Source organism: Flavitalea plasmicola (assembly GCF_030546645.1).
GTDB lineage: Bacteria > Bacteroidota > Bacteroidia > Chitinophagales > Chitinophagaceae > Puia.
Genome location: NZ_JAUOTO010000009.1, coordinates 115344 through 173014, shown reverse-complemented (window position 1 = coordinate 173014; position 57671 = coordinate 115344). Strand labels below are relative to the sequence as shown.

Below are 57671 nucleotides of genomic sequence, written 5' to 3'. Positions count from 1 at the left end.
CATTAGGAATTGGGCGGATAGCGCCTTCACTGCCAGGCTTAAACCTAGCAACAGTCCGATTTTCTTCATGCAGGAGTGCTGAACTTTCGCGCAAATCTATAGAAAACCTGGCATCAACTGTCCGATTAACCCATAAATCTCGTCCGCCGTCCTCCCCTCCTTCCGGAGAAACTGCACGGAGGTGGCCCCCGCCGACTTCGAAAGCTTCATTCCTCCCTCCTCCAATAAAGCATGATGATAAAAACAGGCATCGCCAAAAACGGCTCCCCCCGGCAAGAGCCCGGATAGGTACATCTGCGCCAGCGTGGAAGGCCAGAGATCCTGCCCTCGCACAATAAGGTCGACCCCAAAATGCAGATCGTCTATGATAGATGTTACTTGATAAGCTGGAAACCCGTCTTTCTTGCGCACGACAAAGTCCTTCATGCTCCCATCCAGCGGCCCCGAGAAATCAGCTGCTTCCACCCCCCGCACCTTCAGCTCCCGGAACAGATCCGTCCGCACCCGCCAGCTGACATCCGGTGCATCCAGCGAAAGCCCCTTGTCACGGCAAGTCCCCGGATACCCTCCTGCGGTAACTGCCCGGGCAATCTGCGCCCGGGAACAGCTACAGGCAAACAGCACCCCCTGGTCCCGTAACGCCTGCAAAGCCGCAAGATACTTCTCCATCCGATGCACCTGCGACCACACCGCTTCAAACTCCGCAAGCCCCAACGGCCCCTCATCCCACGATATACCTAAAAAATGTAAAGTCTCAAATATGTCCTGCACATAACGTTCATCCACCCGGTCCCTGTCCAGATCATCAATCCTTAGCAAAACCCGGGCGCCCATCCGCCGGGCAAGCCTCGAAGTGAGGACAAAAGACGCCACATTCCCCAGATGTAGAAAACCACTGGGCGTTGGCGCGATCCTTGTCCTGTTAAACCTGGGCTGCATCAGCCGCAATTTACAGACTATTTCACCAGCAGCCCATCTGGTATCTTCCCCTCCGCCGTAGGCAGCGACAAACCCAACAGCTTCGCCACGATCACCGCCTGGTCCCGCTGGTTCATCTCCTGTATCAATCCCCCTTTCTTAATCCCGGGACCATACGCCACATAGCCCGTCTGTATCTCATGAAAGTCCGGGAAATAGCCATGCGTTCCGCCACGCCCCGGCTTCACCGCCTCCCCGGTCATCCCATTTCCAAAACTGGCGCCATGCTCGCCGCTAAGTGCCAACGGCACCAGCGGGTTGGACCCACTGGCATCCAGCTGCGCCCGGTCGATCACCCGGAACAACTGCTTGTCTGCTTCCGGCAGGCTGTCTAACACCCGCCTTACCCGGGCCAGCGCCTCCTGATCATTCCTGTCTTTTAAATACAAAAAAGAGCCCCCGCCCACCGAGAAGAACTGCGCCTTCCATTCATCTTTTTTTACATCCGTGATCAACCCGGCCTTTACCAGCCAGACATTAGGGTTGATACTCGTCTTCACATCCACAAATCCATGATCGCCGGTGACGATGATCACTGTCCTATCCCAGATCCCGGCCTTCTTCAACGCATTCACCACGATACCTACACTGCTGTCGGCATCCTTGATCGCCATCCTTACACTGTCACCCTGTCGCCCTTGCATATGCTCATAATGGTCCACGGAAAAAAAATGAATGTTCATAAAATTGGGCTTGCTCTTCTCAATGACATATGCCGCTATCCTTGCCACGTTATGATCCCTTCCATAATCGATCTTATCGGCTCCGCCGAACACTTCCTTCCTAAGCACATCCACAAACCCTGCCGGCTTCGAATATTGCTCCCGCACCCTCTCTCCCATGCTGCCGATATCCGGAATATTATACTGGACAGGCGCATCGGCCGACACCGGCCAGAACAGGGACGCTACGGTCATCCCCTTCTTTTCGGCAGCATCCCAGATGGTAGGCGCATGAATGGAACTGTCATTCCAATACATCTTGCCGGTCGGGCCATTGGGCTCGAACATATTATTGAAATATACCCCATGCTTCACAGGCTGCACGCCCGTCACGATCGTGGTATGCGACGGATAGGTCATGGATGGGAATACACTGTTGACCCCATTCGCATGCGTGCCGCCCTCCATTAATTTCCGGATATTCACCGCACCCCACGACGGGTCCAGGTAAAAGTCGGGACGAAAACCATCCACCGTGATCAGTACGACATGCTCTACACGCTGGGAAAAACCTACCCCACACACAAGCAACGCAATAGCGACAAATAATAATTTCCTCATATGATCCTATTTACTTTTTTTAACTTCCACCTGCGCCATCACGGGAAAATGATCCGAAGGTGTTCTGGCCGTATACCTGCCGGTACTATCATCTCTCACTCTATACGTATCCGTGAGGATGCCATAACGGTCTACCTTGAATGACCGGCTGACAAATATATGGTCTATCCGGCTTTCCGTCTTACCATCCGCCCTGAAATTATTGAAGGTCCCGTTCAAGGCCAGCCGGATAGGGGCCAATTCATAACAATCCCTTAATACGCCCGATGCATTGATCAGCCTATAGCCCTCATTGGTCTGATCTACATTGAAATCCCCCGTCAGGATCACGGCCGCACCGGGCGGAAAGGTCTTGATCCTGGCCAATATCAGCCTGGAGCTCTCTGCACGCGCCTTCACACCGACATGGTCCATGTGCAGATTGAACATATAGAAGACAAAGCCGGTGCCGGTCTCTCTAAACTTCCCCCAGGTGCAGATCCTCGGCAGCACGGCATCCCATCCTTTGTTAGGCCGGTCCGTCGTGTCCGACAGCCAGAAATCCCCGTGCGCCAGTAATTTGAACTTCCCCGTCTTGTAAAAAATAGCCGAATGCTCGCCCGCATGTTTGCCATCATCCCTGCCGATCCCGATATAAGCATACCCAGGCAGACTGTCACGCAGCCCCTCCAGCATCGGATAAAGCCCCTCCTGCGTACCGAAGACATCGAGATCATGGAATCGGATCAATCCCGCGATCACAGGCAGCCGCTGGCCCCAGCCATTGCCATGCAATGAATCGCCATGGTTGGCATACCGCAGGTTATACGTGCCAATGTTGAAACGCTGCGCAAGCACACCAGCGCTAAAAAAAAGGGACAGCAATACAGCTGCCCCCCGGATCATCAATTTATTTTGTCCCACGATGCGTTCTGTGTAAGATTAGGATTAAGTTGAAGATCATTATAAGGGATGGGATACACCACCCGGAACTCATTCCAGAGCCGATCCTTACCCTGGTTGTCTAACCACATCAGATTACCATACGTACCAAACTCCAATGTCTGCGGGTTCTTCGTAGTGCCGATCGTAGGCGACACATTGATATACGTCACGCCGGATACATTCCCCGGAGCAGTCCCCTGGTAGAAACAGACATCAGGCTTCCCATCCTGGTTCAGGTCCATCAACTGGTTCAATGCAGGTACATACATTCCATTCCAGGGTTTCAGCATCAGCCTTCCCATACCCCACCTGGTCAGGTCCGCAAATCGGAAGCCTTCCAGCGCCAGCTCGATGCTACGCTCTCTATAGATCTCCAGCAGCACAGGACTGCCCACAGATGTGCTGGCGGCCTGGCTGGTATCTGCTCCCCAACGCCTGAAATAATTATCCAGGTAGGGATCAATGACAGAGGGTACGGTCGATCCACCCGCGACACCTGCCCGCAGGCGGAGAGCGCCAATCGTCTTCCCCCAGGTAAGACCATCCATCAACCCCAGCTCAGCCTGCGCCTCCGCATAGTTCAGGAGGATCTCCGCATAACGCATCATGCAGATGGAATTCGTATTCAGGGTGCCATTGTCATAATACGTATCATCCAGGCACCACTTGATGGGCTGATAGCCGGTGTAGGTATAGTTAAAAGCCGGAGGGGTCGGCACCACTGATCCACTGTTCACCCGCGTATAGCCCGGCGTACGGATGGTCTGTTGCAATCGCTTGTCGCGGTTCTGCGTCTCTTTCCAGAATGGCAGCGTGTCATGTCCCGGAATATCCGTAAAAGAAGTGCCGTCCGTATTCAGGTACATATTGACGAAGGTCTTGGTAAAATTCAGCCGCACCCCATACGTCGAGCTGGTATACCACCAGTTCGCATCATTCAGTATAGACAACGAAGGACTGGTGACGTTGGCCAGCATGATCTCGGAAGCGACAGGCGTAGCGCTGATGAACAGGTTACGATAAGACAGGTCCAGCCCATTCGCAGTATTCAGGCTAAGTCCCGCGCTGTCCATGACGGCTTTCGCGGCGCTGGCAGCTTCCTGCAACCATTGTGCGGCAGTCCCATCCAACCCTTTCGCCTTTGCCGTGGAATCATACCTCCTGAATGTGCCTTCAAAAAGACAGATCCTCGACTTCATCCCGTACGCCACCCATTTCGTGATCTGGCTCCGGCTGGGGTCACTGACGAGGGCCATATGCCCGATGGCATAGTTCAGGTCTGCCAGCACCGAATCCATCACCTTGGTGCGGGGATCCCGCTTCCCATACAAAATGGCCGTATCCGTCACGCTCAATGGCTTGCTGATCCAGGGCACATCTCCAAATCGCTGCACCATGCCATAATAGAAGTAGGCGCGGAAAAACCTCGCCAACCCGTTGAAATTGTCCCGGACGGCTTGTGGTACAGCCGTACTGGTGTTATTCGCAATAAAATAGTTGATGTTCCGCAGCTTCGTCCACGTCCAGCCGGTACTTTGCCGCGCATTGTAAAAACCGGGCCGGAGATAGTCCGGCACGGCATTACGGGCCCCATAATCGCTCATATCCCCATCCTTCCGGAATATATCATTGATGGTGGGCAAACTATCATAAAAAGAATTTGCATACAGCTGAAGTCCATCCTGGCTGCCGAAAACCACTTCCTTATTGCCGGTCGACTGCGGCGTCTGATCGAGACTCTTCTTACAGCTGGCCAGCAATAACACAGCCGCCAGCCAGATCGAATATTTTTTATTAAGGATCATACTACTGTTTTTAAAATGGATCGTAAAAGATTAAAGCGTCACGTTCAGGCCCAGTGTAACACTCTTAAGGATCGGATAGTTATTTCCGTTACCATTATTAGTGGTCCCTGTCAGGATGATATCCGATTTACCAATACTCTCCGGATCGATATCCCTCGTCAGCTTGAATAAGGGAGAATAGGTCCAAAGGTTCTCGCCCGATACATAGAACCTCACGCCCGACAGCTTCAGCCGTTGTACCAATGCATTCGGCAAATTATATCCCACCTGCACGTTCTTCAGCCGGATATAGGCCACGTTCTGCAGATACCGGGTCTGAGGATTATAAAGCTCACCCTGGCTGTTCTGCGCGGTGTATCCACGATACCGGGGAAAATAGGTATTCGGATTTTCAGGGCTCCAGATCTTTCCCTCCTGGTATTTGAACAGGAAGTTGTAAGGCCGGTTAAACTGTCCCCAGAAAACATCCGCTTCAGAGCCGGGCCACCAGTTCTGCTTTCCTACACCCTGGAAAAAAGCGCCGACAAAAAATCCGGCATAGTCGGCATTCAGGTTGATCCCATAGGTGTACCGCGGTGTAGAGTTGCCGATGATCCGCAGATCTCCGTGATCCTTCACCGTATTGGCGCCGTTGTTGATCATATTATCCTTGCTCAGGTCCTTGAATTTGAGATCCCCGGGCAGCCACTTGCCCGTATTGGATGCCTTGAAAATAGGCTGGAACTTGGGTCCATTGGTCGCAGGGTCATCCGCCGCCGTCCAGAATCCATCATTCGTATAACCCCAGATCTCGCCCAGCTTCTGCCCTTCATAATAGTCCGTCAGCACCTTGTTGGCGTTATTATACCGCGTAATGGTGGACTGGTTGTCCGACATCCAGAAACCCACATTGTAATGCAGCGGCTTGCCGGCGACATTGAACTGATCCCTCCAGGAGATACTGGCCTCCCAGCCCGTCGTCCGCATATCGGCATAGTTACCCTTGGGCAACGTCGTACCGAATACTGCCGGCAGCGTCTTACCCACCGTGAACATGTTCGTGGTGATCCGCGCATAGATGTCGGCCGTAAACGTCAGCTTGTTATCCAAAGCAGACACATCCAGGCCAAGGTCCTTCGTCGTTGCCTTCTCCCAGGTCAGCCCCTCTGGCAGCACATTCGGCTGAGAGGTCGCTTGCGGCCTTACCCCATTGATCACCCTGCCGGATTGATAGATCTTGAATAATTCCTGGAAGTTGTAAGAGGCAATGCTGCCATTCCCCAGCGATCCATATGATCCCCTGATCTTGATATCCGATATTGCTTTCGGATCCACATTCCAAAATGCTTCCTTCGCTATACGCCATCCGGCAGATACAGAAGGGAAGAACCCAAACCGCTGGTCGGATGGGAACTTGGACGACCCGTCATACCGCCCGTTCACCTCCAGCAGGTAACGGTCCTTGTATCCATAGTTCAACCGGCCAAAGCCGCCCAGGATGGCCCACTTCTCATATCCTCCGGCCGTGGTGATGTTCTGCCCCAACGCCAGGCTCAGGTCAGTGGCATTGCTGTACACGATCCCATTGCGCTGCGCATTGAAATTATTAAATACCGATTGCTCGTAATTATACCCTATCATCGCCTTGAAATAGTGGTCGCCCCCGAAAGTATTCTCGTATTCACCATAGATATTCGTGGCCAGGTACTGCGTCTTGGCATTCCCCATCAGCATATCATTCGTGGTGGTTCCCACATAAGCGATCACGCCCGGAGTCACGCTGTAAGGCACCTGCACCCGGATCTGCTTTAGGCTGGAGTCCGTATTCTGGAACGTAAAGTCTCCCTTGATCCGCAACTTGTTGTCCATGAACTTCGCGACAAATCCCGTCGTGTTCCGGAGGACCTGGCTCTTGAAGTTGATGCCGTTCTTGCCGTAAAAGAGGTCTCCCACCGTATACGCCGCCGAAAAGGTCAGCGTCCCGTCAGGGTTCTGCAGCATGGAAGAAGGATGCGCCTCATCAGCCATATTCCGCCAGATGCCACCACCTTCACCCACATTCACGGGATTGTGATAATCCCGGGTAGTGTACTGGGTATAGTTATACACCTGCAACCAGGGCAATACTTCTATATTACCCTTTGCCGTCAGGTTATACATATGATAATCGTCCGAATTGTACCGGAAGATACCATCCTGTCCATAATACCTGCCCGTCACATAATAGCTGGCCTTGCCGCTGCTGCCGGAGATCGACAGGTTCTGATCGATGGCGGCATTATGCTTCTTGTACAGGAGGTCATACCAGTTGGTGTTGCCGTAGTATACATAGTTGCCGTCAGGACCAATGTCTGCCTTCGGCAGGCTGGGATCCCCATTTCGCCGCGCATACTCCGTAAGATACGCCTGCGAGAACTTTTGCGTCTTATTGACACCCGCAGGTATCTGCGAATAATCATTCCAACCCGTCCATGCAGAATCGAACATCAGCATGTACTTATACCCGTTGGACTCGATCTTCGGCACCGTGGTCGGGCTCTTGATGGAATAGTTGGAAGAATACGTAATGGTTGCCCTACCCTTGGAAGGGGTCTTCGTGGTGATCAATACCACACCAAAGGCGGCCCTTGCCCCATAAATGGCAGCCGAAGCGGCATCTTTCAGTACGGTGACACTCGCCACATCATTGGGGTTCAAAAGGCTGGGATCGCCCTGGATACCGTCTATCAACACCAGCGCACTTCCTCCCTGACCAATAGACGTAGCTCCTCTTATATTATAAACGGCGGACGAAACAGGCTTACCGTCCGTAGTGATCAGGTTGAGATTGGGGATCAGCCCCTGCAATCCCTGTGTCAGGTTGGGAATGGAACGCCTGTCCAATACATCTCCGCTCACCTGCGCAACGGCGCCGGTAAGGTTCACCCGCTTCTGCGTGCCATAACCCACGACCACCACCTCGCTCAATGCCCCCGTCTGGTTTTTCAGCTTGACAATGATCGAAGTGGAGGCATCGGCTTTTAATATATACCCCGTCAGCGTCTGCTGCTGAAAGCCCACTCCACTGAATGTAAAATTATACCGGCCGGTGATCGGCAATTTCGTAAAAGTAAAAATGCCCGCAGTATCGGTTTGCGCCCCGGAAGACAGACCCGTTACTGAATTGGTCGCCAGCACCGATATGCCAGGAAGAGGATCCCCCTGGTCATTACGGACAATGCCGGTGACACCGCCCGTACGGTCCTGCGCCCGGACAGATAAGCTCAGGCAGCCTAGTAATAGCCAGGCGAAAAGCATAGGTCGCTGGACTACAGCCAACAGATTTTTTCTCATCGTGTAGATTTTTTCAAGTTTGAGCAAAAGGTTTCCCCTTCGCCGTTTAGTGGCGTTTAAAATTTTATACCGTATGTGTCGGAGGATTAAGGCTTACCCTTCTTAATAATGTACTTGCCGTTAAGACTGGTCACGGATAAATGGTTCAGCAGCGCGATGTCGCGTATGATCTCGACCAGCGAATCTTTCTTTTCCAGTTTCCCTATGAAGTATAAGTTGCGGATCTCCCCACGGGAATAGTCGATCTCTACATTGTAAATGGCCGACAGCTGGTCGAATACGTCTGCCAACGACTGGTTATTGAACATGTACCAGTTGGAGATAGTATCTGCATTCACATGATGCGATTGGGCAACGGAAGCCTCGGCAGCATGCTTCTCGGGACTGCTGATGGCCACATCCCGCGTGCTCTTGCTGAAAACAAGCTCCTGGCCGGGCGACAGGTAATAATCATTCTGTCCCTTGACGTCTGGCCCGCCTTCCAATGTCACCAGTACCTTCCCCGTAAGTAGTTTTATTTTTATCTTGTCGCTGTAAGGATTGGCATTCACTTCAAATGAAGTCCCTAATACCCGCGTCTGCAACCCTTCACTATACACCGTAAAAGGCATATCCAGCTTCTTTGCCACGTCGAAGAACGCTTTCCCTGTGATCTGTACATCCCGCTGATCCTTGCTTCCGAACGATGTGCGGTAACGCATCCGGGCCCCGGGGAACAGTCGTACTTTAGAGCTATCCGGCAGCGTTAGCAACAGCGCCGCCTTCCCGTGATTATATTTCTCTATCCATGCAGCCTCCGGAGCATGGTTAGCCGCCAGTTGCTGTTGGCTTGCTGCCTTAGGACCCGGTTGTAGCATGTACCAGCCTTTAAAAATGAGGATCACTACAGCCGCGGCAGCCGCCCACTTCCAGAAATGCCTTACTCGTCCGGTACGTGGCATTACATCAACCTCCGCTTCCCCATCTTTGCTTTCCACCGTCTGTGCCGTGATAAATGCCAGCATCTCCTCCTTGTACCCCTCCGGCAATGGCGTCTCGCCGTCCGCCTGCTCATACTCATGCAGTAAATACTGCTCATCAGGATTATCCCTCAAATAAGCCGAGACCATCGCAGCTTCCGCCGCAGTGCATTTCCCACTCAAAAACTTTTCTACCAGGTCATCGGTTAATTTCTGCATGCATTCAGTCTATGAAAGATTCGATATTACTATGTACAGTTGAAAGAAGTGTTTACCCCTGCTGTGGATGAAATTTTTCTGTCCCCATCTGCCGGATATGACGGAAAGCCTTGCTGACATGGTCTTCCACGGTCTTGACGGAAATGCTCATCTCTTTGGCGATCTCCTTGTTGCTGCAGCCCTGGAAAGCTTTTAGCATAATGATCTTTTTCCTGACAGGGGGGAGTGTCTCGATGGCTGCGCTGACTTCGTTGGAAACTTCAAAGTGGTTGGCGTGGGAAGGCTGAATGGTGTCCTTTTCGAGGGATTGAATGTGTATGAGCCTCAGCCTGTTCTGGGTGGCTTCCTTTTTAATATGATTGATCAGTAAATTACGGGCGATGATGAACACCTGTTTTTCCAGGGAATGATCCTCCGATAAAGTATGCCTGAATTGCCAGAGGCGGATAAAGCATTGCTGCGTGAGGTCCTTTGCCGCATCGTGTTGGTAGACCCGCTTTAAAAAGAAACGGAAGATCTTGACATGCAGTATATTATATATTTCCAGGAAGGCAGCGTGATCGCCTTCTTTAATAGAGATCAGTTTTGGTAAGTCAGCAGCCTGAGAGAAATTTTTCATAACAGCATGCAAGTTGCAGAAAACAATCGCGTCAGCAACACCAAGTTAGGAAACTTAACCGAAAGATAAAATCTGTTTTATTTTGCCAGTTCCTCAAAAAGAAAATAAGGGTTTCCCTTGAACAGCTTCCAATCCTCCGATAACTGCCCCTTCACCTTATCGAACTTCTCACGCTCCTCTGCCGTCAATTGGATCGTCCGCTGCTCCTCCGGCAAAGAAGCTTCCTCCTTCATCGTCTGCTCAAGGTCCAGCACATATTCCAGCAGCTTGGCGCAGGTATTGAACTGCCCGCAAGCCACCACCTTCATCATCCGCTTCTCCTTCGCATCCGCATGGTCATACCACAAAGTTGTTCCCATGGTCCGTGCTTCCTCCGCCACGGCATTCAGCTCCAGGCAGCCCTCCAGCAACAGGCTCTGCACAGCCGCATCATCGGGAAATTTATTCCTGATGGATCTTTCCCTGCTGGCTTTATTGAAAACACTCAGCTCATAGATCACATTGAAAGCACGTCGGTTGACCCAGACCTCCTGTCCGTAGAAATTTCCGAAAAAGATATCGAAGATCAGCCGCCGCGTCTGCTTGAGATTGATGTCCATCACCATGCTCAGCGAAGAGTTCAACCGCGTCTTTACCATTTGCTCCAACACGCTGAATGGCGCCTGCTTCAGGTACTTGCCCAGCGAACCCAACGCCGTGTCCGACAATACGCCCGCCGCCGGCAGCTGCTCCTTCAACGATGCAAGGATCGCCTTGTCCGACGCTTCCAGGAAATTGACCAGCTTGCTTACCCGTGGACTGGTCCGCTTACCCACCACCGCTGCCACCCACAACAGCAATAGCATGATCGCAGGCGACAAAAAGAAGAACCCGATATTCCTCCACGGCCCTGCATCGTTCTGCACCAGCAAAGCCACCGATCCTGCCAGCATAATGAGCGCGAGCCAGAAAATGATCTTCGTCCACCTGTCCACCCGGGTCATGATCTTACTCATGCCCTTCACAACATCCTCCATATTTTTCTTGCGCCATGCCCCCTTCGCCACCGGCTTGGGCGGCAGGTAAGGATCCATAAAATAGCTTGCTACATCCGCTACCATGATAAGATCAAACCCATTGTCCGCATCAAATTTCCTCCGGCGCGTATCCGCAAGAATGGCGCTGTACAACCCCTGGTTATCGTCCACTCCGCCATCCATTAATCCGATGGATGCATCCAGTATTCTCGGTTCAAGATCATAGTCGGTAATTACCATGGCCCGCTTGAGCTGGTCGCTGCTGAGCCCCTCCCCCCCTTTCACGTCCCGGCCGGCGGCATAGCTGAAATCCTCGGGATATACGACAGGCTCAAACCCGCCGGGGAAACAGGACGAAGAGGCCATGATATCCCCCAGCTTCACCCGCTGCAAGGTCTCCAGGTGTGTCTGCGTTCGTTTATCCATATAGATGTAGTTATTCCCCGTCTTTCCCGCATCGTATGTCTTATCCCTGAACGCCCCGCCATTGGTCTGCCAGCGAAAAGAAATGCCCCGGCTGAACTCGGTGGCGTTGAAGCACACTTCTATCTCACGCCCCCCTTTCTCCCAATACACCCCAAACGTCTCGCCTTTGAACAGCTGCTTATCATACGTCTTCGCAAATGCATTGATCAGGTTCCTGTTCTTCTCCTCGCCCTCCCATGCCTTATCGTCGTCCAGCAGCTTCAACACCTCCTCCAGCAACGTCTCCCCTTCCATGAACGACAGCATATCCCTATACACTGTCTGGAAAGGCAGGCCCTTTTTCGTATACGCGGAATAGAGAATGCCCGGAAACGTCCCCCCCGATGCAGAAGAGATGAATTCCACGTTGTCCAGCAAACTGCGCCCATCGGCATATTTCACGCGGTTCAGATAGCTCATGGCCCCGGTGCTGAAGCTCGCGGCCCGGAACCCTCCGCCGGACAATGCCATCGCTATTTTATTGAAAGGTGTCTTCAGCGGAGTAAACGCCAATTGGAACTTGTCTGCTTTGTCCGCAGCAGGATCATGCGAGGGAGAAAAAGTTTTTATTAGAGGTTCTTCCATATAGATAGGTTTGCAATTGAAAGCATTATGGCCGCGCTAAATATATGAAAATTAGAGTATATTCGAACTTCCAACCTTAATTGAAGCCTATGAGTCATCCTTTCACGCATAAAAAACCTCCCTTCCGGAAACTGAGAGGCTATGCCTTCGACCCCAGTCTCTCGCTTAAAATAGATACGGTCGCCATCAACAACATCATTTATAAGGTTCCCTGGGAAAGACTGGATCCCGGCCCGGCCGGTGAATACGTCGAGGTCATAGACTATGACCCTACGGTAAAGAAGTTTTACAAGGCGGTAGACCTTTGCGATGACTACATCCTCGCCCAGGACGGACTGGACCCCAGCGAAAGCGATCCCCAGTTCCATCAGCAATTCGTCTATGCCGTGGCGATGACCACCATCCGTAATTTTGAAAAAGCCCTGGGCCGGAAGATCATCTGGGAACCTCGCCTCCTTGCACAGGAAGGCCGCTACGAGGAATACGTCCCTAAACTGCGGCTATACCCCCACGCTATGCGTGAGGCCAATGCCTATTACAGCCCCCTGAAGAAAGCCATTCTTTTCGGGTATTTCTCTTCCACCCCCGCCGACGAGACCCTGCATATGCCCGACTCGCTGGTATTCACCTGCCTTAGCCATGACATCATCGCCCACGAGACCACCCATGCCATCCTCGACGGGATCCATAATTATTATAATGAAGCCACCAATCCCGATGTGCTCGCATTCCATGAAGCCTTCGCGGACATAGTAGCCCTCTTCCAGCATTTCACTTTCCCGGAAGTGCTGAAACACCAGATCGCCAAGACCAGAGGAGACCTGGGCGCCCAAAACCTGCTCGGTCAGCTGGCCCAGGAGTTCGGAACAGCCATAGGTGATTACGGCAGCCTGCGCGACGCCATCGGAGAGATCGATGAGGCTACCAAAACCTGGAAACCGAAAGAACCGGACCCCAATGACTACCGCACGGTCATGGAGCCGCACGCCAGAGGCAGTATCCTGGTGGCCGCCGTATTCGAAGCGTTTCTCAATATCTACAAGAGCCGCGTAGCCGACCTGCTTCGCATCGCTTCCAATGGGTCCGGCATCCTCCCGCAGGGCGAGCTGCACCCGGACCTGGTCGACCGTCTCGCCGGCGAAGCCTCAAAGGCAGCCGGGCATGTTCTCAATATGTGTATCCGCGCCCTGGACTGCTGCCCTCCCGTCGACCTCACCTTCGGGGACTACCTGCGCGCTATCATTACCGCCGACGCCGACGCCATACGCGATGACCAGAGAGACTACAGGCTCGCATTCATAGACGCCTTCCGGCGAAGAGGCATATATCCGGAAGGCATAAAAACCCTCAGCGTGGAAAGCCTCCGCTATCCCGTTCTAAACATCGGCTACCTGATAGACGAGTCAGGTAAGGTAAAACACAACCTGTCTTCAGACAACGTCGACCTGGACGTCAGCGAAGACACGAAGCAGCTGCTGGGCGTCATCAATACCTTCCTGCGGGACTATGGCAATGACATCAAATATATCAACGACAGGGAGAAGATCTATGGCATCACCCGCACCTACATCGGCGGCGCTTATGGCATCCCCGATAAAAAGATCATAGGCCTGCATGGCCGCCTGAACGTTAAGTTTTCCAACTCCATCGACTTCGCCAGGATCACAGGCCTTGCTTTCGTGGACGGCTACCGTGTGCTGGGTATCCGCCCTTCCAATAAATATAATGGCCCGTCCTACCAGATCACCAAAATGCGATTGGTGTCAAGAGTCGGCCCCACGGGCGCTCAGCTGAACCAGGTGGTCATCTCCATGGTGCAAAGGGCCGGCGCAAAATTTAAGAATGGCAAATATGAACCCTACACGCCCTCTCGCTTCCCCTTTTCAAAGACAGATGACGATGGGAAAAAGATCCCGGAGGACGCTTTCGAATTCCGGGGAGGATGCACCCTCGTCTTCGACCTCGATACCCAGCTGCTGAAATACGCCATCAGCAAACCCATCGTCGATATGGACAGCCTGCAGAAAGGGAAGCCCCCCGCGATCAACCGGCGACGGCTCGACTCCCAGTATACATTCATCCACGCAGGCAGTGACGCCGGCCAGAATGAGTTCACAAAATACTTCGGCAGTGGCTGCCATAAGCTCGCCGAACCCTTCGCTTTCCTACACCAAATTTAATGCAGCTGCCATGGCAAAGACAACCAAAAAGACGGCCACACGCCTCAAGACCTCATCAACCCCTGCCAGATCCGCTTCCACTCCCGCCGCCCGCATCGACAACGTATCCGTCCGCATGTACTGCATGGGCACGGGCGACTGCTTCCTGGTAAAATTTCACAGCGGCAAACAAGCGGTCTTCACCATGATGATCGATTGCGGCAGCTGCAGGGGTTCGCAGTCGGATTTTACCCCTTACTTGCAGGACCTCGCCGGCAGCCTCACTAATAAGACCATCGACCTCCTGGTTGTCACCCATGAACACAACGACCACGTCAATGGGTTCGATAAATGTTATGACATCTTCAAAGGACTGACCATCAAAGAAGCCTGGTTCGCCTGGACCGAAGACCCCACTGATCCCACGGGTGCAGCCGCAGTGTTGAAGCAACAGCAGCAAAAAATGAGAACCGGCCTGCGCAATGCCATCGATGCCCTCGACAAGGACCGGCAGGCCTTCCTGGCGGACAAAAGACACAATGCTTTTAGGATCCCTTTGGAAGACAATCATGCCGCCTTTCTCATGGGCCTGAACACGCTGGCATCGATCAATCTTTCCGACATCCCCAACGATGACAAACCCTCGCTGCCCGGCATGCGAAAAATAAAACAACTGCTGGCAGAGAAAAAAACAAAGATCCGCTACCTCACCCCCGGCAGCTCCCTCGACCTTTCACAGCTCCCCGGCCTCACTTTTCATGTATTAGGGCCGCCAGCCAGCAGGGATTCCATCTTCAGGAGCGGGAAAGCTGGCACCGACGTATATAATAAAAACCTTGCGCTGAACAATAGCAGCCTGCCCGTCAACGCCTTCCTGGGCCTCTCGGGAGACATCGCCCGCAATGATCTTCCTTTCTCCAGCGTGTATATTGACGAGCCGCCATCCGGCAAGGTCCAGTCACCCCCCGCCGCTAAAGCCATGCTCCCGGCCAATGCCGCCAGCCAGGCCGAGACAGCCGCAGCTCCGGTAGGCAAAGGCAGCGACTCCGTCATCAACGCCTACTTCGATCCTTCGTACGACTGGAGACGCATCGACAACGACTGGCTCAACAGCGCAGGCGCCCTCGCCCTCCGCCTCAACAGCCACATCAACAACACCAGCCTCGTGCTGGCCATTGAATCTACAGGCACCAACAAGGTCATCCTCTTCCCCGGCGACGCGGAATTCGGCTCCTGGGAAAGCTGGCACTGCATTGAAGAATGGAAAACCAAAGGAAAAGACGGCAAACCCTGGGCGGAAGACCTTCTCAACCGAACCGTCTTCTATAAGGTAGGCCATCACCTTAGTTACAATGGCACCGCCCTCGAAAAAGGCATCCTCATGATGAAAGACCCCAACCTCGCCGCCATGGCCACCCTGGACCGCCACCGCATCGCCAAAGGCTGGACAAGCACCATGCCCAATAAACCTCTCCTGCAGGAGCTCCTGCGCAGGACCCAGGGCAAGCTGTTCATCATGGATGAATTCGAGGTCATGCCCCCTCCCTCCAGCCAGCTCGACCCCTCCACACTGGGCGAAGATGCATACATTGCATTTACCTCCAATGGCAAATTGCTTTATAAACAATATACCTTGTCTGTATGAAAAAAAACATGCTGCTGACGCTTCTCCTGGCGCCTGTCTATCTCCTCGCCCAGAAGAAGGATAACTATGCCCCCATAAAACCAGAGATCACAACCCTTTTCTCAAAAACACTGAATGAACCTCGCAAACTTTTCATTTACACCCCCGAAAAGGATACCGCAAACCCACAGCGGTCCTACCCCGTTCTATACCTCCTCGACGGCGACAGCCATTTCAGCCTGCTCGTTGAATATTGCCGGTATCTCAGCCGCTGGGACGTCAACGTCATACCGGAAATGATCGTCGTAGGGATCTCCAACACGCAGCGCACAAGAGATCTCACGCCAACGCATAGCATCATCGATTACTTTGGTCATCCGGATACAAGCGCAACGTCCTGGCTAAAGCCCAGCGGCGGCAACGACAAGTTCCTTCAATTCATCCGGGAAGAGTTGATGCCCTATGTGGAGTCGCATTATCAGACCCAGCCCTTTAAGATCCTGGCTGGCCATTCCTTTGGTGGGATCACTGCTATCAATTGCCTGCTGACCCACCCCGGTATGTTCAGTGCCTACATAGCCATAAGCCCTTCCTTCTGGTGGGACCGGGAATATCTGTTACAACTGGCCGATAAAACCTGGGGAAATGGAACCATTCTGAACAAAACACTATTCTATAGTGACGCCAGCGAAGGGGTCGCAGACAAATCGACCTTTCATACCAACCTGCAAAAGTTCGACTCCCTCATCACTCAAAAACACCTGGTAGGGCTATCGCATAAATATATTTACTATCCCGAAGACACGCACATGACGGAGCCCGTGAAAGCGTACTATGATGCCCTGCGTTTTACCTATAGCCAATGGAACCCTCCTTCGCAATGACTTACACATTTACTCACTCCTGAGGCTCTTCACCGGGTTCGCCAGCGAAGCCTGCACTGTCAACACACTGATTGTCCCCAACGCAATCACCAGCGCCGACACCCCCGCCAGCGGGAAGATCCACCAGCTAAGCACGATCCGGTAGGGAAAATCCTGCAGCCATTTACTGAGGAAATACCAGGCAATAGGCGTTGCAATAATAAAAGCCAGCGCCACCAGCCTGATAAACTCCCTCGACAATAGCCCCGTAATGCCAAACACGGACGCCCCCAGTACCTTGCGCACCCCTATCTCCTTGCGTCGCTTGCCGATCACCAGCGATACAATAGCAAAAAGCCCCAGGCAGGACAACAGGATGGCAATCACGGCTGCCGAACAGAACAGCGTCGACAACCGCTCCTCCTTCGCATACCAGCGATAGGTATTTTCTGTAAGATAGGATGCGTTAGTCGTATTGTCCGGTTCGATCGTCTTGTACGCATCCCGTACAATGGCCATCGCCTGCCGGGGATTATTCGTCCGCACTTTCACGAATATATACCCCAGGGAAGAATGTTGCTTCGCCATCTGCAGCGTCAGCGCACCCAGCTTCTCATGCAGGGAATGCAGATGGAAATCCGGGATCAACCCGACGATATTCCATTTTGGCGCCGAACTGTCCGAATAGAAAGATAATCCCACAACTTTTTTTACACCGAACTGGCGTGCCATGCTCTCCGTTACGATCACATTCCTGGAATTGGCAGCCGTGTCCGTGGGAAATTCCTTGCTGAAGCTGCGCCCGTCCAGCAGCTTTACTCCCAGCGTCTCCAGGAAATCATAGTCCACCGTCAGCATCTCCGTCATGATTGCCTTGCCGTCATAGTCAAAACCAATGCTCCAGTTGCTTTGACTCTTATCCTCCCCGATGCCGATATTCGCTGAGCTGCCCGACACCCACTCCACCTGCGGCTGCGCGGCAAGCTTCCGCCGCAGCTCGCTGATATACCGGAGCGAATTTTCCTCGTTCTTTACAGGTATGCTGATCACTGACTCCTGCTCGAATCCCAATGGCGCATTTCGCATATATTGGAACTGACGGTAAATAACAATGGTGCTGCAGATCAACAGGCTCGCCAGCACAAACTGAAAGGTGATCAGCCCATTGCGCAGCAGCGAACTTCGCCCCACGGAAACCTTGCCCTTCAATACTTCCACCGTCTTGAATCTGGCCACCAGCCAGGCAGGATAACCGCCCGCCATAAATGACACCAGGAACACGCCCGCCAGCACCGGGATGATCACCAATGGCTGAAACAATGCCTGCATCGTCAGCCTTTCTACAAACAGGCGGTTGAAGGGCTTCAACAGCAACAAGGCCGCCGCCAGTGCTATGATCAGGGCCAATGTAAATAACAAGAAACTTTCCGTCCACAGCTGGAAAAAGATCTGCCCCTTCCCTGCGCCGATCGTCTTCCGTACCCCCACCTCCTTCGCACGGGTAAAAGCCCGGGCCACATTGAGATTGATGAAATTGAAACAGGCAATGACCAATACCACCACGGCTATAAGGACCAGGATATACAAATAACTCCTGGACACGGTGGCGCCCCTTCCCAGTTCAGTATCGAAATGCAGCGAGGTGTAGGGCGCCAGCCTGATTGCAAACATATCTCCATTCGCATCCTTCCGGTATCCTTTCGCTTTCATGTATTTATCATCCGCCAGGTTGTTTTTCTTCACCAGGTCTCTCAGTCGCGCTTCCACCTGCTGTTGCGTTGCCGTAGGCGCCAGCTGCACATACACCGGGTGGTTCTGGTGGTTCCACTCATTTTTATCTTCAGCATAATCCCTGCTGAGCTCTATCCGCGCCAGGATGTTGAATTGAAGCGAAGAATTTTCAGGCGCATCCTGCAGCACGGCAGTCACCAGCAGATCCTTCCATACACCCCCTATCTTCACCTTCACCGTCTTACCCACCGCCTCCTCTTTTCCAAATACCGCGGCAGCGGCAGACTGACCAAGCACCACATTGCCTACATCCGACAACGGGTTAGACCCGGCCCCTGAGATCACCGGGAAGCTGAACATGCTGAAAAAATCCGGACTCACCAGTAGTATATCCTTGTTCACTTCCTTCTCCTTATAACGAATACCCCGGCCCCCCGAATGGACACTGGTCGTCTTGACGATCCCTGGCACTTCCGATTTGAAGGTCGGCGCCGCAGGATAACCGAATGCCTCCCCTTTTTCATCCCCATCAGCCGTGTGACTTAGATTATACGCCATAAAAAGCCGGTCCCCGTTCTTATGGAATTGATCGAAGGAAAATTCGAAATGCACCATTAAAAACAACAGGATACATACGGTAAAAGCCACCGCCAGCCCCGCTACATTGATAAAAGAATTCAGGCGGTTGGACTTTAGGTTCCGCCAGGCAGTGAGAAAATAATTGCGTATCATCAGGTTAATTTTATTCTTCCTGAATTTTACAAAAAAGCCTCCACATTTATAAAAACATAAAAATCAATATATTAAACAAAAAACCATCTACGAGCCTGTTCGTTTTCGATACACCTCCTGTCCGGTTGCCTGAACAAATGCAAAACACTATCTTAGTGTAAAGTATACACACCATGATCCCCTTGCTGATGCTCCTACCCTTCTTCCTGATAGCCGCCCCCACACAAATAAGATACGATCAATACCCTGTCTACAAAGGCAAGGATCTGGGCCTCCATTACACTGCCCCCTTTTCTACATTTCGCATATGGAGCCCCACAGCAGCCGCCGCCAGGATCAACCTTTATCACCATGCCAATGACATCTCCCCATACCAAACCATCCCCCTCCAAAAAAGCGCCGGCGGCACCTGGCATGTCCGCCTGAATGGTGACAACAAAGGGATCTGGTACAACTTCCAGGTCAGCATCGACGGCCACTGGAGCCATGCCGTACCCGACCCCTATGCAAAAGCCGTAGGCGCCAATGGACAAAAAGCCCTGATCTTCGACCTTAAAGCCACCGATCCCCCCGGATGGGCGCAAGACAAAAGCCCTTCCTTCTCAAAAAACCACCGCCTCACCGACGCCATTATATATGAGCTGCATATCCGTGATGCCAGCATCCACCCCTCCTCCGGGATCCGGAACAAGGGCAAATTCCTTGGCCTCGCCGAAGAAGATACAAAAAGCCCCGAAGACCTTCCTACAGGCCTTGCCCATCTTAAAGACCTGGGCGTCACCCATATCCACCTGCTGCCTTTCTTTGACTACAACTCCGTAGACGAAGGCCGCCCCGACCTCCCCCAATACAACTGGGGATACGACCCGCTGAACTACAATGCCCCCGAAGGCTCTTACAGCACCGATCCATCCAATGGCATCGCAAGAATTAAAGAATTGAAACAAATGATCGCCGCCTTCCACCGCAACGGCCTGCGCGTGATCATGGACGTGGTATACAACCATACGGGCGTAACGGAAGCCTCGAACTTCAACCAATTGGCCCCTGGCTATTATTACCGCCAGCAACAGAACGGCGCCTTTTCCAACGCCACCGGCTGCGGCAACGAGACGGCCAGCGAGCGACCCATGATGCGAAAGTTCATGCTGGAAAGCGTAATGTACTGGTGCAGGGAGTACCACCTCGATGGTTTCCGTTTCGACCTGATGGGAGTGCATGACATAACGACGATGAATGACATCGCCGACGCGCTCCGGACGATCAAACCTGATATCCTCCTCTACGGTGAAGGATGGACCGCAGGTGAATGTCCCTTGCCCGACTCGCTCCGTGCCCTGAAAAAAAATGTCCGGAAGCTCCACAACATAGCCGTCTTCGGCGATGACTTCCGCGACGGCATCAAAGGCAGCGTATTCGACATCCATGATAAAGGATTCGCCAGCGGCAAAGCAGAGGCCACCGAGTCCGTCAGATTCGGCATTGCCGCCGCATGCCCCCACCCGCAGATAGCCTATGACAAGGTCAACTATTCCAAAGCTCCATTCGCATGGTCTCCCGATGAGGTCATCACTTACTGCGAATGCCATGACAATAATACCCTCTGGGACAAGTTGGCCCTCTCCTGCCCGGATGCCTCGGAAGAGACGCGCAAACAGATGCACAAGCTCGCCCTGGCCATCTTACTTACTTCGCAGGGCATCCCCTTCCTCCACGCAGGCACTGAATTCGGCCGGACAAAACATGGAGTGGAAAACTCGTACAACACCGGCGATAGCATCAACGCGCTCGACTGGCATAGAATGTCCCAATACCAGGACATTACCACCTACGTAAAAGACCTCATCCGCCTCCGCAAACAGCACCCCGCATTCCGCATGTACACTGGTAGCCAGATCGCGCAAAATATCCGGTTTGATTCACAAGCTCCTGCCGGCGCCATCGCATATACACTCGACGGAGCAGCCATGCAGGACAGCTGGAAAAAGATCTGGGTCGCCTTCAACGGCAGCGACATGGAAAAAAACCTGTCCCTTCCTCCCGGTACCTGGAACACAGCCCTGTCCATGGATGGCAGCAAGGGCTCCCACACCAAAAACACCATTCTCCCGCCTCACGCTGCCGTGATCCTTTATTTGAAATAATAATCCCCTCCCAACCTAACCATCCGCTATTCCGACCTTAAGCTCTTCACCGGATCCATCATGGCCGCCCTGACTGCCTGATACCCTACTGTCAGCAGCGTGATCAGCACCGCCCCTACAGCCGAAAGCACAAATATCCACCAGCTCAATCCCGCCCGGTAAGCATACTGCTGCAGCCATCTTTGCATGACATACCACGCCAGCGGCATAGCAACCACACTTGCCACCAGCACCAACACCAGGAACTCCCTCGTCAGCATCTTCCAGATACCGAAGACCGGCGCTCCCAACACCTTCCGTATGCCGATCTCCTTCGTCCGCTGCTCCGCAACGAAGGACGCCAGCCCGAACAAACCCAGGCAGGAAATGAAAATGGCCAGCACCGCAAACACGGTAACGATCCGGCCTATCCGCACCTCATCGGAGAACTTGCGGGCATATTCCTCATCTATGAACTTATATTCAAAAGCCCCTCCCGGCGCCAGCCGTTTGAATACCCCTTCCGTCGCTGCCAGCGCTTTATGCACAGGCACTCCCGGCGCCAGCCGGACTGTCATTGAATTCAGTGACATCGCGTCATAATTCAGCCAAAAGACGGTAGGCTTCACTGGCATATAAGGCGAGGCCATCACCATGTCCTCCGCAACGCCGATCACAGTATGCTTCCGCCCCTCCAAACGCATGACCTCTCCCACCGGCTTCGCCAACCCCATCAAACGCACAGCCGCCTGGTTAAGCACAATGCCCCCGGTGTCGGATGTAAAGCTCCTGGAAAAATCCCTGCCCTCTTTTATACGCCAGCCCATCGTCTTGCCATAGTCATAGGTTACGATCACCACTCCTATCTCGGGATTAGCTCCCGGCGCCTTCCCCTTCCAGTCGATATCATTCGCTGTCCACGGCGCCTCCGTAGCAGGACTGGAGGACTTGGTCATATCCGCCACCATCCCGGTTCGCCTCAGTTCATCCCGCAAAGTATTATACGGTACCCCATAGATATCCCCGCTGTTCATGGTGACAGTGATCAGCCCCTCCCGCATATACCCCACAGACCGCTCCTGCGCATAGTCGATCTGGCGGCGCACCACCATCGTACTGATGATCAGGGTGACGGATACGACAAATTGCACCACGACCAATAGCTTTCGCGCCAGCGAAACACCCCGGCCGGCCCTGATATCTCCTTTCAATACTTTCACAGGGCGAAAACCGGACAAATAAAACGCAGGATAGCTCCCGGCCACCAACCCCGTAACAACACCGGACAACACCATAACACCCCACGCCGCCAGACTCCCCCAGGGCATCGCCAATTCCTTCCCGGCCAGTTTGCCGAAACCAGGCAAACATAACCCCGCCGCCACCACAGCCAGAACAAAGGCAAAGAACACCACCAGCATCGACTCCCCGATGAACAGCCGGATCAATTGCCCCCGCAACGACCCGATCGCCTTACGTATACCTACCTCCCTGGCCCGCCGCTCGCTACGCGCTGTGGATAAATTCATAAAATTGATACAAGCCAGCAACAGCACGCAGCCCCCAATGAGCCCGACAAGCCGCACGATACCCACACGACCGCCCACCGCCATGCCATTCTCGAACTTGCCGTACAAATGCCATTTTTCCATGGGATGCAAAAAGATCACCTCACGGCTGTCCTTCGTATGCACCTTCATCATATCCCTGATCCTGGCATTCACCTTCCCGATCTCCGCCCGATCGCTCAGCTGCACATAGATCTTCCAGTAACGTACCCCCCAATCCCCCTGCACGCCTTTGAACCAATCCATCACCGTCAGCGCCTTATCCCAGGACAACAATAGCTGCGCATCATGAAAGGTCGAGTTCTCGGGAAGGTCCTCATACACACCCCCTACCTTCACCGTTGCCATATTGTCCAGCTTAATGATCTTATTCATGGGATCGGCGCTCCCAAACAATCGGTTGGCCAGCGATCTCGTCAACAGCACATTGGATGGATCGCGCAGGGCATCCCTGCGGCCTTTCAGCATGTGAAGGGTCAGCATCTCCGGTAGATCCGCCTGCACCCAACTGCCAGGCGCCGGCAGCTTCCTTTCCCCCACAGTCACCGTATGTGTAAAAAGAGGGTAAAAAAGGGCCACCCCTCTGAGATCATCCGGAAAAGTCTTCCGCAGCTCCTCTGCCAATGGAATAGCATTGGCATCACTGGTTGTAGGCACCCCGTCCACCGTCTGCACATCCATCACCTGTGCCAGCCTGTTATAGTTGCCGTGAACCCTGTCCCATGACAACTCGTCCCATATCCATAGACCGATGAGAACAGCGACAGTCACGCCGGCCGTCAGGCCGGATAGGTTAATAAGCGCATACAGTTTATGCTTCCGCAAGTTGCGCCAGGCGGTGGTAAGATGGTGCTTCAACATACCCCTTTTGTCGCCAGTCGCCCGAAAATGTTACCTCTCTTGTATGAATTGTCAAAAACGGTGCATGAATTGTAAAATTCCCCGTATGAACCGGTCCCCTTTCCGCCAGGAGTTTCCTACATTAGCCTCCTGAACATGAGATACTTAAGGCTCCCATATCCCACAGCCATCCCCATACACGGCATCCTCCTCGCTTGCCTGTTCTTGTTATGCGCGCCGGCCCTCCACGCCCAGCAGCAATACCTTTTTTCTCATCTGGGTGTCCGGGACGGTCTGGCCTCCAATGTTACCACGGCCATACAGCAGGACCCGAAAGGGTATATATGGATCGGCACGATGGGAGGAGTTGAACGCTATGACGGCCAGCGCTTTCTCCTCTATCGCCACAAGCAGAATGATCCCCGCTCCATCCCCAACGATAATGTCCTGGACCTCCGCCTGGATAAACAAAACAGGCTCTGGGTGCTCAGTCAGTATAACAAGATAGGCTACATCGACCTGGATGACCTCCACTATCATCCGGTGGAGGTGGACATGCCCGCGGCCGATCTCACCAGGCTGGAAGGCTATCTTCGCACGGACTTCGAAGGCCATGTAATGCTTTTTTTCAGAGGCGCCCTCCCCGTGGCCTATGACGGGCAGACCCATACGTTCACCAGGGCCGCCATCCCTTTTGAAATGCCCAGAGGCTGGACGACTTTTTGCCTCCTCCAGGATTCGGTCACCCATACCTACTATGTCGGCAGCGATTCGGGCCTGGTAAGATATGACCCCGCCCAACACCTGTTGTCCTACAGGGGGCATAACGCCAGCCATGACCCCCTCATCGACCGCTATGGCCACCTGCTCTCCACCGGTCCCTCTCTTCGCGATAAGAGCGGCCGTTTCTGGCTGGTCTCCTGGCCATCGGATGGCGCTTTCTCCTGCTACTCCTTTCAGCCGGCGACAGGTAAGGAAGAGACCTGGCATACGGCCCTTTTCAAAGCCGTCCGCGGAGAGTACTATGAGATCCATATCGCCCACGAACAAAAGGACGGCACCATCTGGATGGCTGGCATCAACGCCCTGGTCAGCCTGCGGAAGAACAGCCATGTCTTCGAGAACATGAGGACCAGCGTGGCCAATGAGTTCGGCATCTATTTCGACATTGTACACCAGCTGTTCGAAGACAGGGAAGGCGAGGTCTGGCTGGCCACCGACAAAGGGGTCTATCGTTTTAACCCGTCGGAACAGCGATTCCATACCATTGCAAATCGGCGCCCGGAAAAAGACTCAGCTTATACCCCGGAAGTAACGGATATCCTGCAAACAAAAGAGGGCGACATCCTCGTCAGCACCTGGGGCAGCGGCCTCTTTACTTATGACAGCGCATTTCACCCGGTAGACCGCTGGTATGTCCGGCAAGGTCATCGCCTGGGCGAAGGAGGCACCTGGTGCATTCATCAACGGCCCAACGGAGACATCTGGAGAGGCGAACAAAGCGGTATCCTGATCGTCTCCCATGCTGCCACTCAAACCACCGAACGCATCGTCCCGCCTGCCTGTGAAAATTCCACCATCCGCCAGATCACAGAGGACAGCAACGGAGACCTCTGGCTGGGGACCCAAAGAGGTAAGCTCGTCAAATGGCAGGCCGCTACCAATACCTTCTCCATCATACAAAACCTGCGCAGCCGCGTCTATCGTCTGTACATAGACTGGAAAGGAGACCTCTGGGCATGCACCTTCCAGAACGGCATCTTCCACATCAGGACCGCCGACGGCACGATCCTGCATCATTATACCTCCGAAGGTCAGGATGGCAGGCGGTTGCCGGGCATCGGCGCCTCCGATATCATCCAATTTTCGGACAGCATGTATGCCATGGCCAGCAATACCCTCTACCTGCTGAATATCCACACAGACAGCATACGCCCGGTGGAGCATGGGGATGGCATTCCCTTCGAAGGCGTCGACAACGTCGTCCGGGACCGGCGGGGCTATATGTGGATCACCACCCGGGACGGCGTTTGCAGGCTCAACCAGCGCAACCAGATCAGGAATGTCTTTCAGGAAGAGGATGGCATCAGCACAAATGCTTTTAATATAGCGGCCACCTGCACGCTGGCAGACGGCCGCATCGCCCTGGGCACCACCCATGATATCGTCGTCTTTCAGCCGGCGGAAGTCGGTGCCACCCTACGCAATCCGCCTGATGTGGAGATCACCAATATCTCCGTGTCGAACAAATGGCTGCCCATGGATTCCATCTCCCGTCTCCCCGAGCTGGAAATACCTTATGGCGACAACGCAGTGAGGATCGCCTTCTCCACACTCACTTTTTTTAGCTCTTTTGGAGTCCTCTATAAAATGGAGAACCTGGATAAGGACTGGATCACTATGCAATCCAATGAAGCCGTCTATAACTGGCTTCCCCCAGGACATTATACTTTCCGCATATACGCCCGCAATGCGGAGGATGCCACCAGTCCCCATATCCGCGAGCTGCGTATCCACGTCAAAAGCCCCTTCTGGCGCACATGGTGGTTCCTGGCCTTTGTATTGCTGCTGGGCGCCGCCCTCTTATACTGGCTGGACAGACAGCGGATGCAGCGAAGAGCAGTGATGGAAAAAATGCGGAGCAATATTTCTGACAACCTGCACCAGGAGATCAATAAAGCCCTGCAAAATATCAACGTGCTGAGCGAGATCGCCCGTATCAAGGCGGAGAAAGATCCGCAACAGTCAATCAATTACATCAACGAGATCCACCACCAAAGCCACAACATGATCATCTCCCTGGACGATATGCTGTGGAGCATCGATCCATCCAATGATACGATGGACCGTGCCGTAGACAGGATGAAAGAGTTTGCAGGCGCCCTTTCCCAACGCCATGGGACCCGCATTGCATTGGATGCCGATGATGCGCTTCGCTCCCTCAAACCTGATATGACCATCAGGCATGAAGTCGTCCTCATATACAAGCTTGCCCTCAGACTGCTGGCCGAAGAAATGAAGGTCCCTGGCATACTGGTCCAGCTGGACTACCAGCGCCCCCACCTGCACCTGACATTATTTTCCGCGGGCGCGCACATGGACGAAAGGAACAGCCGGTCCATCCGGCTGCTGGAAGAGATGAGATCCAGGGCCCACGCGGTCCGCGGCACCCTGGAAATGCATTATGATGAGAAAGGGACGGCCATCCTCTTTATTTGCCCATCCACTTTTTAAAATCTGTCACTTTTTCCCGGCTCACCAGCGCCTCCTTGTCCACGGCTGGCTTTAAGGTCAGGATCAGCCTGTTCCCGAAATATTCCTCTATCTTATCGATACAGTTCACCGAGACATAAAAGCTTCGGCTGATCCGGAAATACTGCTTCGGGTCCACCATGTCCTCCAGCTCGTCCATCGTATAATCCACGACGAATTTCCGGTTGTCCACTGTCTTGAAAAAGTTCAAACGGCCATCGCTGAAGAAATAAGCGATCTCTCCGATCTCAATGCTCACCAGCTTCTGACCATGCTTCACAAGAAAACGCTGACGGTATTCCTTCGGCTCCAGGCGGCTCCGCAATTCCTTCAGCAGACTGTCCAACCGCGCCTCCTCGGCCTCTCCTTCTTTTGCGCTATAGCGCTTCTTCATCTCCTTATATTTTTCCAGGGCAGCCTGCAGCTCCTCTTTTTGCACGGGCTTCAGTAAATAATCGATACTATTGACCTTGAAGGCCTTTAACGCATATTCGTCATAAGAGGTGGTAAAGATCACGGGACTCTTGATCTCCGCCAGCTTGAAGATCTCGAAACTCTGACCGTCCGCCAGCTCTATATCCATTAAGATCAGGTCCGGGGCCGGATGCTGCTGCAGCCATTCCACCGTCCCCTTTATGCTGTCGGTAACTCCCACCACCCTGGCATTGTTATCCACGGATAGCAGCGTCTTTTGTATCTTTTTTACGGCCAGGTCCTCATCTTCGACGATCAGTATGTTCATAGTAGTTCGTTTTTAATTGTTGTTCCAGATCAATGGTAATACCACCATAAAATTTTTTTCCCCCTCCACGACCTGGAAGCCGTCCTGCTTCATCAGCCTGTATTTAGCACGGATATTGCTCAGCCCAATCTGTGTGGAAGGTTTATTCATGGTCTTTCTCTGCAGGTTATTATTCACCACCAGCTTGTTGCCCGCCGTAGTGAAGATCTCCATCACCAACGGCTGCTGCCGGGAGACGATATTATGTTTGACGGCATTTTCCACCAGCAGCTGCAGGCTCAAAGTAGGCAGCTGATAAGGATAATAACGCCTGTCTATCTCGATGCTCAGCTGCAAACCCTCTCCATACCGGGTCCGCAGCAACTCATAATAAGATTGTATGAACTTTACCTCCTTCTCCACCGTACTGATCCCCTCTTCATTATTCCGCAGCAGATAACGGTACACTTTACTCAGCTCGTCCAGGAAATGTTCCGCCTCCTTTTTGTCTTCTTCGATAAGGGAGGACAACGTATTGAAACAATTAAATAGAAAATGTGGGTTCACCTGCCCTTTCAGATTCTCGAACTCATGCTCCATGCTCATCTTCTCCAGCAGCTCCCGCTCCGAAAGGCTCTCCCGGTACTTCTCCAGCAGGTAAAGCACCTCCCACAAAGTGTCGAACAACAGGTTGATGGCCAGCCCTATCAGGTAGCCCCATTTCAGGTCGGCCGTCCGGAGCTGATAACCCAATATATGGAAATAGTCGTAGAGATAAAATATCAGCAGTACCGAAGGCGTCATTACCAACGGGTTCGTAAAAGTTTTGAAGAAGATCCTTTTGCCCGTCTCCTTCAGCGAAGGAAATTTCCGCCGGATGGCATGGTCATATTGGATGTGCAAATACCAGCTCACGATCCCGATGCCATATATGATGGGCCACGAAATAAACCACACCCGCCAGTCCGTAAGAAACCGGCCCGGATACAGGATAGCATTCCACATCAGCGTAATGACAGGCATCGACAGCCAGAAGCTCCTTGTCTGTATTCTTAATGGTCTTGAGAACCTCATAGCAGCAGTTCGTTTAGTTCGATCAGTGGAATAATAACGCTGCGACGGGACGGAGACTCATGGATCTCCACTTCCGGCCGCCCCAGCAGCTTGTACTTGCTCACCAGGTCATCCAATGCCTCCTCCTGGTCAAACCCATCTCCGGTAACAGGCTTCGGCTGCAGCGTATTGGCGACCAGCAGACTCGGCAGGGATGGCAACGCACCTCCCACGGCACGCTCTGTCCGGATATCTATCTGCAGCGGTTGCGTCTTGCTGAATACGTTCCGGTAAATAATATTCTCCAATACGATCAGCAGGCTCATGGGCGCTATCTTCTTCGTCCATTCCTGCGGATCCACGTCGATGGCCACCCGTAGCGCCGCTCCAAAACGGGTCTTTACCAGGTACAAATAGGAATCGATGAACTTCAACTCCTCGCTAAGGCTCACCAATTGCTCATCCTCTCCTTTCAACAGGTAACGGTATACTTTCGTCAGCTCGTCCAGGAACCTTTCCGCATCCTGCTCGTCCTCCTGTATCAGGCTGGAGAGCGTGTTAAAGCAGTTGAAGAGGAAATGTGGATGCAGCTGGCGTTTCAGGCTCATCAGCCGGCTCTTTTGGTACGCGCTCTGCAGCCGGTTGGTCTCCGTCATGGCATTCTTCCATTTCTCCCAACCCAGGGCCGCTTCGTTGATGAAGGTAAGTATGGCGCTCGCCAGACAGCCATAAGCCGTCACCCACCACTCCATCTCCCGCCGCACCGTACAAGCGCCCAGCGATAATTTCTCGTACAGCAGGTACACCCCCTGCACTGTCAGCATATTCATCACACAAAACAAGGGCAGCAATATGCCAATACGCCTGAACAGTTCATGATCTCCCGGGAACCGCCGCTTCACCAGCATGGCCGCCATGCCGAATACCGAGTAGATAACAGCAAAATACAGGATGGAAGTTCCAAGGCGAACGAAAAAAGCACTGGCCGAGCCAAAGACACAGTTGCCAAACAACAGCATATTGATCAGCACGGTATAGGGTCCCATGAAGAACAGGAATATCTTCGGTTCTATCTTACTATACCTTTTCAGTGCCATACCGTTCAAATTAATACAAAAAAACCAATTCCTATCCAAACCCCCACACCTAAATCACCGCTCGTCGCTCGCAGCTCACCGCTCGTCGCTCGTAGCTCATAGCTTACAGCTCGTAGCTCACAGCTCACAGCTCGCAGCTTGCAGCTTGCGGCTTGCAGCTTGCAGCTTTAAGTCGCGACTAAGATCCTCAAAGTCGTCGCCCCCCGGCACCCACTCGTCCGGCACCAGGTTGTGCGGATAACACCGATGGTCCCTGTCCGCTACCATGGTCTCTGCAATGACGATCCCCACCCGGCCGTCCACGATCCAATGCCCGGCATTGCCAGTGGTATAGCCCGCCGTCGGCTCACCGATGAACCAGGTATGCTTCCTCCCTGAAAAAGCCACTGCCACACATTCACCCGCACTGCCTGTACCATGCCCCATTAAGACGACCACAGGCGTTCCCGCATCGATATGCTTTGCGCCCTTCCTCAGCGCCTGCGCCACCCCTCCATCCGCGCTGGAAAAACGTCCATTCTCCAGCCGGGTCATATCCAGTATCTTTCCCTTACGATCCGCATTCCCCAGAAAGCTGCCATTCCCTAACAAAGGCGACAACCCCGCGATCATGGGGAATATCGTGCCGCCTGCATTGAGCCGCAGATCGATGATGAGCTTCCGCGCGCCTTCCGCCTCCAAAGCGCAAAGACTATCCATCAACCGCTGCGCATATTTATTATAGTCTGCGGTATCCATCACCATTCCGGGCACGCGAAGATAACCGATCCCGCCCGGCAACAGCTTCCGCACAATACGATTGCCCTTCGCAAACTCCTTCTTCAGCGCCTCGGATAAAAAAGGCGGCTCCGGCCGCTCCCATCGGAACATCGTATCCTTCACGGACAGCCATCCATGATGGTCGTCCACCGCTTCAAAAAGCCAGGCAGCGACGGGCCCGAGGTCCTCCCAGCGGCCTGTCTGCCCCGCCAGCTCGTATGCCCGCTCCCTGACATGATCCCAATCCGGACGATCCCGGTGGAGAGCATACGTCCGCAGCAGGACAATGCTCGAATCGATCACCTTTCTCACGCTGTCTGAAAAAGATCCCACCTCCTTAATCCCTGGCTCATAGCTCGCAGCTCGCCGCTCAAAGCTCATTAACAACAGCAATCCAAATAATAATGACTTCATAGCTTGTTTTTTGATTGTCCAGGTGGTATCCACGCCGGCACCGTATTGTTCACAGCCTTCGTGGTCTTAAGATAGTAATAGATGCTGCCCAGGTCCTCATCCGTCAGCTTCCTGAAATTCTGCCAGGGCATGGGGGGCATCAACGGCCGGGCATTGTCCAATCCCTTCCATTTGCCTTCCCTGAGACACTTGATGAATTGCTCCTCCGTCCAGTTGCCGATTCCCGTGGCATCCGAAGTGATATTGCCCGCGAAAGAAATGCCCCAGGGCCCCACACAAGCAGTCAGGTCCTGGTTGAATAAAGCCCAGCTCTTTGCCGTCGTAGTGTCGAAAGCAGCCAATGGCCTGCCGGCAGGATACCCGGACAAACGCAGCTCCGCATCTACTTCCGGCCCATGCGGCCCCATCTTCTTAGGCGAATGACAGTCGTCGCAGCCAATGGAGGAAACAAGATATTCTCCCCGCTTCACCATCTTTGAAGTGTCCTTTCCGGCAGCCACGGGATCCGTCGCGGCCACCCCTATCCCATTTCCCTTTCCGGTATCATGACAGGATACGCCCGTCACCAGCAGCATTGACACCAGCAAAGCCGCTATGATAAAAATCACATTACGCATATTCCTTCTCGTTTAAAACTTGTAAAAAGATCGATTTGTTTTTCCCCAGCCAGCTTTCAAAGCTTTGCATCCGGGGATTCATGTACCAGCAGTTCATCAGGTCCCCACGCCGGTGAGGGATATGCAGCCGCTGCACCTCGAACATATTCGCCAGCTCTTCAGCACCCGGGAAACCCAGCCCGGCATATACATCCCGGTCTATGTGACGATAGCGTACCGTGACGCCCAGCACCCGGCTCATGATCGCTGCATATTCCTTGCAGGTTCGGTCTTCTCCCACCACCCCCATGGTCTTCCCCGTATAAATATCAGGATGGTCGAAGATCAACGCTACGATGGCGCCCATATCTTCCGGGGTAACCATCGCCAGCGGTGTATCGCCCTGGGGAAAGCCAAAATAGAACGCGCCGTCCTCACCTCGCCGCGGCGGAAAAAAGCTGAGGAAATTCTCATAGTAAAAAGCGATATGCACAAAAGTGGCGGGAAGCCCCAGGCTGCTGCTATACGCTTCCAATGCAGCCTTGATATCACAATGAGGTACGGACAGCTTGCCCCCGCTCAACACCTGATAACCCGGCAATCCGCTGTAAACAAAGTGCGCAACACCCGACGCATGCACCGCATCGATAAGGTTCTTACCTTGCTGATACTCCTTTTCATAATGCTCCCAGAAATTGGTAAGCCCAAATACACCATGGGCCCCTTCCATGGCCCGCAACAGGCTTTCCTTATCATCCAGGTCACCCTCCACAAGGACGGCCCCCGCCTGTTGAAGTGCCTTCGCCTTTTCCGAGCCGGCATTACGGGTGAGACAACGTACTGTCCAGTTGCCTGTCTGCAGCAGGGCGCCCGCTACACTGCTGCCCTGTGCACCCGTCGCGCCCGTGACCAGGATCACGGGTCGTTCATTCATTTGTTTCATGATTATTTATTTTAGAGATTAGTTTCCAGTTTAATTGAATCCTTTAGTACCCGATGGACATATTGTATCCCTTGCTTATACTTCTCCAACTCGGCAGGGCCCATCTTATTGCAGCTCTTTTATCCACTGTTCCGCAAATACCTTCGTCTGCTCGTACACATCCTTCCCCGCACGAAAGATCATCTTCCATTCGTCGTTCTTCGACTGGTAGACAGGATTGACAAAACGCTTCTTTCCATATTTCTCCACCAGCGCAGCCGAAAAATCTACCGTACCGGCCACATCCAGGTAATGCTGCAGCCTCCCCTTGACGAACAGCTTCACATCCGCCGGGTATTCCGTCTCCCATCGCTTCATTTCTTCCTTGAAATGATTCAGGTCCCGCTGACGCTGGTCCAGCTGGTTCCGGTACATCCCGTCGATGATCTTATTATTGGGGTCCTGGTAATCCTTGATTGTCTTACGGTACATTTCAATCGATGCCTGAAAGTTCTTCTGCTGGTCAGCCGGCAGGGTCTTGCCCACGGCCTCCATGTTAACAATAGCCTTCTTTATCTCATCGATCTCCTTCTGACGCACCTGCTCCTTGGTCTGTGTATGATCCGTCGGCTCTATAGGATGCGAGGCGGTACGCATCTTATCATACTCCACCTTGAAAGTCGGACTGGCAAGGTATTGTTTGGAAAAGGTCAGCAGGTCCTTTGCCACTGCGGCCCTGTCGCTCAACGCGAGATTCTTTACATTGCTGACCCCCTCATGATGGAGGTAGCCGGAGATAAAGCTTTCCTTGACTTTTTCCATCCCCTCCTGTCTGTTGATCCCAAGTCTTTTCCAGATATCTTCCGCCAGCTTGCCGGCTACCACGAAGGAAAAAAGCATAGAGCTGGAGAAAAGAAGCACAGCCAACACTCCCAGCCTGAGCCCTCCGCCTATTCGAAACTTTTTCATAAATGATCTATTTAAATTTTAATGTATTAATTACAACTTCACAAACTCCACTCTCCTGTTCTGAACCCTCCCCTCCTTTGTCTTATTATCGCCCACAGGCTCCGTCTCACCTTTCCCCTCCGTATCGATCCTGCCCGCATCAATCCCAAACTCCCCCGTAAGCATCGCCTTCACGGCCGCCGCCCTTTTCTTCGACAGCTCCAGGTTGGCCCCATCATCCCCATCACTGCTGGTATGCCCGATCACTTTCACACGGATACCAGGGTTCTCCTTCAATACGCCCGCGATCTCCTTCACGACCCCGTAAGATTCAGGACGAATGACAGCGCTTTGCAGATCGAACAAAATACCGTTGGTGCTGAACTTTCCCTCCTCGATGAGCTTATGCCTGGTGTCCGGTAATCCGGTAGCTACTTTTACATTCCCGATAAAGACACCGTAGGTCTGTTCGCTGTAATTGGTGCCCCCTACTTCAAAACGCAGCTGGTTCATCGTGTCGATGGTAGGCACGCCCTTCGGTACGTCAAAAGCCTTCAGCTCGTTGATCCAGCAGCGGTACCGTTCTTTTTGTACCTGGATCGCGACATGCACGGGCTGACCATACCAGTTCTGCAAGGCCCCGATAGCCACAATGCCGCTCTTGAAATATTCCTTTTTGTCGGTGAAGGATTCCAGTATGGCCCTGGACGCGTTATTCTCCGAAGGCACCAGCCTGGCCGTGACAGCCGAGAACTGTTTGTATTCTTTCAACAGGCTATTGTCCGCGGGCGACTGGTCCCGGCTGGACAGCAGCGTAAAGAGAAAGTCCGGATACATCCAGCCATTGGTCTTCAGCTGGAGGATCAGGTCGAATTCCACCGTATAGTTCTGGCCGAAAGTGGCCTGGTTGGCCGTTAAATAGGACACCCCCTTGTGCAGCCGCATCCAGCGGCCGGGATACTTCTCAAGGGTGATGACCTCGCCGCTGCCATCGCTGTTCCAGTTAGTGGACAGCTCGCCAACGGCATCCTGCGAAAAATCTTCCGCGTACAGCACTTTTTCACCGGGAACAAAATCATATTTGGAAAAGCTTTTCAGGCTGGCCGGCTCTTCGGCCTTTGCTTCCGCAGGGGCAGCGGTACCGGCCCCCGCCGTCTCCGTACCCTTGCCTTCCGCCTTGTCCAGGCCCTTTTCGATGGTATTGTCCACCTTCCGGTCCACCCGTTGGTCCACCTTGGCCTTTACCTTGTTCAGCAGCCCCTTGAACTGGCTGTGTCCGGGCGTTCCGAACAAAACCCCCGCCACCAGCATGTATATCATCTTTCTCATAATGAATAATTATGATGCAAAGATGTCGTGCCGCCGCCGCCGGGGCAATCCATAGATGTATGAACTGAGGATTTATCGACGTGAAATGTCACCGGCTTCCCACTACCTTTGCCCGGATGACAAGCAAGGACATATCCCAGCTTCGGCTGGTCAACCAACGCCTCGCAGGCACAGCGTTCACCACGCCCCACCAATTGGTGAAATGGATGGGCTGCATCCAGGCCCAGGACTATGCCATGGCAAAATGGGCGGTCGGCTGCCGCTTACAGCAAGCCACCGACGCCACCGTGGAAAATGATTTTAATGAAGGAAAGTTCCTCCGCACCCACGTCCTGCGCCCCACCTGGCATTTCATATCTCCCGAGGATATCCGGTGGATGCTGAAGCTGAGCGCTCCCCGCATCAGGGCCTTCGCGCGTCCTTATCACAGGCAGTTGGACATCGACGCCGCCGTCCTGCGAAAAAGTAAAAAGATCATCACAAAAGCCCTCTCCCTTCATAAAAAGCTCACGCGGGAACAGCTGACCGAGGCCCTCCGGAAAGAAAAGATCGACACCACAGACACCCGGATGGGCCATCTATTGATAGACGCAGAGCTGGATGCCCTCATCTGCAGCGCCGGACGCATCGGAAAGCAATTCGCCTACGGTCTCCTGGACGAGCACGCGCCACAGACCCGCCCCCTCACCGACGAAGAAGCCATCGCCGAACTATCCCGGATCTATTTCCTCAGCAGGGGACCAGCCACCATCCAGGACTTCGCATGGTGGGGCGGCCTCACCCTGACTGACGCCCGGAAAGGACTGAATATATACAAACAACAATTAGGATCCGTATCACTCAACGGGAATGAATATTGGTTCTCACCAGCCTCCTTACCCGATACCTCCCCCGCCACTTCCACCTTCCTGCTGCCCGCCTTTGATGAGTATACTGTCGCCTATAAGTTCAGGAATGACGTTCTGAACCCCGAATTTGCCGCAGCTTGTAATTCCGGCCTCAACCCCATCCTGGTACACAACACCCTCGTCGCCGGCACCTGGCGACGCACGGAAAAAAAGGACGGCATCCATATAGAGAACATCCCCTTTCCCCGAACCAGGATTCCCGCCCGTCCCCTCACCGCCGCCGCAAAAAAATATACTGCTTTCATGGGAAAAACGCTGATAAATCCTTAAGATTTCCCCTTTTATCTATTTCTCTTATCCTTAGACGCATACTCCCCAAATTGTAATATTCCTGGTGGTTTATCGGAAAATATCCGATAAATCTGCCCGAATTTGACATATTCCAAGTATTCAGATGATTGAATTTATCTTTAGAATACGTCTAACAATTCGTAAATTCGTACTATGGCAACTAGAAAAATTATACTAAAAACTGCCAGGAAACGTAGAGGTACGGTGTCCAGGGGTGCCATACGCAAAGCAGTACGGACTGTTTTTGTGGCATCCAAAAAAGCACGACCGGTTAAAGTAGAAGCCCATATTCTTCAAGCGCAATAGTCAATCACCCGTTATATGAAGGTAGCGGGCTATAATGATTCTGTTTTTATCAATTGTCCTTTCGATGACGAGTATATTCCTATTCTGAGGGCTATTGCCTACACCGTATATCGGTGCGGTTTCTTTCCAAAAACAGCATTGGATGAGGATGATGGTTCAGACAACCGTCTCAATAATTGATTGGCTGCGAACCGCCTCAGGTAGAAAAACAATTCCAGGCTATGCGATTCTTACGGCACAATATCAAGAATTTCAAGATCTTCTTCCTGCGCTTACTGCACAATTAGGGTTTACAGTCGAAAATATTCCTTTTATCGATTTTCTGAATCTTGTTGAAGATATTGTGAGAGAGCAGATAAAATAATTGCTACTCTCCAGATTAAACCCATCCCCTCCCCCTCATCTCCTCCACCCATCTCCCATACCCCTCCTCATACCTGACCCGCAATCCCTCCTCCGGCGCCACCTCCTTTTCAATCCTCGCCATATTCCGCGCCGCCTCCCCCACCGTTCCAAAATAAACCCGTGAAGCCGCCAGTATAGCAGCCCCCGCCGCCCCCGTCACATAGCGCATCTTATAAAGCGGCAGCCCCAGCACACTACTGCGTATGAAAAGCCATGTATGACTGTTGCTCCCACCCCCCGCCGTATACACCGCTTTGATCTTCTCCCCCGACAGGCGCTCCGCCAGCTCATAAGCAAACCGCTCCACATACGCCACCCCCTCCATATTAGCCGCAAACAACAAAGGCCCCGCAACACCTTCCGGCGCAAACCCCCTCGCCTGCGGCGAAACAAAAGGAAAGCGCTCCCCTTCCTGCCGCAGCGGATAAGCCGTCAACCCCGTCGGTATGAACGAACCGACCTCCGGCACCACCGGAAACTCCCTCACCCAATCCGCTCCTGTATTGCTGGCGCCTCCCGGCATCCACCCTCCATCCGGGTGACGATGGGAATAAAACCTCCCCTCCTCATCCGCCAGCTCCACCTGCGTCACTCCTTTGACCACCAGCGTCGTCCCGAGCGTAGTATTCCAGCTGCCCATGTCGACAGCCCCGGAAGCTAACTGTGAAGCACACCCGTCCGTCATAGGCGCCACCACCTGTACGGAAGAAGGCAGCCCCCATTCCTTCGCCAGGGAAGGAAGCAAAACCCCTACGGGGCTGCCGGAAGCAACCACTTCCGGCAACCATTCTTTCCGTAAAGGCAGTTTTTCATAAATATAGGCAGGCCACTCCTCCTGGTGGAGGTCAAAGCCCGATTTTAAAGCATTCGTATAGTCGGTAATGCCCCAGCGTCCGCAGAGCTGGCCGGTAATATAGTCCGCCGCATGCACCCAATGCCGGATCTTCTCCGCCACGGCAGGATAATGTCGCACATACCACACCATCTTGGACAGCCCGCTGGAACTGTTAAAGGCCGTATACCCTCCCCGACTGCCGGCACCTCCACCCACACCGATACCTACCCGGTCACGGATACCTCCCCGCTCCCCCGCATACCAATCCTGCGCTTCCATAGTACAAATCTCCCCCTCCACTACACTCCGCTTATCACTATACATAAGCGCCGCATGCAAAGGCCGATGCGCCGAATCCAGGGGGATCACTGTCCCGGAGGTGGACGTCACCGCCAAAGCCTTGATCCCACTCCTGTCAAATGACACGCCCGCCAACAAAGAGGACAGACAACGCCTGCAAGCCGCCCACCACATCTCCGGAGATTGCTCCTCCCGGCTGGCAACGCTCAGCACAAAAGCCTCCTCCCGGCTGCCGATAAGTCTTCCCTCACCATCCATCAAAACCACTCTCGCTCCCTGCGTACCTACATCGATTCCTATATACATATGGATCTTTATTGCGGATTCTGATCTAATCCATCATTGATAACATCATTTTGCGGAATAGGCAGCAGCAGCTTATTCTCCGTCACCTGGTAAGCCGTTGTCGGCATATTCGGAATGTTTGCCGCGATCACCCGCAAGCCATGCGCATTCATGATCGCCACCGCCTGGCCCGTACGCAAAAGATCATACCAGCGATGATTCTCGAAAGCCAGCTCCACCTTTCTCTCCTTGAAGATAGCGTCGCGGAAAGCCGCCTGGTCCGGCAGCTTCAGGGAATCCACCACATTGCCGGAAGTCTTCGCTGGCAATCCCGCCCGCTGACGCACCTGGTTCAACAAGCCGAAAGCCTCTCCATCCGCCACATAGCTTTTTTCATTCAGCGCCTCGGCCAGCATCAGCAGAACATCGGCATAACGCAACACAATAACATTGTCATTGGTCCTGCCGGCCGCCACAAAACTATGATTGTATTTTTTCACATAAGCCTGATTGACAGTGACAGCCCCGGCCTTGTAGCTGGTAGCCAGGGATACATCCTTCCGCAGGTCCCCGGCCTCGTAAGCCGCGATCATATCCTGCGTAGGCGTGTTCCACCCCGAGGTAGAGGCCAGGTTGGTACCGGCATCACCCGTCACATAATTTTTGGAATCATAAGGAGCAAATTGGTACATAAAATTGCTGTACAGGGACGCATTGGAACCCAGGTACTGTATCTCGAAAATAGATTCAGCGCCATTCTTCTTCGTGGGGTCGAATATATCCTTGTAGTTAGGCAGCAGGGAATAGCCCAGGGTCTGCACGACACGCAGCTCGCTGATCGCATTGTCCCAGTCTTTGCGGGTAAGGTATACTTTTGCCAATAAGGCATGGGCAGCCCCCTGTGAGACACGGCCCGTGTTGGCTGTGATATATTGCGTAGGCAGCTTGGAAATGGCATCCTTCAGATCCGACGTGATCTGTCCGTATACTTCGTCTACACTGGCCCTTCCCTTGCTGTGAGAGGTGGCCACGGAGGTAGCGCTCTCGAGACGCAGTGGCACAGCGCCGAACTGGCGGACAAGATTGAAATAGTGAAAGGCCCGGAGGAATTCCACCTCGCCGATGCTGCGGTTCTTCAGGCTATCGCTCATGCTAACCTCCCCGATATGCCCCAGCACATCGTTACAACGCGCGATACCTGTATAGCTGTTACCCCAAAAGTCCGATATATACCCGTTGGTAGATAAAGTGGAAAACTCATCCACATCCTCTTTAGAGATATTGCCCCGGTTGCTGGTATTGAACTGGAAGGAAGTATTGTCGCTGCGCATCTCCCCGAATATCCAATAGCTGCTGAGCCCAAGGGTCGACAGCTCCGCATAGGCCCCGTTGACACTCTGCACCACCTGTGCCGAGTCAAGAAAAAAGTTATTGACATTCAGCGTCGACTGCGGGTTCAGGTTGAGAAAGTCCTTCGAACACCCGCCGGACAGCAGCGAGATTGCCAATGCTGCTGCCGGTATGATAAAATTATTTATTCTTTTCATGTCCTTGTTTTTTAGGATCCACACTTAAAAAGTTACATTGAGTCCCACCGTGCAGGTACGGGACAAGGGATAGTTACCGAAATCCTCGCCGGATATCTGCGCCTCATTCTGTGCATTTGCCCGCAAAGTTCTCCGGGTTGCCTCGGGGTTATTACCACTGTAGGATGTGAATATAGCCAGCTGCTGCGCACTTACATAAGCCCGTAAGGCCTTTACAAAATGGGTGCGGCCCAGCAGGCGGGGAGAAAAATTGTACCCCAGCGTCACATTCTGTATCCGCAGGTAAGAGGCATCCTCTATCCAGGTGGAGTTGAGGTCCCGGTATAGCACGCGGGCCCCATTGGTAGTGGGCGTCTTGCCGTCCCCGGGCTGATCCACGCTGCGCCACCTGTTTAGTACTTTCTTGTCGGGGTTGAAGATACCATCGATATTCAGCAGATACTGGTTTTGCGCCTTTTCCACCTGGCCACCCTGCGAGCCCACCAATACCACTGCCAGGTCGATATTCCGGTAAGTGAAATTATTGGTGATGCCATACGTGAAGTCGGGGTGCGGATCGCCGATGATATCGAAATCCTTCTGGTATTCGATGACCCCGTTGCCATCGACATCCTTGTATTTCACAGAGCCCAGCACGGAGGTGGAATTCTTGGGGGATTTATCGAGGTCCGCCTGGGTGGCATAAATGCCATCGAAAACCCAGCCCCAGAAAAGCCCCATCGGCTTGCCCACTTTCGTGATATGGGAATACTGGCTATTGCCGGTGGCGCCATTGTACAGCGTGGTCACCCCATTGGCCAGCGCCAGCACCTTGTTGCGATTGAAGGCGATATTAGCGTTGGTGCTCCAGGAAAAATCCCTGCCGGTGACATTACGGGAAGAAACTGCCAGCTCCAATCCCTGGTTCTGTATCTTGCCGATGTTGGAATAAGCGGTGGCGAAGCCTGAAGAAAGGGCAAGGGGTAGCTGGTAGAGCATGTTCTGGGTAATGCGCCGGTAAACATCCAACGTGACGGAGAGACGGTTCTTCAAGAAGCCCAGGTCCAGCCCGGCATTGAATTCACCCGTCCTTTCCCAACGAAGGTCTTCATTACCCAGCACGGTGACGCTGCGGCCGCCGGCTAATACACCGCCAAAGGCATAGTTGGCGCCGCTAAGCGTGGAGATAGCGGTGTAATTGCCAATGTCATTGTTCCCTGTAAAGCCATAGCTTGCCCGCAGTTTACCACTGCTGAGCCAGGAGAAGGATTTCATAAATCTTTCTTCGGAAAATCGCCAGGCCAATGCGGCGGAGGGGAAAGTCCCATACCTGTTGTTGGCGCCAAATCGGGAAGACCCGTCTGTACGAACGGAAGCCGTCAGCATATACCTGTTCAGGAAAGAATAGTTGACACGCCCCAGGTAAGAGATCAATGCCCACTCCTGCACGCTCTGCGAAGCGCCGACGACACCCGCAGTATTGGTGGTCTGGATCAGGTCGTCAGGATAACTCGAGCCCGAAATAGAGATGCTCTGGTACCACTGGCGCTGCGCGGAATAGCCCGCAACGGCGTCGATATGATGTCCGCCGAAGTTCCGGTTGTAGGAAAGCAATAGCTCTGACAGCCAGGTAGAGGTGGTGGACTGCGGCGCGCTGGAGGAAGGGACAACGGTAAGCGAGGAAGGAGGGTTGCCCGCAGATGGTACAAAAGATGGCGTGAACTGAAAATTCTTGGCCTCCCTGTAATCCTCGCTGAAGCTGTATTTCGCTTTCAGCCCGGGAATGATCTCCCATTCGGCAAACGCCGTTCCCAGCCCGCGAAAATCCTTCTTGGTGGTGCCGGCATATTGCAGCTTGTTCAGGGGGTTGGCAGCCCCATAGGTACTGGGCGAAGAGATATACATGGTTCGCTTACCCGTGGAATCCGTCACAGGCACCAGCGGGCTGATCCAGGAAGTAGAGATAAGTACGTCCTGGTAAGCATTAGACTCGAAGTCATTTACCACCTGCCTGTTGTATTGCGGGGCCAGGTTGATGCCGATCCGGATTTTTTTTCCCAGCATGGTCTCAAGATTGGCCCGCATGGTGTAATGCTTGTAGCCTGTATATCGGATCGTGCCGTCCTGGTCGAAATATCCCATGGAAAAATAATATTTCGAATTGTCGGAAGCGCCGCTAATGCTGAGGTTCGCGTTCGTTTGCAGGGCGCGGTGCAGGATGGTGTTATACCAGTTGGTGCCTTCTCCATATTGTTCAGGGTGCTGGTAAGCCGCGGGTATGTTCGCGTCGGTGGCCACCAGCCCACGGGAAGCATAGTCGTCCACGATCTTATCGTGCTGAAATTGGGCAAACTCCCTTCCGTTCAGCACATCCGGACGGCCGCGCTTATATACTTCCTGGTAGCCCGTGTAGGTAGAAAAATCTACGCGGGGCGTACCTTTCCTGCCCTGTTTGGTGGTAATAAGGATGACCCCATTGCTGCCCCGGGAACCATAGATGGCCGTGGATGATGCATCTTTCAATACGGTGACAGTCTCCACATCGTCCGGGTTCACCACATTCAGCGGGTCGGTCTGGTGATCAAAGGAATTGTCCAGCGGTATCCCATCGATGACAACCAATGGATCATTTCCGGCCCCCATGCTGCCGGCGCCCCTTATTTCTATCCGGCTGCCGCCGCCGGGCGTCCCGGTAATGGTGCTTATCTGTACGCCGGGGATCTGGCCCACCAGCTTCCGGTCGATGGAGGACACTGGCAGGTCCCTGATCTCCTTCTGCGATACGATGCCCACCGAGCCGGTGAGGTCTTTCTTCTCCTGCCTGCCATAACCGATGATCACTACTTCGTTCATGCCTTTCTGCGATGGCCGGAGTTTAACATCCATGGACATGCGAACACCAGCGGTCATCTGTACCGTCTCATACCCAACATGCCCGAAGACAAGCACACTGCCGCTCGTTACACGTATGGAGTAATTACCGCCCTCATCCGTCTGCGTCCCTTGAGAGGATCCTTTCACCGTCACCGATACATTGCTGAGCGGATCGCCTGTGGCGGCGTCTATTATCCGGCCGCTGTAATTTCCGGGAGACTGCGCCCGCAGGGCAGCACCCACAAAAAGGACCACTACTGCGAACATAATTCGCACTAATTGGTAATGCTGTTTCATTGTAATCTTTTTAGTTGTTTAGTTAAGGGTTCTCATAGGTCCATCGAAATTTGAATGGTGACAGGTCCCAGCAAGCCGGAGGGCAGTAAAGGCTTGCTTTTGTCATAGACGGTGATATTAGTGTGAGTACGGCGTTGTTCCGGCGGGAGCGCGGCATCCCCTATCAGCCGGTTGGGCCAGAGATTGACAACAGTGACCTCCAGGAGATTGTCCCTCTCTTGCATGGCAGCGGTGATCTCTACTGTCCAGGGATGGGTCCATACCACCCCCAGGTCCTTGCCATTCAGTCGTACGGAAGCAATGTTCTTCACAACACCCAGGTGGAGGAAGAGGCGGCCGGCACTCTTCTTTTCTCCTGATGCCAGATCAAAACGCTTCCGGTACACCGCTGTGCCCGAATAATATTTTATACCTTCTTCAGGTCGTAATGTCCAGTCGGTCAATTCATCAAATACCACGGATGCAGGTCCGCCCCACTGCTCTTCAAACTGCACGGTCCAGGGACCGCGGAGCCATTGTACTATCTTCCCTGCCTTCACCGCTCTCGGCAGCCCCTGCACCAATGCGCGCGGGAACACGATGAACATGGATCCAAAAGGCTGGAATTCCAGTACGCCCCCCACCCGATCACCCGTCTCACGAAAGTCCTGCAGGTCGAATGCCTCGCCCGTCACGGGGTCCCATCTCCCAGGCCGGCGGCCTTTCACCCGAAACAGGGTATGCACGCTTAGAGGCTGATCATTCCGGTTGACGATGAAATAGATTTCCTCATCGGCAGTCCGCCGGTGAATAAAGTCAATAAAAGTTCCCGGGGCTGCTACATATTCAAAGTCCGGCCCGATGCCATCACCAGCCAAAATATCCCGTAGAGGCATATTCCAGTATACACGCCCTTGCCCATATTTATTCAAACGCACGTCGACACCATCACACGCTCCCCAGACTTCTTCTCCAATGGCTTTCACTTCCTGGTCGCATAGTGGATGATCCTTCAGGCCCGGGTCGGACAAAGGCCGGGGCCCCACCACCGTCGCCCCCGCTTTCACCAACGCGCGAAGCTTCCGGGCGACAGCCACAGGCATTCGCCGTTCCTCCGGCAACACCAGCATCCGGTAATGCATGCCATCAGGCAATACGATCTCCCCGTTTTCTACAGCGCACCTGGTCAGCAGTACCTCCTCGTTGCAGACATCATAGTCATATCCCTTTCCCAGGGAAGGGTCCGTATGCTTAGGCTCGACGATATTCGGCGCCCAGTCTCCATTGTAATACAATACATCCGCCACAAACTGTCCCTGGCGTAACAAGTACTGGCAGCGGGCCAGATATTGCAGGAAAGGTCCCGCCTGCTGCCACCACGTGACATTAGGATTGAAATGCGTGCCGGCGCCATATTCATACCCCGGCTTCCCATCTTCCGGGCGGGTACAGGTTGTAGCATGGATCAGCATGCGATTGACCCCCTCGCAAAACGCGCGGTCGGCAGCCTGCTTCATATTGCCGGGATAGTCCAGCCAATGCCGGAAAGATGTAAATGACTCCGCCGACACCAGATTCTTTCCGTAGATATGCGCCGCCGACGCAGTCATCTTCGTCACTTTGTTCTGTCCCCCCTCCAGCCGGGTTACACCATAAGATTGGTGTTCGTCCAACCCGCCCTCTTCGTCATGCTTTAGTCCCAGCCAGAACTCTCCTGCAGGATAGTCGCTTCTCCCAAGGTTCTTAAGCCCGTCCATGCACATCGTGCCGCTGCGGTTGGGGCCCGCCGCTTCGTTATGCATCAACACCCCGTTCTCGTGGCACCGGCGGGCAAACTGCCCGTAATGTCCATCCGCCATACAGTCGGCCACAGTCTTGCGATAGTCGTGCAAAAACCTGTTGGCCACGTCCACACTGCCGATAATAAAGCCGTTCAACACAGGCAGGTAAGGCCTGGGATCATATCCGCGGTAATGCTGGAACTTTTCCAGGATGTCGGCAGTCCAGTTGGGAAAGCCATCTTCAAAGCTGTCGTCATGGAGGAACTTCAGGGTCGTGCCCTTCAGGTCCCCGGCATCTCCGATAATCACTTTTCCTAAATGCTCGAACTGGATGTCCACCGGCGCCCCGCTGAGCCAATCCACGGAAAGCCCATCGGCTTCCGGCTGCGCAATCGTTAGTTTAGAGCCCGTCATACGGTGGCCCGTACGGAGGATGATCCATTTACCTTCGGGCACCGTCCATTGGAGTCGCCCGGCTTTGTCCATATATCCGGAGAGGTCGATCACCTGGTCGGCACGCACAGCCTCGTCGGTAGCATGCACCTCAAAGGGCTGCAGCAAAGGCGCCGTCAGGTCTTTTGCCTTGATAAAATTGCTGGCATCCTTGCGGTTCGTTTTGGCGGAAAAAAGCTCCGCTGGCTGGTCGTGCAGTCGAACCTTTGCTTCATCCTGCACCGGGAAAGCCACCACAGCCGTATCCTGGTAGTCCAGCTTCTCCAGGGGCAGATCTATATATTCTTTATAACCCGGCGCATTCACCATCTTGTCATAGCCGTCTCTGTGTCCGGGCAAAGGCAGCTCACCCGAAAACTGTTGCGGTCCCGTCACTGCTATCCTGGACTGAAGGAACCATCGTCCGGCATGCGGAGGGTCTATCCACGGTCCCCCCATACACCACCCGGAAGTAAAGTTGACGCCAACGATGATGCCCAGCCGGGCAGCCTCCTCCAACGCATGGCGGTAAAGGACCCGCCACTCTTCCGATAGGAATTTGACCCCTTGCGGCATCCTGACGCCGCCCAGCCCGCTGGCCGTGTTGATCAACAACACCTCCCCGATGCCTTTATCGTGGAATTCCTCCAGGTCCCGGGTGATCCCTTCCTTGCTCACCAGCCCGTTGAACCACCACCAGAAACATCCCACCTGGGACGATTGTGGTGGACGCCGGAATGCGGCATATAGCTCGGTAGCGTCAGGAACACCCTCCCAACGCCGGAATATCTTCTCAAGGTCTCCTTTACTTATAAGGATCCCCGCCATCCCCGCACTTCGTGTAATAAACCCTCTTCTGTTTATGGTCATGATCTTTACCATTTTGCATTGAGTCGTTCCAGGAGAAAATCACCTTTTTCATTCAGCGTAAACAACGTCACGGACGAATTCTCTTGTAGGATGCGGCGGTAGTTCCGCAGTGGCATCCCCAGTTTATACGCCAGGTATAGCCGGTTGACCCCGTTGTGCGCCGCCACCAGGTAATTGCCGCCGGGCCGGGTAGCCAGCAGCTCCTTGAAAAAATCATCCACCCTCGTTATGACTTCCATGCCCGTCTCCCCTGTGCCGCCGGCCCGCGCCGTGCCGGGATCATCCTCCCAGGCCTGCCAGAGCTGCGGGTTCTCCGGGATGAACTCTTCCTTTGTCTTCCGCTCCCAGGCTCCGAAATCCACCTCTATCAGCCGGTCATCCTTCACGGGCGCCCTGTCTGCGGCAATTTGGGCGGTAATCGCTGCCCGCTGCAACGGAGAAGAATACACGCCATCAAAATGCACTCCCCACAGCTGTTGCTCCACTGCCTCTGCCTGCTCAATTCCTTTTTCCGTCAGGGGTATATCCGTTCTGCCGCAATAGCGGTTGTTATCAGCGTTCCAGGCGGTCTGCCCGTGTCTCAATAAGTAAATGTTCAGCATAGCTTGGTTTTTTATGATCTCAACCTTTCCCTCGTCTGACGCCACATTTCATATTGCTCCTCCATGTCCAACGAACCCTCCGGTACAATAACCTCTTCCGCCGAAGGAAGTTCCACCATCCGCCCGAGCCCCTCATTACATATCAGCGCCCCCCCTACCACAGACGCTTGCTGAAACCCCGGCCGCACTTTCACTTCCTTTCGCAGGACATTGGCGATCATTTGCCGCAAGGCAGGGCTTTGCATGCCCCCGCCGCAAGCCCATACATATTCCTTGTCATGCCTGGCCGCTCCGCTCAGCACCTGGTAATTGGCTGCAATAGAGGAGGCGATGTCGAAAAGGGTGGCTCGCACAAAACAGCTGCGGGTCAGCTCATGTGTCACAGGCGTAGGAAAAATAAATCCCCCCCGCCGGACAGGGACGTCCTCTCCCGCGATAAGACTGCCCAGTGATGCCACACTGTTGCAGTATGGATTAGCCGCCAGTTCCGCCTCGATCACCTCATAGCCTTCATTGGGATAAAATATTTCTTTCAGTCGCTGGTAATTGAGCCCCGTCACGCCGGCATTGGCTTCGAAAACAAATTGCCCTTTTTCGATATCCCGGCTCGTCCAGGTCCTTTCCAGATCATCGGTGACGTATTGATCCACTAATTTTACGATAGGTGTGGTTGTCCCCGACACAATGACAATGTCTTCCACGGAAGGCCGGGTGCTTTTTATAGCCAGCTGCGTATCACCCCCGCCCGCAACCACCTGCGTTCCCTCCGGCAGCATAAGTTCCGAAGCCCGCGCAGACAAGACCTTGCCCAACACAGTTCCCGAATCCATCAACGCGGGTAGACTACTCCCATCCAGGCCGAACACCTCCGCCAACCCTGCACTCCAGCCGCCGCGCGCCACATCATATAACAAGGTCTCCGAAGCCTGTGAATGCTCGTATTTCGCAACACCGCTCAGTTGATATTCCACCCAATCGCTGATGCTGAGAAAGAAAGCCATCTGCTCCCAATACGCCGCCCTTCTCTCCCGGATCCCCACCACCTTCAGCGCGGAAAAGAGGGAGGAGGGTTGGCGACCGGCCTCCCGGTACATCCTATGTTTGTCTTTAATCATGTCCTCCCACTCCCTGCCCCGGTGATCGATATTCGGTAATCCGATCAGCGCCTTACCTGCATGATCCACCAGTACGATGCCCTCCCGCTGGCTGGTAGCCGTCACCGCGCTGACATGCCATCCGGCAGCCTGCCGCAATACGCCGGTAGTCAGCCGGACGATCTGTTGCCATAATACGCCCGGATCGAAATACAGCGCATCAGGGTACAAAACATCCCGTATATAGCCGATATCCTCCCGGCCCACGCCAACCACTTCCCCCACAGGCGTCACCAGCGCTACACGGAGATTGCCCGTGCCAATGTCGATGACGATGTATCCCTCTTTCTTTCCCATATGTCAGATTTGGACAGTGAGTATTTCTTTATTGGCCAGCCTGTCAGCCTTCCGGTTCTTGTTGATAAACCAGTCGTGCAGCGCCTCGTTCATGATCCGCACATGGTGGTCCTCCACTTCAAATGTGGCGCCGGCAATATGCGGCGTAGCCAGCGTATTCGGAAGATCGATGATCTTATAGTCCAGCTCGTCGGGAGGTTCGCTGTCGAACACATCCAGGATGGCGCCCCGTATACGCTGCTGCTGCAATACCTCATAAAGATCCTGCCGGTTGATCACCACCGCCCTCGCCGTATTGACAAAAAGCGCCTCGTTTTTCATCAGCCTGAACAGCGATCCGTCGATCATCCCACGGGTGGCTTCCGTAACAGGAAGATGGATGGAGATGACATCACTGGTGGAGAATAGTTCCTCCAGCGTCGTCTTTTTATACGCCGGGAAAAGCTCCGCCCCGATATAAGGATCATAATATTGTATGGCGCAGGGATAATGCTCCACCATACGCGCTATCAGCTGGCCAATAGCCCCGAAGCCCACCAGGCCGATGGTTTTGCCCGCCAGCTCATTGCCTTTCCATTGCAGGTAAGCCGTATGGGCGCCTTCTTTCCATCCCCGTTTCTTCAGCCAGTCGATACCCGGAAGAATATGCCGCAAAAATGTGATCGTATTCGCAATAAACATCTCCGCAACAGCCTGCGCATTCCGCGCAGGGGTATAAAACACAGGAATACCTTTCCGGGTAGCCATGTCAAGCGCGACATTGGAAGGCGTACCCCGGCATACGCCGATAAATCGCAGATGCATATTCTCCTGTATGACCTTCTCCGTGACATGGTCATGCTCGGTGATCAACGCTTCCGCCTCCGTTTCATAAAGCAGATCCAGCAATTGCCGCTCGCTATAAGCCATTCCATTCTGTTTCCAGGGTCTATAGATAGTCTCTCCAAAATAAGTTCTCAATTCATGCAGCCCTTGTTCATGATAAGGCGCCGTTACTAATATCCTCATGCATTAAATAAATTATAGGTTAATAACTGGTTTCAGGGACAACGTCCCCGTTCACAAGCACCCTCGCCCCTCGCTCTCCCGGCAGTTTGATCATGCGCGTAAGCACAGCGCTGATAAAATACAGGATGGACAACACCCAGATCACGCCTTCACTGCCGAGGATGCCGATGAATATTCCAACGATCGCCGGGCCAACGAACACAGGCAATCCGGCCCCCAAATTGAGGATAGCCATGGCCGACCCCTTGTCTTCCTTTACCAGGGAAGGCACCAGCGCCGATAGGGGCACATAGCCGGCAAGACACGCACCCCAGGCAATCCCCGCCAGCATGACAGGCCAGAAGCTGCCCGGCGCTATTTGTGGAACATAGTAGAGTAATAAAGTAGTGATCCCGCACCCAATGCCGCCAAACCAGATGATCGTGGACCTCCAGCCCAGCCTGTCGCCAACAAAGCCGAAGATCAGGTTGAAAGCAATATTGCTGGTGAAAATAGTCCCCCATATATGCAGCCACGACGTGGTAGAGTGACCATGTGCGGCCATATAGGTCGGCAGGAATACGGGAAACGCGAATTGAGCCGTCGTATTGATGATGCGAACGATGCCCCCCAGCATCACCTTAGGCTCTTTCTTCAAAATAGTCAGCCCGTTGATCAGTTCCTGCACCTTCCCCGCCGCAGCACCCCTGCTCTGCGGCACCCACCGGGCCTTATTCAAAACCAACGCCAGAAAGGCGCCTATCAATACCCAGAAAATGGCGCTCCATAACGTTCCTATATAACCCAAATGAACGATCGCCCAGCTGGAATAGAAAGCCCCCAGCACATTAAGGCCCCCGGTGAATACAAACCAGAACCAACCCACCGCCCTACCCAGCCGTTCCCTGGATGTAGCATAAGCGATCCATACCAGGAACGAATAGGCAAAAAGAGGATAGCCAAACCCCCGCAAACCATAGGTCAGCAGCAAAACAGGAAAATTAAGATGAGGTAGGCCATAACCGATGAACCCCACCGTCCCCGCCAGGTACAACAACAGGCCGGCCAGCATGGTCTTTTTCACACCAAAGCCCTCCGCTAAAACCCCCGAAAACCAAGAAGAGACAGCAATCGTAACACCATACGCAGTGAACAACGTGGCTGAAGCCTGCACACGCATACCCCGTTCCAGCAGATACGGACTCAACCACCCCTGCTCCATACCATCCCCCATCATAAAGATGAGAATACCGGCATATCCCCAAAATAACTGCTTTGGAATGCCTGCGCTGTGTAAAAAGGAAGTATTCATAAATATTTTTAACTCCTCGCTCGTGAAAAGCAAAGTAAATACAACATTATTAAACCATATTTTAAGGAATTGTAAAGTCTTTGTTACCTGGCACGCAGGTCAGGGAGGTATCCCAACAGGAAAATAGCAGATGAGCTGCTCCATTATGGCAATCGTTTGGCTTGAGAAATAGAATTCTTCTAGCCAAATATAATAAAATTAAACAAAAACAAACAAATTTAAATAATTTGAAAGCTTTTTAAAGCCCCATACCCCGATCCGCCCTTTTATCCAAGATTTTAAAGTTAAGTTTTCGTAAGGATTTTAAAATTCGCTTAATAAATATTTACTTTTGAAACCAAATTCAATCGCATAGGATGAAAAGCATCACAGAAAGGCATGAGTTCATATTAAAGAAATTGCAGGAGTCAGGTAAGGTGAATATCCTTCAGTTGAGCGAAGAAATGCAGGTCAGCGGCGTCACCATCAGAAAGGATTTGAAACTATTGGAAGAAAAGAACCTCTTATTTCGCACCCGGGGAGGCGGCTCCATCCATAACCCCTACGCCATCGAAAGACCCATCAACGAAAAAGAATTTATCAACGCGGAAGAAAAAAAACGCATCGCCCGCACAGCCATCTCCCTCATCGGGCAAAATGATTCTATTATTATAGGCTCCGGTACCACCGTCTTCGAGCTGGCCCGCGCCCTTCATCCCGCCAAACACCTGGTAGTGATCACCCCGGCCCTCAAAGTGGCGCTGGAACTTTGCAATCGTCCCAACGTGGAAGTCCTCCAGCTGGGTGGACTAATCCACCAAAGCTCCTCCTCCGCCGCCGGCGCCTTCGCCGAATTGATCCTGGACCAGCTCTCCTGCGGCGTCCTCTTCCTGGGCGTGGACGGCATCGACCTCGACTACGGATTCACTATCACCAATATCACCGAAGCCAGCCTCAACCAAAAAATGATCCAGATGGCCCAGACCGTCGTCATCCTCGCCGATTGCACCAAATTCGACCGCCGCGGACTCGGTAAGATCTGCAACATCGACCAGGCCCACTACATTGTCACCGACAAAGCCTCCCCCTCCACCATCGCCCTGCTGGAAGAAAAAGGCGTCCGCGTCATGCTTGCCGAATAACGCGAACGCCCGCCGCCCTCTCCCCGCCGACCTCATACAAACATCACCTCATACAAACATCACCTCATCTAGTAAGACGTCTCATCCGCCCCAATGTCGATCCGGCTATTTTGCACCCGGTTCTGCTGATCGACATCTGTCTCGTCGTCATTGGTGTCCACCACATACGAAGGATATCCCGCATTGACACACGCCGATCCGCTGGTGAGATGCAAATTGAGCGTAGCCAGCGTACTGTTCACGAAAGAAGGCGTACCATACGTGGAATTGGCATCGAGCCCCGTCCCCGATTGAAAGGTGGCTAAGCTGTAATAGCCACCCCCATTGATCCCACCCCAGTCAAAAGTGATGGTGCCGCTGCTGCCGGATAGGGTATAATATCGGTTGTAGTCCATCGACAGGTTCGTCGAAGTATATCCCAGCAGCGCGATGACGACGACATTGCTGGCAGACTGGATGATATTGCTCCTGATGCTCAGGTGGTCCGTATTCTGCATGCTGATCTCGCCTCCATAGCCGCCATTGGTGAAATTCTTAAAGAAAGTATTATTGTTCACAGAGGAATAGGTCACCTTGCTGCTGGCCTGGTTCGATCCGATGATAATGCCCGCGTCCTTGTTGTTGTATACAAAATTGCTGGACACCCTGATATGCTCGGCGGTAAAGCCATTGTTCTCGCATCCTACGGTGATACCCGCATAATTATCGTGGCAGATATTACCTTCGATATTCACATAGGAGGCGCCATCAGCATAAATACCCCCGTTGGTAGCCACGTTTGATACGCAATTGTACACCGTGTTGTATTTTATATTGCCGTCCCGCACGTAGTTCGAGGCAGCCGGTGCGCCCGTCCAGGAATAATGCCCCGCTACATCTATCCCGATATTCCGGATATGATGTACGGTATTCAGCTCGATCAGGAAGACCTCCACATTCCCGTTCATGGTAAGAGCTTCACTATAGCCGGTGTTGCAGCTGTAGATCTCATTGCTGCCCACATAGACCTCATTGTAGCTGGCCGTCGTGCTCCCTATCAGCAGGAAAGGATGGGCGTTCTGTGTGGAAGTAGGCACGGCAGTGGAGTCCGTGGTCCATCCGATGTTGTGGATCTTACAATCCGTCACATCCACAAACGTCCCCGACCCGTGGATATAGATGCCGTAAGCATCGTTCCGGATATTGTTGACGATGTTGATGTTCTCGATGGTCAGATAACTCTTGCTGCTGACTTCGATCATCGCATTCTGGGTGCTGCCGGTAGTCAGCGAGCCGTCCAGGATCACCGTCCCGCCATTGTAGTTGGTAAGTGTGATCCGCTCGCCTTCGTCAGCGCCGGAATGAGGCCAGACCAGCCGCTCGCCGTACGTTCCGCCGGCTACGTAGATGGTGGAATACCCACCTTCCGTTGTTTTGTTCAGGGCGGCCTGGATTGTCTTCAACGGATGGGCGGAAGATGTTCCGGTATTTGCATCGTTCCCGGAAGATCCATTGACATAATAATCGATCTCGGTTACAGTGCGGGGAACAGTTCCATTGTTGGGCGTTGTGGAAATTTCTTTTTTACAGGAAAAGAGCGTGAGGAGGATGATACATCCGGTGGCAATTTTTTTCATGGACTTTTAATTTAAAGGTTTATACCAAGGTAGACACTTCCTTTCCTAAAAAAAAGGAGGGGACCACGCAGCACGCATAGCCCCCTCCCGGCGCAAACGTTTGTTACAAACGTTTGCACTATTTTTTATTTCACTTCATTCAGCACCGCCTTATCCAGGCCTTTCAATTCCTTCTGCTCCGGCTTTATCAGCTCCAGCACGACCACTTCATTCCTGGTTGCCTTCAGCCATTCCACAGGCACATACAGCGTTTGCTGCGGCCCCACCGACCAATACCGTCCTACATTATGCCCGTTGATCCAGACCACTCCCTTCCCCCATTGCCGCATATCCAGGTACGTGTCCCCCACCACCGGCAGGTCAAACGTGCCACGACGGATCACCGGAGCATGACCGCTATCTCCTCCTTTTTTCAACCGCATTCCCTTCACCTCCTTGAACGGCAGTCCATACATTTCCCAGCCCTTCACTTCCTCTCCGTTGAACGCCACCTTCTCCGTAATACCTTTTCGGTTCTTTAATAAATAAGGCCCAAAATTGACACGGCCAAGGTTCTCCACCAGTATATCCAGCTGCACCTCACCCGCCGGCAACTGCAACGCCAAACTATCCTGCGCAAGCCTTCTGTCCAGCGTCCCTACGATACCGCCATTCACCATCACCACCGCATAATCCCGCAGCTCCTTCAGCCGCAGCACTCCGGCACGGCCACCCGTTAGCTTGCTCCGGTAAAGCACAAATCCATAATCCTGGTGCAGGTCCTCGAATGTCAATGGCGATCCATTCCGAACGGGCGCGGGAAGCATATCCGACACCCTGCCCGCCTCGCCCAACCCGAAAGAGGGCACCGCAACAGCCGCCTTCGCCTCCGGCACCTCCGGCAGCACAACGCCCGCCGGCAAATGCCGGGCGATCACCTCCCTGAATTTCATGAATTTCTCCGTAGGATTTCCCGCTTCGTCCAGCGGCGCATCATAATCATAGCTGCTGATCTGGGGCTCGTAAGGACTCTTGTCATTGTAATTCGCCCCATTCATAAATCCCCTTGTAGTCCCTCCATGGAACATATACATATTGATCGATATGCCGGCCGTCAATATGGAATCCAGCTTTCCCACATATCGCTCCGCCGGCACCGTATGATGCGTCGTCCCCCACCAGTCAAACCAGGCGGGATACCACTCTGCTACATAATACGGCCCCACCCCTCCATGATTTTCCTGTATAAGCCGGTGTACTTTCGAAGGCGTAACATCACCATTCACCGCCGGCAGCAAGCCCGGTAAATGACCGGCAGCAATATCCGGAGCCGGATCGCAGGTATATAACAATCCATCAAAACCCGCCTCTATGAATAGCTTCTTATTGATTTCAAGATACTCCTTGTCCGAGCCATACGACCCGTATTCATTCTCTATCTGCACCATGAGGATATTACCCCCATGGTTCACCTGCAATGGCGCCAGCTGCCGCCCCACCTCCTTGATATACGCTGCATATTCACGCAGGTATTTTACCTCCTTGCTCCGCACGATCAACCCTTCCTCATTCTGCAGCCAGTAAGGATAGCCGCCAAATTCCCACTCGGCGCAAACATAAGGACTGGGTCGAAGGATGACCCAGAGCCCCTCCTCCTGCGCGATCTTCACGAACGCCCGCACATCGTTGTTCCCGGCAAAATCGAACTTCCCTTTCTGCGGCTCATGCACATTCCAGAACACATAGGTCCCGATGGTATTCAACCCCATCGCCTTTGCCATCTTCATTCGGGCCCGCCATGCCTCCCGCGGCACCCGTGGGTAATGCATCTCCCCTGATATCATCACAAAAGGCTTCGAATCCAGTAAAAACGCCGTATCACTTAACGTAAAGCTATGTTGCGCATGCACACTTATCGTCAGCAAAATGCCCAACACCATGTAATAGATCCTTATTTTCATAATTCCAAGTTAGGTAACAGTTATACAGCCTCCCGGTACAAAAGGGTGAAGACTTCCTGAAAAAACATCATCTACGCCCGAAGATCCGCATCCGGCCATCATTTATCCCCACTAAGATCAAATCGTTGCCTTTGCGATCTTTCATCAGTTTCATGTCTTTCACATCCCCCTTTATGAAGATCCCATCGTTTATATGGGCGACAGGCAGAAAATCCCGCCCGCCATTTCCTTTCAGGAATAAGCCGTAAGAAGCATCATAGCGGCCATTCATCACCTCTGCCTGGTACTCATTCCCCGCCAGCAACAGATCCGGATTGCCATCCCCGTCCAGGTCATGGACAAGTATCGCATTCACAGGCGCAAACTGGGCTTCCGCCGGCAAAATATGCTTCCGGAAAGATCCATTTCCCTGGTTCTCATACCAGCAGGTATGCAATTCATTACAGTTGAGCTGAATGGCGTCCTTCAGCTTGGTGTCCGGGAACAGTTCGCTGAGATCAGCCTTCGCAAAAGCAGCATTTTTCAAATACCGTTTTTTAAAAGAAGGCATCTGCCGGGTCAACTGTCCCAGGCTCATCCCCAGCTGTAAGGTATTCTTTCCGGCATCATCCGGTAAATAATAACAGAGCACGAAATTGATCCGCCCATTCCCTTCGAAATCCTTACCAAATAAACGCATCGGGGTCGCGGCCGAAACATGGTAGGGGTTGTTGGTTCCCAGGTTGCCGGCCGCAATATCCAGATCGCCATCGCCATCCATGTCCGCCACCGCAAGGCTTTTCCACATGCCATGATCATTTTCCAGACCCATTGAATGGGTCACTTCCTTTAACTTCCCCCCATCGGCTTTGAAAACGCGTATGGGCATCCAGTCGCCGGCAATGATCAGTTCCTGCTGCCCGTCCCCGTCAACGTCCGCCCAAACAGATGCAGTTACCATTCCCGCCTCGGATAAAACTGGACATACCTCCTGGGTTATATCCACGAATACGCCATTGCGATACTCCAGCAAAAAACTTTTAGGCGAATAAGGATACTCCAGCGATACCCTCCCGCCAATGAACACATGCAAAGGCGTGCGCCCTCCGCCTGTATAGCTGATGCTTTGCGCCATCGTATTGATGGATGGCGGAAAAGCCTGCCGGCTCAAAGTAAAAATGCCCTTGCCGTCGTTGAGGTAAAGCCTGGGCGTATGGTACGGTGAGCCTTTATCGAATTCGGTACTTCCGCCTGCAACGATCAGATCGGGATCATGATCTCCGTCGACATCCACCAGTATGCTCTGCATATCCTCCTCGTATTTCGGGCCCTTCACCAATGCTTTGTGCTGAAAGGACCCATTCTTTTGCTGCAAACAAACCTCCCCGGACTGCGAAAAAGCGCCGCCAATAAAAAAATCGGCGAGACCATCCCCATTCATATCACCCGTACTGATAAAGGGACCAGCCTGTGAAAATTTTTGCGGAAGCAAAGGGTTAAAGGCAAAATCATTGAAGAAACTTTCCTGGTGCTTAAAATACACCTGGAGTGAATCAGTTATATCTATAAATAGGGAAGACAAAGGGGCATCTCCGGAATGGTTGATCACCGCCTCATTTTCGTTGAGCACCAGGGTCGTATCTATCGGGGGATTTTTCAAACACTGCTGCTTCCCATTTGCCCAGGTGACGACGACGGAGTCGGCCCGGCGGCTTTTGCCAAGTCCGAAATGGACCCTTGTATCTACGGAAGAGGCATACCCCCTGACAGGATATTGCTCCACCGTCTGCACAAGATCACGTTGCCAGAACTGTATCTTCGCTCCAAACCCCTCCCTGTTCAGGTTGTCTCCCCGCAGTATAAAATTTATGAAATGACTGGAAGTATCCCCGCCCCCCCGGCTGTTATTGATATAGATAGATGCTTCCTGGTCGATATTATTGACTACAAGATCCAGGTCCCCGTCATTATCCAGGTCCACATAAGCCGCCCCGTTGGAGATGGTTTTTTCATTGATCCCGGAAAATTCCGATTGGTTGGAAAAACTGCCATCGCCGTTGTTGTGGAAATAATAATTGCGCAAAGCTATCTTTCCCATATTATCCAGCTCGCCCCTTAGCAATCGATCCCGCGCCTGCTTATCCATCGTCCCATAAGTTTCCGACCGGTAATTGATAAAATCCGAATTGATCAGGTCCCGCCCTATTCCATTGGTAATACTGATATCCTTGTAGCCGTCGTTGTCGAGATCAACCAACAGAACGCTCCAGCTCCAATCTGTCTCGCTCATTCCTGCCAGCTGACCGATCTCGCTGAAATAGGGCATGGCCGTATCAGCTTTTTTGCGTACTCCCCGGTTTAGCTGAAGCATATTTCTCATGAATTCCGGCTGGTAGCCCGCCCTCCTTTCCGTTTCATAACGCCCGTAGTTCATGAAGCTGAACATCATCTTCTTCCGGTAATTATCTTCAGGCATCATGTCCAAAGTGGCAATATCAGGAAGGCCGTCATTGTTGATATCGGCCGCGTCCACTCCCATGCTGCTATAGCCCTGATGTCCCAGCGATTCGGCAATGACATTGGTAAAGGTCCCATTCCTGTTATTCAACCACAAAAGATCATTGCTGATATAATCATTGGTGACATATATATCCGGCCAGCCATCTCCATTAAGATCG

General features: G+C 53.2%; 38 protein-coding genes (2 of these 38 cut by a window edge). 8 read left to right on the top strand and 30 right to left on the bottom strand.

Translation table 11 applies throughout. The features are described from left to right. The 9 genes from Q4E93_RS30250 to Q4E93_RS30210 all read right to left on the bottom strand — a co-directional run. Positions 1-69: the start of a porin gene (locus Q4E93_RS30250; RefSeq protein ID WP_303591678.1), read on the bottom strand. It extends 1227 nt beyond the left edge of the window; only the first 69 of its 1296 coding nucleotides appear in the window; its start codon is at positions 67-69; its stop codon lies off the left edge, out of view. 27 nt (positions 70-96) lie between these two features. Further along, complete coding sequence (locus Q4E93_RS30245; protein ID WP_303591677.1) at positions 97-939, bottom strand: glutamate--tRNA ligase family protein; 843 nt, start codon at positions 937-939, stop codon at positions 97-99. A gap of 17 nt (positions 940-956) precedes the next feature. Further along, positions 957-2261, bottom strand: a complete 1305-nt coding sequence (locus tag Q4E93_RS30240; RefSeq protein WP_303591676.1) for an alkaline phosphatase family protein — start codon at positions 2259-2261, stop codon at positions 957-959. Positions 2262-2267: 6 nt separating this feature from the next. Beyond that, complete coding sequence (locus tag Q4E93_RS30235; protein WP_303591675.1) at positions 2268-3146, bottom strand: endonuclease/exonuclease/phosphatase family protein; 879 nt, start codon at positions 3144-3146, stop codon at positions 2268-2270. Further along, on the bottom strand, positions 3146-4990 hold the full coding sequence (locus Q4E93_RS30230; RefSeq protein WP_303591674.1) for a RagB/SusD family nutrient uptake outer membrane protein: 1845 nt from the start codon (positions 4988-4990) through the stop codon (positions 3146-3148). The genes Q4E93_RS30235 and Q4E93_RS30230 overlap by 1 nt, the downstream gene beginning before the upstream one ends. Before the next feature lie 30 nt (positions 4991-5020). Further along, on the bottom strand, positions 5021-8302 hold the full coding sequence (locus Q4E93_RS30225; RefSeq protein WP_303591673.1) for a SusC/RagA family TonB-linked outer membrane protein: 3282 nt from the start codon (positions 8300-8302) through the stop codon (positions 5021-5023). 86 nt (positions 8303-8388) lie between these two features. Next, a complete protein-coding gene (locus tag Q4E93_RS30220) occupies positions 8389-9480 on the bottom strand; it encodes a FecR family protein (RefSeq protein ID WP_303591672.1) in 1092 nt (363 codons plus the stop codon). 52 nt (positions 9481-9532) lie between these two features. Then, positions 9533-10099 (bottom strand): RNA polymerase sigma factor, encoded by a 567-nt coding sequence (locus Q4E93_RS30215; protein ID WP_303591671.1) that lies wholly within the window; start codon positions 10097-10099, stop codon positions 9533-9535. Between the two features lie 77 nt (positions 10100-10176). After that, on the bottom strand, positions 10177-12165 hold the full coding sequence (locus tag Q4E93_RS30210) for a patatin-like phospholipase family protein (protein WP_303591670.1): 1989 nt from the start codon (positions 12163-12165) through the stop codon (positions 10177-10179). A gap of 89 nt (positions 12166-12254) precedes the next feature. Between Q4E93_RS30210 and Q4E93_RS30205 the strand changes: the two genes are divergently transcribed. Genes Q4E93_RS30205 through Q4E93_RS30195 form a run of 3 tightly spaced genes read left to right on the top strand, consistent with a single transcriptional unit; the run spans position 12255 to position 16832 of the window. After that, positions 12255-14345, top strand: coding sequence for a gluzincin family metallopeptidase (locus tag Q4E93_RS30205; protein WP_303591669.1), 2091 nt, complete (start codon positions 12255-12257; stop codon positions 14343-14345). Positions 14346-14355: 10 nt separating this feature from the next. Next, on the top strand, positions 14356-15969 hold the full coding sequence (locus tag Q4E93_RS30200; RefSeq protein ID WP_303591668.1) for a ComEC/Rec2 family competence protein: 1614 nt from the start codon (positions 14356-14358) through the stop codon (positions 15967-15969). Continuing rightward, the gene (locus Q4E93_RS30195) at positions 15966-16832 is read left to right on the top strand and encodes an alpha/beta hydrolase (protein ID WP_303591667.1); all 867 of its coding nucleotides are present in this window, start codon (positions 15966-15968) and stop codon (positions 16830-16832) included. Before Q4E93_RS30200 ends, Q4E93_RS30195 begins: the two co-directional genes overlap by 4 nt. A 9-nt stretch (positions 16833-16841) precedes the next feature. On the opposite strand, the gene Q4E93_RS30190 is transcribed toward Q4E93_RS30195, so the two are convergent. Continuing rightward, a complete protein-coding gene (locus tag Q4E93_RS30190; protein WP_303591666.1) occupies positions 16842-19274 on the bottom strand; it encodes an ABC transporter permease in 2433 nt (810 codons plus the stop codon). Between the two features lie 173 nt (positions 19275-19447). Between Q4E93_RS30190 and pulA the strand changes: the two genes are divergently transcribed. After that, entirely contained in the window at positions 19448-21418 is a 1971-nt protein-coding gene (gene pulA / locus Q4E93_RS30185) for a type I pullulanase (RefSeq protein WP_303591665.1), read from the top strand. Between the two features lie 26 nt (positions 21419-21444). Here the strand turns inward: pulA and Q4E93_RS30180 are convergent, their stop codons facing one another. After that, on the bottom strand, positions 21445-23826 hold the full coding sequence (locus Q4E93_RS30180; RefSeq protein WP_303591664.1) for an ABC transporter permease: 2382 nt from the start codon (positions 23824-23826) through the stop codon (positions 21445-21447). 135 nt (positions 23827-23961) lie between these two features. Here Q4E93_RS30180 and Q4E93_RS30175 point away from each other — a divergent pair, with 135 nt between their 5' ends. Continuing rightward, positions 23962-27039, top strand: coding sequence for a ligand-binding sensor domain-containing protein (locus Q4E93_RS30175; protein ID WP_303591663.1), 3078 nt, complete (start codon positions 23962-23964; stop codon positions 27037-27039). On the opposite strand, the gene Q4E93_RS30170 is transcribed toward Q4E93_RS30175, so the two are convergent. The 8 genes from Q4E93_RS30170 to Q4E93_RS30135 all read right to left on the bottom strand — a co-directional run bounded on the left by Q4E93_RS30170 (position 27017) and on the right by Q4E93_RS30135 (position 34896). Beyond that, positions 27017-27799: a LytR/AlgR family response regulator transcription factor gene (locus tag Q4E93_RS30170; protein WP_303591662.1), complete on the bottom strand. Its 783-nt coding sequence runs from the start codon at positions 27797-27799 to the stop codon at positions 27017-27019. The genes Q4E93_RS30175 and Q4E93_RS30170 overlap by 23 nt on opposite strands. Before the next feature lie 12 nt (positions 27800-27811). Beyond that, entirely contained in the window at positions 27812-28852 is a 1041-nt protein-coding gene (locus Q4E93_RS30165; protein ID WP_303591661.1) for a sensor histidine kinase, read from the bottom strand. After that, entirely contained in the window at positions 28849-29928 is a 1080-nt protein-coding gene (locus tag Q4E93_RS30160) for a sensor histidine kinase (protein ID WP_303591660.1), read from the bottom strand. The genes Q4E93_RS30165 and Q4E93_RS30160 overlap by 4 nt, the downstream gene beginning before the upstream one ends. A 117-nt stretch (positions 29929-30045) precedes the next feature. Further along, on the bottom strand, positions 30046-31101 hold the full coding sequence (locus Q4E93_RS30155) for a S41 family peptidase (protein ID WP_303591659.1): 1056 nt from the start codon (positions 31099-31101) through the stop codon (positions 30046-30048). Further along, positions 31098-31718, bottom strand: a complete 621-nt coding sequence (locus tag Q4E93_RS30150) for a diheme cytochrome c-553 (RefSeq protein WP_303591658.1) — start codon at positions 31716-31718, stop codon at positions 31098-31100. Before Q4E93_RS30150 ends, Q4E93_RS30155 begins: the two co-directional genes overlap by 4 nt. Further along, complete coding sequence (locus tag Q4E93_RS30145) at positions 31711-32640, bottom strand: NmrA/HSCARG family protein (protein ID WP_303591657.1); 930 nt, start codon at positions 32638-32640, stop codon at positions 31711-31713. Before Q4E93_RS30145 ends, Q4E93_RS30150 begins: the two co-directional genes overlap by 8 nt. Positions 32641-32745: 105 nt before the next feature. Next, on the bottom strand, positions 32746-33588 hold the full coding sequence (locus tag Q4E93_RS30140; protein ID WP_303591656.1) for a hypothetical protein: 843 nt from the start codon (positions 33586-33588) through the stop codon (positions 32746-32748). Positions 33589-33618: 30 nt separating this feature from the next. Next, positions 33619-34896 carry an OmpA family protein gene (locus Q4E93_RS30135; RefSeq protein ID WP_303591655.1) on the bottom strand — a complete coding sequence of 426 codons (1278 nt, stop codon included), beginning with the start codon at positions 34894-34896 and terminating at the stop codon, positions 33619-33621. Positions 34897-35012: 116 nt separating this feature from the next. On the opposite strand from Q4E93_RS30135, the gene Q4E93_RS30130 reads away from it, so the two are divergent. Together Q4E93_RS30130 and Q4E93_RS30125 are read left to right on the top strand one after the other, a co-directional pair. After that, positions 35013-36074: a winged helix DNA-binding domain-containing protein gene (locus Q4E93_RS30130; protein ID WP_303591654.1), complete on the top strand. Its 1062-nt coding sequence runs from the start codon at positions 35013-35015 to the stop codon at positions 36072-36074. A gap of 475 nt (positions 36075-36549) precedes the next feature. Then, positions 36550-36765 (top strand): hypothetical protein, encoded by a 216-nt coding sequence (locus Q4E93_RS30125; RefSeq protein ID WP_303591653.1) that lies wholly within the window; start codon positions 36550-36552, stop codon positions 36763-36765. A gap of 15 nt (positions 36766-36780) precedes the next feature. On the opposite strand, the gene Q4E93_RS30120 is transcribed toward Q4E93_RS30125, so the two are convergent. The 8 genes from Q4E93_RS30120 to Q4E93_RS30085 are packed head-to-tail and all read right to left on the bottom strand — an operon-like array spanning position 36781 to position 50337. Continuing rightward, positions 36781-38247 (bottom strand): FGGY-family carbohydrate kinase, encoded by a 1467-nt coding sequence (locus tag Q4E93_RS30120; protein WP_303591652.1) that lies wholly within the window; start codon positions 38245-38247, stop codon positions 36781-36783. A gap of 8 nt (positions 38248-38255) precedes the next feature. Further along, a complete protein-coding gene (locus Q4E93_RS30115; protein WP_303591651.1) occupies positions 38256-39773 on the bottom strand; it encodes a RagB/SusD family nutrient uptake outer membrane protein in 1518 nt (505 codons plus the stop codon). Positions 39774-39797: 24 nt separating this feature from the next. Further along, positions 39798-42923 carry a SusC/RagA family TonB-linked outer membrane protein gene (locus tag Q4E93_RS30110; protein WP_303591650.1) on the bottom strand — a complete coding sequence of 1042 codons (3126 nt, stop codon included), beginning with the start codon at positions 42921-42923 and terminating at the stop codon, positions 39798-39800. A gap of 32 nt (positions 42924-42955) precedes the next feature. After that, positions 42956-45985, bottom strand: coding sequence for a glycosyl hydrolase (locus Q4E93_RS30105; RefSeq protein ID WP_303591649.1), 3030 nt, complete (start codon positions 45983-45985; stop codon positions 42956-42958). Between the two features lie 5 nt (positions 45986-45990). After that, positions 45991-46587, bottom strand: a complete 597-nt coding sequence (locus tag Q4E93_RS30100) for a histidine phosphatase family protein (protein WP_303591648.1) — start codon at positions 46585-46587, stop codon at positions 45991-45993. An 11-nt stretch (positions 46588-46598) separates the two neighbouring features. Continuing rightward, positions 46599-48038 (bottom strand): FGGY-family carbohydrate kinase, encoded by a 1440-nt coding sequence (locus tag Q4E93_RS30095; protein ID WP_303591647.1) that lies wholly within the window; start codon positions 48036-48038, stop codon positions 46599-46601. 3 nt (positions 48039-48041) lie between these two features. Next, entirely contained in the window at positions 48042-49046 is a 1005-nt protein-coding gene (locus tag Q4E93_RS30090) for a 2-hydroxyacid dehydrogenase (protein WP_303591646.1), read from the bottom strand. Between the two features lie 19 nt (positions 49047-49065). After that, on the bottom strand, positions 49066-50337 hold the full coding sequence (locus Q4E93_RS30085) for an MFS transporter (protein ID WP_303591645.1): 1272 nt from the start codon (positions 50335-50337) through the stop codon (positions 49066-49068). 356 nt (positions 50338-50693) lie between these two features. On the opposite strand from Q4E93_RS30085, the gene Q4E93_RS30080 reads away from it, so the two are divergent. Continuing rightward, positions 50694-51458, top strand: coding sequence for a DeoR/GlpR family DNA-binding transcription regulator (locus Q4E93_RS30080; RefSeq protein WP_303591644.1), 765 nt, complete (start codon positions 50694-50696; stop codon positions 51456-51458). A gap of 68 nt (positions 51459-51526) precedes the next feature. Here Q4E93_RS30080 and Q4E93_RS30075 read toward each other — a convergent pair whose 3' ends face one another. The 3 genes from Q4E93_RS30075 to Q4E93_RS30065 all read right to left on the bottom strand — a co-directional run. Continuing rightward, entirely contained in the window at positions 51527-53074 is a 1548-nt protein-coding gene (locus tag Q4E93_RS30075) for a choice-of-anchor Q domain-containing protein (RefSeq protein WP_303591643.1), read from the bottom strand. A 125-nt stretch (positions 53075-53199) separates the two neighbouring features. After that, positions 53200-55014 carry a glycoside hydrolase family 35 protein gene (locus tag Q4E93_RS30070; RefSeq protein ID WP_303591642.1) on the bottom strand — a complete coding sequence of 605 codons (1815 nt, stop codon included), beginning with the start codon at positions 55012-55014 and terminating at the stop codon, positions 53200-53202. A gap of 67 nt (positions 55015-55081) precedes the next feature. Further along, positions 55082-57671, bottom strand: partial view of a VCBS repeat-containing protein gene (locus Q4E93_RS30065; protein ID WP_303591641.1) — the 3' portion only. The gene runs 779 nt beyond the window's last position; 2590 of the gene's 3369 nt are visible here — the last part of the coding sequence; its start codon lies beyond the right edge, outside the window; it ends in the stop codon at positions 55082-55084.

What these genes read in the sequence shown, in the direction of transcription:
- Q4E93_RS30245 (WP_303591677.1), bottom strand. Translation starts at nt 939, where the DNA reads ATGCAGCCCAGGTTTAACAGGACAAGGATCGCGCCAACGCCCAGTGGT.
- Q4E93_RS30240 (WP_303591676.1), bottom strand. Translation starts at nt 2,261, where the DNA reads ATGAGGAAATTATTATTTGTCGCTATTGCGTTGCTTGTGTGTGGGGTA.
- Q4E93_RS30235 (WP_303591675.1), bottom strand. Translation starts at nt 3,146, where the DNA reads ATGATCCGGGGGGCAGCTGTATTGCTGTCCCTTTTTTTTAGCGCTGGT.
- Q4E93_RS30230 (WP_303591674.1), bottom strand. Translation starts at nt 4,990, where the DNA reads ATGATCCTTAATAAAAAATATTCGATCTGGCTGGCGGCTGTGTTATTG.
- Q4E93_RS30225 (WP_303591673.1), bottom strand. Translation starts at nt 8,302, where the DNA reads ATGAGAAAAAATCTGTTGGCTGTAGTCCAGCGACCTATGCTTTTCGCC.
- Q4E93_RS30220 (WP_303591672.1), bottom strand. Translation starts at nt 9,480, where the DNA reads ATGCAGAAATTAACCGATGACCTGGTAGAAAAGTTTTTGAGTGGGAAA.
- Q4E93_RS30215 (WP_303591671.1), bottom strand. Translation starts at nt 10,099, where the DNA reads ATGAAAAATTTCTCTCAGGCTGCTGACTTACCAAAACTGATCTCTATT.
- Q4E93_RS30210 (WP_303591670.1), bottom strand. Translation starts at nt 12,165, where the DNA reads ATGGAAGAACCTCTAATAAAAACTTTTTCTCCCTCGCATGATCCTGCT.
- Q4E93_RS30205 (WP_303591669.1), top strand. Translation starts at nt 12,255, where the DNA reads ATGAGTCATCCTTTCACGCATAAAAAACCTCCCTTCCGGAAACTGAGA.
- Q4E93_RS30200 (WP_303591668.1), top strand. Translation starts at nt 14,356, where the DNA reads ATGGCAAAGACAACCAAAAAGACGGCCACACGCCTCAAGACCTCATCA.
- Q4E93_RS30195 (WP_303591667.1), top strand. Translation starts at nt 15,966, where the DNA reads ATGAAAAAAAACATGCTGCTGACGCTTCTCCTGGCGCCTGTCTATCTC.
- Q4E93_RS30190 (WP_303591666.1), bottom strand. Translation starts at nt 19,274, where the DNA reads ATGATACGCAATTATTTTCTCACTGCCTGGCGGAACCTAAAGTCCAAC.
- pulA (WP_303591665.1), top strand. Translation starts at nt 19,448, where the DNA reads ATGATCCCCTTGCTGATGCTCCTACCCTTCTTCCTGATAGCCGCCCCC.
- Q4E93_RS30180 (WP_303591664.1), bottom strand. Translation starts at nt 23,826, where the DNA reads ATGTTGAAGCACCATCTTACCACCGCCTGGCGCAACTTGCGGAAGCAT.
- Q4E93_RS30175 (WP_303591663.1), top strand. Translation starts at nt 23,962, where the DNA reads ATGAGATACTTAAGGCTCCCATATCCCACAGCCATCCCCATACACGGC.
- Q4E93_RS30170 (WP_303591662.1), bottom strand. Translation starts at nt 27,799, where the DNA reads ATGAACATACTGATCGTCGAAGATGAGGACCTGGCCGTAAAAAAGATA.
- Q4E93_RS30165 (WP_303591661.1), bottom strand. Translation starts at nt 28,852, where the DNA reads ATGAGGTTCTCAAGACCATTAAGAATACAGACAAGGAGCTTCTGGCTG.
- Q4E93_RS30160 (WP_303591660.1), bottom strand. Translation starts at nt 29,928, where the DNA reads ATGGCACTGAAAAGGTATAGTAAGATAGAACCGAAGATATTCCTGTTC.
- Q4E93_RS30155 (WP_303591659.1), bottom strand. Translation starts at nt 31,101, where the DNA reads ATGAAGTCATTATTATTTGGATTGCTGTTGTTAATGAGCTTTGAGCGG.
- Q4E93_RS30150 (WP_303591658.1), bottom strand. Translation starts at nt 31,718, where the DNA reads ATGCGTAATGTGATTTTTATCATAGCGGCTTTGCTGGTGTCAATGCTG.
- Q4E93_RS30145 (WP_303591657.1), bottom strand. Translation starts at nt 32,640, where the DNA reads ATGAAACAAATGAATGAACGACCCGTGATCCTGGTCACGGGCGCGACG.
- Q4E93_RS30140 (WP_303591656.1), bottom strand. Translation starts at nt 33,588, where the DNA reads ATGAAAAAGTTTCGAATAGGCGGAGGGCTCAGGCTGGGAGTGTTGGCT.
- Q4E93_RS30135 (WP_303591655.1), bottom strand. Translation starts at nt 34,896, where the DNA reads ATGAGAAAGATGATATACATGCTGGTGGCGGGGGTTTTGTTCGGAACG.
- Q4E93_RS30130 (WP_303591654.1), top strand. Translation starts at nt 35,013, where the DNA reads ATGACAAGCAAGGACATATCCCAGCTTCGGCTGGTCAACCAACGCCTC.
- Q4E93_RS30125 (WP_303591653.1), top strand. Translation starts at nt 36,550, where the DNA reads ATGATGGTTCAGACAACCGTCTCAATAATTGATTGGCTGCGAACCGCC.
- Q4E93_RS30120 (WP_303591652.1), bottom strand. Translation starts at nt 38,247, where the DNA reads ATGTATATAGGAATCGATGTAGGTACGCAGGGAGCGAGAGTGGTTTTG.
- Q4E93_RS30115 (WP_303591651.1), bottom strand. Translation starts at nt 39,773, where the DNA reads ATGAAAAGAATAAATAATTTTATCATACCGGCAGCAGCATTGGCAATC.
- Q4E93_RS30110 (WP_303591650.1), bottom strand. Translation starts at nt 42,923, where the DNA reads ATGAAACAGCATTACCAATTAGTGCGAATTATGTTCGCAGTAGTGGTC.
- Q4E93_RS30105 (WP_303591649.1), bottom strand. Translation starts at nt 45,985, where the DNA reads ATGACCATAAACAGAAGAGGGTTTATTACACGAAGTGCGGGGATGGCG.
- Q4E93_RS30100 (WP_303591648.1), bottom strand. Translation starts at nt 46,587, where the DNA reads ATGCTGAACATTTACTTATTGAGACACGGGCAGACCGCCTGGAACGCT.
- Q4E93_RS30095 (WP_303591647.1), bottom strand. Translation starts at nt 48,038, where the DNA reads ATGGGAAAGAAAGAGGGATACATCGTCATCGACATTGGCACGGGCAAT.
- Q4E93_RS30090 (WP_303591646.1), bottom strand. Translation starts at nt 49,046, where the DNA reads ATGAGGATATTAGTAACGGCGCCTTATCATGAACAAGGGCTGCATGAA.
- Q4E93_RS30085 (WP_303591645.1), bottom strand. Translation starts at nt 50,337, where the DNA reads ATGAATACTTCCTTTTTACACAGCGCAGGCATTCCAAAGCAGTTATTT.
- Q4E93_RS30080 (WP_303591644.1), top strand. Translation starts at nt 50,694, where the DNA reads ATGAAAAGCATCACAGAAAGGCATGAGTTCATATTAAAGAAATTGCAG.
- Q4E93_RS30075 (WP_303591643.1), bottom strand. Translation starts at nt 53,074, where the DNA reads ATGAAAAAAATTGCCACCGGATGTATCATCCTCCTCACGCTCTTTTCC.
- Q4E93_RS30070 (WP_303591642.1), bottom strand. Translation starts at nt 55,014, where the DNA reads ATGAAAATAAGGATCTATTACATGGTGTTGGGCATTTTGCTGACGATA.